Source organism: Lewinella cohaerens DSM 23179 (assembly GCF_000379805.1).
Classification (GTDB): Bacteria; Bacteroidota; Bacteroidia; order Chitinophagales; family Saprospiraceae; genus Lewinella; species Lewinella cohaerens.
Genome location: NZ_KB903542.1, coordinates 57,672 through 115,342, shown reverse-complemented (window position 1 = coordinate 115,342; position 57,671 = coordinate 57,672). Strand labels below are relative to the sequence as shown.

44 protein-coding genes and 1 tRNA gene (2 of these 45 cut by a window edge) are annotated in these 57,671 nt (G+C 45.6%); 25 read left to right on the top strand and 20 right to left on the bottom strand.

The features are described from left to right. Nucleotides 1–626: the 3' portion of a hypothetical protein gene (locus A3EU_RS0111730; RefSeq protein ID WP_020536359.1), read on the top strand. Its footprint begins 514 nt before the window's first position; only the last 626 of its 1,140 coding nucleotides appear in the window; its start codon lies off the left edge, out of view; it ends in the stop codon at nucleotides 624–626. Nucleotides 627–632: 6 nt separating this feature from the next. Here A3EU_RS0111730 and A3EU_RS0111725 read toward each other — a convergent pair whose 3' ends face one another. From A3EU_RS0111725 to A3EU_RS0111715, 3 genes are read right to left on the bottom strand one after another with little or no spacing between them, the layout of a single operon-like run. Further along, nucleotides 633–1,550: a GYDIA family GHMP kinase gene (locus A3EU_RS0111725; protein ID WP_020536358.1), complete on the bottom strand. Its 918-nt coding sequence runs from the start codon at nucleotides 1,548–1,550 to the stop codon at nucleotides 633–635. A 1-nt stretch (nucleotide 1,551) separates the two neighbouring features. Then, nucleotides 1,552–2,883: a hydroxymethylglutaryl-CoA reductase, degradative gene (locus A3EU_RS0111720; RefSeq protein ID WP_020536357.1), complete on the bottom strand. Its 1,332-nt coding sequence runs from the start codon at nucleotides 2,881–2,883 to the stop codon at nucleotides 1,552–1,554. A 24-nt stretch (nucleotides 2,884–2,907) separates the two neighbouring features. Further along, on the bottom strand, nucleotides 2,908–3,951 hold the full coding sequence (locus tag A3EU_RS0111715) for a beta/alpha barrel domain-containing protein (protein WP_020536356.1): 1,044 nt from the start codon (nucleotides 3,949–3,951) through the stop codon (nucleotides 2,908–2,910). Between the two features lie 180 nt (nucleotides 3,952–4,131). Between A3EU_RS0111715 and A3EU_RS0111710 the strand changes: the two genes are divergently transcribed. From A3EU_RS0111710 to A3EU_RS0111695, 4 genes are all read left to right on the top strand, one after another. Further along, nucleotides 4,132–5,274 carry a hypothetical protein gene (locus tag A3EU_RS0111710; protein ID WP_020536355.1) on the top strand — a complete coding sequence of 381 codons (1,143 nt, stop codon included), beginning with the start codon at nucleotides 4,132–4,134 and terminating at the stop codon, nucleotides 5,272–5,274. A gap of 166 nt (nucleotides 5,275–5,440) precedes the next feature. After that, the gene (locus A3EU_RS0111705) at nucleotides 5,441–7,246 is read left to right on the top strand and encodes a thiamine pyrophosphate-binding protein (RefSeq protein ID WP_020536354.1); all 1,806 of its coding nucleotides are present in this window, start codon (nucleotides 5,441–5,443) and stop codon (nucleotides 7,244–7,246) included. A gap of 44 nt (nucleotides 7,247–7,290) precedes the next feature. After that, entirely contained in the window at nucleotides 7,291–9,099 is a 1,809-nt protein-coding gene (locus A3EU_RS0111700; protein WP_020536353.1) for a flavin monoamine oxidase family protein, read from the top strand. A gap of 136 nt (nucleotides 9,100–9,235) precedes the next feature. Then, entirely contained in the window at nucleotides 9,236–10,741 is a 1,506-nt protein-coding gene (locus A3EU_RS0111695; RefSeq protein ID WP_020536352.1) for a P-loop NTPase fold protein, read from the top strand. Between the two features lie 190 nt (nucleotides 10,742–10,931). Here A3EU_RS0111695 and polA read toward each other — a convergent pair whose 3' ends face one another. Then, nucleotides 10,932–13,724, bottom strand: coding sequence for a DNA polymerase I (gene polA, locus A3EU_RS0111690; protein WP_020536351.1), 2,793 nt, complete (start codon nucleotides 13,722–13,724; stop codon nucleotides 10,932–10,934). A gap of 168 nt (nucleotides 13,725–13,892) precedes the next feature. Between polA and A3EU_RS0111685 the strand changes: the two genes are divergently transcribed. Further along, a complete protein-coding gene (locus tag A3EU_RS0111685; RefSeq protein ID WP_020536350.1) occupies nucleotides 13,893–14,333 on the top strand; it encodes a DUF2214 family protein in 441 nt (146 codons plus the stop codon). A 405-nt stretch (nucleotides 14,334–14,738) separates the two neighbouring features. Here A3EU_RS0111685 and A3EU_RS0111680 read toward each other — a convergent pair whose 3' ends face one another. Next, entirely contained in the window at nucleotides 14,739–15,242 is a 504-nt protein-coding gene (locus A3EU_RS0111680) for a YcxB family protein (protein ID WP_020536349.1), read from the bottom strand. Nucleotides 15,243–15,360: 118 nt separating this feature from the next. On the opposite strand from A3EU_RS0111680, the gene A3EU_RS0111675 reads away from it, so the two are divergent. After that, nucleotides 15,361–15,942: a DUF2911 domain-containing protein gene (locus A3EU_RS0111675; protein WP_020536348.1), complete on the top strand. Its 582-nt coding sequence runs from the start codon at nucleotides 15,361–15,363 to the stop codon at nucleotides 15,940–15,942. Between the two features lie 69 nt (nucleotides 15,943–16,011). Here A3EU_RS0111675 and A3EU_RS0111670 read toward each other — a convergent pair whose 3' ends face one another. Both A3EU_RS0111670 and A3EU_RS0111665 read right to left on the bottom strand, forming a co-directional pair. Beyond that, a complete protein-coding gene (locus tag A3EU_RS0111670; RefSeq protein WP_020536347.1) occupies nucleotides 16,012–17,142 on the bottom strand; it encodes a WG repeat-containing protein in 1,131 nt (376 codons plus the stop codon). A gap of 44 nt (nucleotides 17,143–17,186) precedes the next feature. Continuing rightward, entirely contained in the window at nucleotides 17,187–18,011 is an 825-nt protein-coding gene (locus A3EU_RS0111665; protein ID WP_020536346.1) for a hypothetical protein, read from the bottom strand. Between the two features lie 111 nt (nucleotides 18,012–18,122). Between A3EU_RS0111665 and A3EU_RS0111660 the strand changes: the two genes are divergently transcribed. Together A3EU_RS0111660 and A3EU_RS0111655 are read left to right on the top strand one after the other, a co-directional pair. Then, nucleotides 18,123–18,195, top strand: a tRNA-Thr gene (locus A3EU_RS0111660). 374 nt (nucleotides 18,196–18,569) lie between these two features. Then, nucleotides 18,570–19,400, top strand: a complete 831-nt coding sequence (locus A3EU_RS0111655) for a purine-nucleoside phosphorylase (RefSeq protein ID WP_020536345.1) — start codon at nucleotides 18,570–18,572, stop codon at nucleotides 19,398–19,400. A gap of 69 nt (nucleotides 19,401–19,469) precedes the next feature. On the opposite strand, the gene A3EU_RS0111650 is transcribed toward A3EU_RS0111655, so the two are convergent. From A3EU_RS0111650 to A3EU_RS0111635, 4 genes are all read right to left on the bottom strand, one after another. Next, nucleotides 19,470–20,336 carry an outer membrane beta-barrel protein gene (locus tag A3EU_RS0111650; protein WP_020536344.1) on the bottom strand — a complete coding sequence of 289 codons (867 nt, stop codon included), beginning with the start codon at nucleotides 20,334–20,336 and terminating at the stop codon, nucleotides 19,470–19,472. Between the two features lie 98 nt (nucleotides 20,337–20,434). Then, a complete protein-coding gene (locus A3EU_RS0111645) occupies nucleotides 20,435–20,869 on the bottom strand; it encodes a GNAT family N-acetyltransferase (protein WP_020536343.1) in 435 nt (144 codons plus the stop codon). A 32-nt stretch (nucleotides 20,870–20,901) separates the two neighbouring features. Next, nucleotides 20,902–22,380, bottom strand: a complete 1,479-nt coding sequence (locus A3EU_RS0111640; protein WP_020536342.1) for a S10 family peptidase — start codon at nucleotides 22,378–22,380, stop codon at nucleotides 20,902–20,904. Nucleotides 22,381–22,391: 11 nt separating this feature from the next. After that, nucleotides 22,392–24,182 carry an aminopeptidase P family protein gene (locus A3EU_RS0111635; RefSeq protein WP_020536341.1) on the bottom strand — a complete coding sequence of 597 codons (1,791 nt, stop codon included), beginning with the start codon at nucleotides 24,180–24,182 and terminating at the stop codon, nucleotides 22,392–22,394. A 195-nt stretch (nucleotides 24,183–24,377) separates the two neighbouring features. Here A3EU_RS0111635 and rpoN point away from each other — a divergent pair, with 195 nt between their 5' ends. Next, the gene (gene rpoN / locus A3EU_RS0111630; protein WP_020536340.1) at nucleotides 24,378–25,865 is read left to right on the top strand and encodes an RNA polymerase factor sigma-54; all 1,488 of its coding nucleotides are present in this window, start codon (nucleotides 24,378–24,380) and stop codon (nucleotides 25,863–25,865) included. Nucleotides 25,866–25,874: 9 nt separating this feature from the next. Here the strand turns inward: rpoN and A3EU_RS0111625 are convergent, their stop codons facing one another. The 4 genes from A3EU_RS0111625 to mscL form a co-directional block, all read right to left on the bottom strand. Further along, nucleotides 25,875–26,243, bottom strand: coding sequence for a YraN family protein (locus tag A3EU_RS0111625; RefSeq protein ID WP_020536339.1), 369 nt, complete (start codon nucleotides 26,241–26,243; stop codon nucleotides 25,875–25,877). 155 nt (nucleotides 26,244–26,398) lie between these two features. Continuing rightward, nucleotides 26,399–28,585 (bottom strand): GEVED domain-containing protein, encoded by a 2,187-nt coding sequence (locus tag A3EU_RS0111620; protein ID WP_020536338.1) that lies wholly within the window; start codon nucleotides 28,583–28,585, stop codon nucleotides 26,399–26,401. Nucleotides 28,586–28,890: 305 nt separating this feature from the next. Then, a complete protein-coding gene (locus A3EU_RS0111615) occupies nucleotides 28,891–32,832 on the bottom strand; it encodes an HYR domain-containing protein (RefSeq protein WP_020536337.1) in 3,942 nt (1,313 codons plus the stop codon). Nucleotides 32,833–33,231: 399 nt separating this feature from the next. Next, nucleotides 33,232–33,642, bottom strand: coding sequence for a large-conductance mechanosensitive channel protein MscL (mscL, locus tag A3EU_RS0111605; protein ID WP_020536335.1), 411 nt, complete (start codon nucleotides 33,640–33,642; stop codon nucleotides 33,232–33,234). Between the two features lie 203 nt (nucleotides 33,643–33,845). Between mscL and proB the strand changes: the two genes are divergently transcribed. Further along, nucleotides 33,846–34,922: a glutamate 5-kinase gene (proB, locus tag A3EU_RS0111600; RefSeq protein WP_020536334.1), complete on the top strand. Its 1,077-nt coding sequence runs from the start codon at nucleotides 33,846–33,848 to the stop codon at nucleotides 34,920–34,922. 12 nt (nucleotides 34,923–34,934) lie between these two features. On the opposite strand, the gene A3EU_RS0111595 is transcribed toward proB, so the two are convergent. After that, nucleotides 34,935–37,253 (bottom strand): CotH kinase family protein, encoded by a 2,319-nt coding sequence (locus A3EU_RS0111595; protein ID WP_020536333.1) that lies wholly within the window; start codon nucleotides 37,251–37,253, stop codon nucleotides 34,935–34,937. A 156-nt stretch (nucleotides 37,254–37,409) separates the two neighbouring features. Between A3EU_RS0111595 and A3EU_RS0111590 the strand changes: the two genes are divergently transcribed. After that, on the top strand, nucleotides 37,410–37,967 hold the full coding sequence (locus A3EU_RS0111590) for a 1-acyl-sn-glycerol-3-phosphate acyltransferase (RefSeq protein WP_211213929.1): 558 nt from the start codon (nucleotides 37,410–37,412) through the stop codon (nucleotides 37,965–37,967). Nucleotides 37,968–38,124: 157 nt separating this feature from the next. After that, a complete protein-coding gene (locus tag A3EU_RS0111585) occupies nucleotides 38,125–38,952 on the top strand; it encodes a T9SS type A sorting domain-containing protein (protein ID WP_020536331.1) in 828 nt (275 codons plus the stop codon). Nucleotides 38,953–39,275: 323 nt separating this feature from the next. On the opposite strand, the gene A3EU_RS30195 is transcribed toward A3EU_RS0111585, so the two are convergent. Both A3EU_RS30195 and A3EU_RS30190 read right to left on the bottom strand, forming a co-directional pair. Then, complete coding sequence (locus A3EU_RS30195) at nucleotides 39,276–40,547, bottom strand: NRAMP family divalent metal transporter (protein WP_020536330.1); 1,272 nt, start codon at nucleotides 40,545–40,547, stop codon at nucleotides 39,276–39,278. Nucleotides 40,548–40,805: 258 nt separating this feature from the next. Beyond that, complete coding sequence (locus A3EU_RS30190; protein ID WP_020536329.1) at nucleotides 40,806–41,567, bottom strand: DUF429 domain-containing protein; 762 nt, start codon at nucleotides 41,565–41,567, stop codon at nucleotides 40,806–40,808. A 117-nt stretch (nucleotides 41,568–41,684) separates the two neighbouring features. Between A3EU_RS30190 and A3EU_RS0111570 the strand changes: the two genes are divergently transcribed. Beyond that, the gene (locus A3EU_RS0111570) at nucleotides 41,685–43,097 is read left to right on the top strand and encodes an RtcB family protein (RefSeq protein WP_020536328.1); all 1,413 of its coding nucleotides are present in this window, start codon (nucleotides 41,685–41,687) and stop codon (nucleotides 43,095–43,097) included. Between the two features lie 34 nt (nucleotides 43,098–43,131). On the opposite strand, the gene A3EU_RS30185 is transcribed toward A3EU_RS0111570, so the two are convergent. After that, nucleotides 43,132–43,914, bottom strand: coding sequence for a hypothetical protein (locus A3EU_RS30185; protein ID WP_020536327.1), 783 nt, complete (start codon nucleotides 43,912–43,914; stop codon nucleotides 43,132–43,134). 323 nt (nucleotides 43,915–44,237) lie between these two features. On the opposite strand from A3EU_RS30185, the gene A3EU_RS0111560 reads away from it, so the two are divergent. The 5 genes from A3EU_RS0111560 to A3EU_RS34235 all read left to right on the top strand — a co-directional run bounded on the left by A3EU_RS0111560 (nucleotide 44,238) and on the right by A3EU_RS34235 (nucleotide 47,902). Further along, a complete protein-coding gene (locus A3EU_RS0111560; protein WP_020536326.1) occupies nucleotides 44,238–45,257 on the top strand; it encodes a tetratricopeptide repeat protein in 1,020 nt (339 codons plus the stop codon). A gap of 36 nt (nucleotides 45,258–45,293) precedes the next feature. Continuing rightward, complete coding sequence (locus A3EU_RS0111555) at nucleotides 45,294–46,334, top strand: alkane 1-monooxygenase (RefSeq protein ID WP_020536325.1); 1,041 nt, start codon at nucleotides 45,294–45,296, stop codon at nucleotides 46,332–46,334. A gap of 136 nt (nucleotides 46,335–46,470) precedes the next feature. Next, the gene (locus A3EU_RS33900) at nucleotides 46,471–46,833 is read left to right on the top strand and encodes a DUF4365 domain-containing protein (RefSeq protein WP_020536324.1); all 363 of its coding nucleotides are present in this window, start codon (nucleotides 46,471–46,473) and stop codon (nucleotides 46,831–46,833) included. After that, entirely contained in the window at nucleotides 46,820–47,485 is a 666-nt protein-coding gene (locus A3EU_RS0111545) for a hypothetical protein (protein WP_020536323.1), read from the top strand. The genes A3EU_RS33900 and A3EU_RS0111545 overlap by 14 nt, the downstream gene beginning before the upstream one ends. A 249-nt stretch (nucleotides 47,486–47,734) precedes the next feature. Beyond that, nucleotides 47,735–47,902: a hypothetical protein gene (locus tag A3EU_RS34235; protein WP_156825738.1), complete on the top strand. Its 168-nt coding sequence runs from the start codon at nucleotides 47,735–47,737 to the stop codon at nucleotides 47,900–47,902. A gap of 164 nt (nucleotides 47,903–48,066) precedes the next feature. Here A3EU_RS34235 and gndA read toward each other — a convergent pair whose 3' ends face one another. Beyond that, the gene (gndA, locus tag A3EU_RS0111540) at nucleotides 48,067–49,473 is read right to left on the bottom strand and encodes an NADP-dependent phosphogluconate dehydrogenase (RefSeq protein ID WP_020536322.1); all 1,407 of its coding nucleotides are present in this window, start codon (nucleotides 49,471–49,473) and stop codon (nucleotides 48,067–48,069) included. A 213-nt stretch (nucleotides 49,474–49,686) separates the two neighbouring features. Between gndA and zwf the strand changes: the two genes are divergently transcribed. From zwf to A3EU_RS0111510, 6 genes are all read left to right on the top strand, one after another. Next, on the top strand, nucleotides 49,687–51,195 hold the full coding sequence (gene zwf / locus A3EU_RS0111535) for a glucose-6-phosphate dehydrogenase (protein WP_020536321.1): 1,509 nt from the start codon (nucleotides 49,687–49,689) through the stop codon (nucleotides 51,193–51,195). An 80-nt stretch (nucleotides 51,196–51,275) separates the two neighbouring features. After that, the gene (locus A3EU_RS0111530) at nucleotides 51,276–51,770 is read left to right on the top strand and encodes a VOC family protein (protein ID WP_020536320.1); all 495 of its coding nucleotides are present in this window, start codon (nucleotides 51,276–51,278) and stop codon (nucleotides 51,768–51,770) included. A gap of 179 nt (nucleotides 51,771–51,949) precedes the next feature. Continuing rightward, nucleotides 51,950–52,951: a M28 family peptidase gene (locus A3EU_RS0111525; RefSeq protein WP_020536319.1), complete on the top strand. Its 1,002-nt coding sequence runs from the start codon at nucleotides 51,950–51,952 to the stop codon at nucleotides 52,949–52,951. Between the two features lie 124 nt (nucleotides 52,952–53,075). Further along, nucleotides 53,076–55,466, top strand: coding sequence for a TonB-dependent receptor (locus tag A3EU_RS0111520; protein ID WP_063824174.1), 2,391 nt, complete (start codon nucleotides 53,076–53,078; stop codon nucleotides 55,464–55,466). A gap of 179 nt (nucleotides 55,467–55,645) precedes the next feature. Next, nucleotides 55,646–56,734 carry an ATP-binding protein gene (locus tag A3EU_RS0111515; protein WP_020536317.1) on the top strand — a complete coding sequence of 363 codons (1,089 nt, stop codon included), beginning with the start codon at nucleotides 55,646–55,648 and terminating at the stop codon, nucleotides 56,732–56,734. 217 nt (nucleotides 56,735–56,951) lie between these two features. Then, a protein-coding gene (locus A3EU_RS0111510; RefSeq protein WP_020536316.1) for a BamA/TamA family outer membrane protein crosses the window boundary here: on the top strand, nucleotides 56,952–57,671 show its 5' portion. It continues 687 nt past the right edge of the window; the window shows 720 of its 1,407 coding nt (coding positions 1–720); it begins with the start codon at nucleotides 56,952–56,954; the stop codon falls past the right edge of the window.

Below are 57,671 nucleotides of genomic sequence, written 5' to 3'. Positions count from 1 at the left end.
TGCTTCATATAGAATCTGTAGGGAAAGATACGGGTATTCACATTCAACGGATCAGTATGGTCGGAGATTCTGTCATTACCTTGCGTCATATTATTGCTAGTCGTGAAAAGCGAGGTACCAAGGATACTTTTTTGGTGGAGCAGGTTTTTGAGTACGATACTTACGGGAATGCAATGGCTGTGGCCAGTGAGATAAGGCCGGTAAGCCAACCTGAACTGGGGATACAGCGGATGAAAACCCAGAATGTGTATTACTACGAAGGAGACGATCTGCCCAGCGCAAGCTCTGAGAACACGGTACCAGACTTGATTGGGAAATGGTCGAGTAACGGCTATAATATTGAACTCACTTTCGGTAGTTCAAATTCACCTACAGCAGGCATTTTTAGTACAGACCAGCTCCGCGAAAATGACCCTGAGATAGTAGAAGAAGGCAGTGATTGGATTTTCAACTTACGCGACGCAGCGATAGGAGAGTGGTACTATGACCAACAAACGAGAACGATCACTTTTAAACAGGCCGAGTATATGCTGATGAAGGTGAAAGCCGAAGTTGTTGGTTACAAACTGATCATGGTGGCGGAAGGGGAGTATCCTGCTGTGTTGGAGTTGGAGAAGAAGGGGTAGTTTTCTCTACAACCTCATCTCCCCAAAAGATAACACCGCAGAACACCCCTTCTCCGTGAAATAGGCCTTGAGTTGATCTTCCTCCCAATCGGAAAGAACCATCACAAAATCGCCGCCCCATGCGCCGAGGGACTTGATGGTGCCGGGGAAATCGGGAAAACGCAGGTCTTGCACCTTGTCCATTTGCAGCACTTGGCTGATAAAATCTTCGTGGGCCGCAGCGGCTTGTTGGGCTTCGGTGAGGGTATTGGCCTGATGAAAGGCACGGGTGAGTTCGCTCACTTCATCAACAAGAGAAGCTTGGGTGCCGCCCAGTTCGCGGTAGTAGCGGATACCTTCCCGGCTGTTTTGTTTTTGCCCCAAGTAGGCAAAGTAGAGTTGTTTGTGGTACGCAGGCTCCCAATGAGCGGGTTCACTATGCGGCTGGCCGTTTGGGCGCTGATAAAATATAGGGCCATCGGCCGTAGCGCAGGCAATATCGTAGCCCGAGCCTCCAAAAGTATCGGCCAGCAGTTGATAAGGGTCGGTTTTGGACGTTTGGGCGAGCAAGCTTACCAGGGTAGAGCTACTGCCCAAGCCCCACTCTCGATCAAACTCGAGGCGTACGCGCACATCAGCCTGGAAGAGTTTGGTTAATCCCCTGGGGTTCTGATGCTGGATGGCGAGAAACAATTGTTGTAGTCGTTCGGCCACTGCCGGGTCGGTATGTTCTCCCATGATGGGTTGGCCGTCCTTTAGGGTCCAGCTTCCGCGAAACCATTCTTCGCCATCTTTGGTGAGGCTTCGCCAGAGGAGTTGGAAAGGGTAAGCGGGTTGTGGGTCAATGGCCAATCGCTGGCCAAAACGTGTGGGCATAGCCAGCGCAAGGGCACCATCCAGTACAAAATACTCTCCCGTAAGTAACAGTTTGCCGTGTGCGTACATTTTATTGAACGGTATTGTATTGGGCCATAAACTCCCTGACAGCGGTGAAAGATACTGTACGATCTTCGAAATGGACTTTTGCCTCTTCGATTTGGGCAGGGGTAGCGCCGAAGTGGATCAGGATGTTTTGCAGGTGCATTTTCATGTGGCCTGCCTGTATGCCTGTAGTCACCAATGAACGCAGTGCTCCGAAATTTTGCGCCAAGCCGGTAGCTGCGATCACCTGCATGAGCTCTCGTGCAGATGGTTGCCCCAGTATTTGCAGACTCATCTTGGCCAGCGGGTGCAGCTTGGTAAGACCACCTACTGTACCTAGGGCTAGTGGTATTTCTAGCTCAAATCGGAAGGTGTCACCTTTGATGGTACAGCGGCTAAGGCTCCGGTACTGGCCATCACGAGCAGCGTAAGCGTGGCCACAAGCTTCGATGGCTCGGAAATCATTGGCTGTGGCCAAAACCACCGAGTCGATCCCGTTAAAAATACCTTTGTTGTGCGTAACCGCCCGGTAAGGATCGTGAACCGCAATGTTTACCGCAGTTTCAAACTTTTGGCAAAAATGGCGGACGTCATCTCCCGTTTTGAGCGTCTTTTGCATGTCTTCCATGCTGCATTCTACCCAGGCTTTTACCACACAGTCGGGGGTGTAGTTACTCAGGATGGCCATCAGTATTTGAAGCTCTCTTTCTTTTTGGGTGAGTTCTGGAGCACTGGATGCCCATTGCTGTAAAGTGGCACCAAATTGTTCCAAGACCGAGTTGATAAAGTTGGCTCCCATGCTATCGCAGGTCTCAAAGCTTACCCTTAGCTGGTAGTAATCAGGTGCGATTTCTGTTTTGCGTAGCCAATCGAGCCGTAGAATTCCGCCGCCGCGTTTTTCCATATTGGCGGTGAGGTGAGTGGCCTCCAGGCGGAGTCTTTGCTCCAGCTCAGGAAATAATGCTTGCCAGCGTTCTGTTGTTCCGCTCCAGCGGAAATGAAGCTGGCCTAGTTTTACGGTATCGACGACCTCGGTATGAAAACCTCCGAGAGGGAGCCAGAATTTAGCTGCTGAAGCAGCCGCTGCTACGACCGAGCTTTCTTCAATCACCATCGGCACTGCGTACACTTTGCCATTGATCATGAAATTCGGGGCGATCCCAAAAGGTAGTGGAAAATTACTGATGGTATTTTCACTGAAACCATCCAGAATACGTTGTAAATCTTCGTCCTGGTGCCAAAAACTGGCCAACTCCTGGGTGGCAGCAGTAGGTTCTTCGAGAAAATGAGTACTCAACCAATCGATCTTGGCTTGCTTGTCCATTTTCGAAAAACCGGCTATTTTTTTATCCTGCATAGTCACTGTAGGTAAGAATGTCGTCTATTTTAAACGAAGGAAAGTTTTGGCCACCTTCAATCCGCGGGCTTGTGCCTGAACGTAAGTTTGCAGTTGCTCATAATCGTCTTGAGCATGCCGCAGAAAAGCCGAAGCTTGTCCGTATATACTTTTAAACTGAATCTTCTCGGTAAGGTAATAACCATCCAGGAAATTTTGGACACCTCCAGAAATGATGATGTGCTCGCACTGTAGTTGTGAACCCAATTCTTCCTTTAGTTCATTCACCAGTTCCACCATTTCGTCTGCTCCATGGCCTACTTTGGCCAGTGGCTCATAGACGAGATGCTTAGCAGGGTCACTGCGTAGTAATTCCAATTTGGCAAAGTTAGTGCCACCACTTGCAGCAAAATCTATGGCTGCCAAGGGCAATTGCAAAAGCGCCCGCAAGCTCTCTTTACCCATGCCCTGGCCTACTTCTTTCACTATAATTTGTAAGTCTGGAAGTCCACTCAATACCGCTTTGATGGTAACCAAGGGAGCGTGTTGAAAACGGTCGCCTTCTGGTTGCAGCCACTCTTGTAATGGGTTTACATGGATGATAAGCCCGTCGGCATCCAGTTTTTTTATCATGGCACTCACTCTCCACAATTCTTCGTCCGCGATCAATTGCTCTAGTTGGGCAATACCGAGGTTCGCGAAAAGCAACTGGTCTTCGCCGATCAGTTCTCGCACCGCAAAATCACTTAATCGTTCATCACTGTAGAGTAGTGGACGACAAGAGCCCAGGCCCATACCCATACCGAATTCACGGCAGGCACGCGCCAGGTTTTGGTTGATGCGCTGCGCTTTTTCGGTGCCTCCTGTCATACTGGAAACCCACAGTGGGAGTTTCATCGTTTTGCCCAAGAAGGAAAATTCCTCAGCCGTGTCCTCCGCTGGATGAGCTGCAATGATGGGTTCGTAATAAAAGCGAGCATCCAGGGTAGCCGCAGCAACTTGACTTTGAAAAGCCAGCTCAATGTGATCTTTTTTCCGCTCGGCAGCGGTAGGATCATCATCGGGTAATCCTGCCTGTTGGGTATTCATATCCACGCTTGAAAGTATGCTTGACATGCAAAGTTAGTTAACTTGAGCTAATCGTTAGGAATAATGCCAAAACAGCGTGACCGACTAATGGTTCAGCTTGAACCCTAAGATTGATTACCTTTTTGTATGCATTTGGAATACACTATCCCCTTTTATTATTTCTAAAAAATCCAAAAAAAAGTGAATCTCAACTACTTATATAAAGCAACAAAAGAACTTCGGCCAACTCTTTTTGTAAGTGCTAGCGGTATAAGCTACTATCTGAAAGACTCTTTTTCTAATCCAATACTACAGGTTTACAGTCAGGAATATGAGCTTATTAATCAAATCGAACTGTTAGCATTGTTAACTGAGATTCAAGAAACGGCCGTTCGCCCATTGTTTAAAAAGCCCGATGTCCGGCATATATTCACAGCCGACGATAAAAACATTGTCCTCAGTTTAAGGGACAGTATCATTGTCGTTATTGACACAACAGGGAAGCTTCTTAAAAGGCATACTGTTTATGACTTGAAGGAAACGGAAACGGCTAATGGCCACCTGAGATGCAAATTCCAGCCGTTTAGCGACGAACGGCTAGGGGTGATTGTTGAATCTCAATTCAAAGGCAATCTACTGGCAGTAAGTAAGGGCACTAATCCGTCCTTTTTAAGCGACACCTTTTTTGCAACACAGTATTTAAACGATACGATCAAGTACCCTTCAGAAACCTCTATCTCCATTAAAAACTTGCAAAAAACTGGCGAGAAAGAAACGATAGGGCTTGAGCTAATAAAAATTGGTAAGGACTACTTTGCAAATAGGAGTGAAGACAAACTATTCGTACATCACCCTGATCAAACCGAAATTTGGGCTATCCAGGAATTTGCACCCAATGTACTGGCTGTATTAGTGATGACGGATAATAAGAGCAAGTCAAATTATGGCAATAAAAACATGCCCTATTATATCATGTTTATCGACCTCGGCACCGGAGAGGTCATAAAAAAGGTAAGTCCAAATGATAGAAGCATCTATCAAGGCAACATGCGAACAGCTTTTTTCAAAGATGTTCAAGGGAGAATACATCTAAAAACGGCAGCTTCCATCTATAGGATTGAAAATGATATGGAGTTAAAAGAAATTATCTCTTTGGAAGAGCGAAAATTTGCCAAATTCAGAAAGTTTTACATTACCGGACAACACGGGAAAGTTATCCATTTCTCTGATGAAAGTACAGGCGAAATCTTTAATTATGAATTCGATGACTTTACTGGTGAGGCAATCGTTGGAATGATAAAATCTTATAGAAAAGCAGTGAAACAGGCTAAGATCAAGCCGTAATTCGCGGTAGTAACAAGTCTCAAATAGACTCTACCCTTTCAGCTTTTGTTTCAAATAAACGACTCCTTTTTATTATTTTTGACAAAACAACCTGAGGGAGTTCGCAAAAAAACAATCTATACCCTTTTACGTAGATTCTTTATTACCTAATACCTAAACCCACTTTATGCAACTACTGAAAACAGCAACTGCTGATACTGTTGCCAATTACCTTAAAACCCGCTTGGTTCAACTTGGGGTTCAAGATCTCTTTGGCGTAGCGGGCAATTACGCAGCACCTTTTCTCGATACAGTACTGGCCGACCCTGCCCAATACATCCAGCTTTTAGGAACTACTACCGAAATGAATGCAGGCTATGCTGCCGATGCTTATGCTCGCTATCATGGTTATGGTGGCGCTTTCGTGACTTATGGCGTTGGGTCTTTCAGTATCCTTAATGCTACCGCGGGATCTTTCGTAGAGAAAGTGCCTGTACTCGTTATTAATGGTGCGCCTACTAATAAGGAAGACAACATTGAGAAAAATGCGGGCTTACTTTTCTCCCATTCTACGGGTAACAAGTTTGCGGATATTGAAATGTTTCGCAAGGTTACCATCGCGGCCGAGCGTATCACCAATGCCAATCTCGCTCCTTTTCAAATCGACAAAGTGATAACGGCCATGATCGCTTACCAGCAGCCGGGGTATATCGAAGTAGCCGAAGATGTGTGGCGATCACCCTGCCCTCCACCGAAAGGTCGCCTGAAGGTCAACCCTGCTTTGACCACCTCTGTCTCGGAAGTAAAGGCTGCTGTAGATGCTGCGATGGAAGTGATTTCCTGCTTTCCGAAAGTGGTCGCCTGGGCGGGAATTGAACTGCGGCAGCAAAAACTCACAGCGGAATTCGAACAGCTGTTAGAACAACTGAATAAGCTTGTGCCTAAGGACGAAGCGGCTATCCAGTTTGTGACCTCCTTCATGAGCAAATCCGTCATGGCAGAGGATCATCCGCGCTTTGATAGCTGCCGAGTTATCGAAAAGAACTTGACCAGTGAAGTTATACCTGATTATTGCCTTTTGGGGATCGGCGGTTGGACGGTAGATGCCAATGTGGCTAGTCAAAATATTCGAGATGAGCGGCTAATTCTGGCTTGTAATGGCGGTGTTTTAGTAGGCGCAGAATTTTTTCCAACGGTTGCTTTACCAGACTTTATTGACGAGCTCACTCAGCGTTTACGTCATCAAAATGGCCTTTCCTTAAAAGGTGCCGTACTAAAGCCGTTGCCAGTACCCAACCTCGGTAAAGCACTTACTTTCGATACCTTCTTTCATGCCTTGCAACAAGGCTGGAAGCCGGAATACATCTTGCTCTCTGGCGTAGGATTCACCCTTAGTATTGCTTCTTATCTCAGGGGCGTGGCCCAAAACGGCTACCTCACCGATGGGGTATGGCTTTCTATTGGTTACCCGGTCGGAGCCGCTACCGGTGTCGCGCAGGCTTGCAAGCGAGCAGCCGCCACGAAGGGACAGGATAAGCGCACCTTTGTCGTTATCGGCGACGGTGCCTTTCAAGAGGTTTGCCAGGCGGTTTCTGATCATAATTATCATCAGCAAAACAACGTCATCTTCGTTCTTTCCAATACCATTTATGGCATCGAGCAGTTTCTGGTCAATCCCAATCCTTTCCGGGAAAAGCCTACTGATTACGAGCCACCTAACCAAATACTCAACACGGTTTACAGCTACAATGATCTCCACCAATGGGATTATGTAAAACTGGCAGAGTCTTTCGGTAGTATCGGCATTAAGGTAAGTACCCTTGAAGAGATGGAACACGCTATGTGCATGATCGAAGATCATCTCGATCGTAATTTTCTTATCGAAATAGTAGTACCCAAGACCGATATTCCTGCCGACCTGCTGGCTGTAACGCCCTACGTAGGAGAAGACGAAACGGCAAATGCAAATTGGCCACCAGCCAGTAAGTTTTAGTACCATAACTTCACCAACCATATTCATAAAATAAAACCAAATTCATGCGAAAATTTAAAGATGTCAAAGGCCAAGAAGCTTACGATGTTGCCATTATCGGAGCTGGCATAGCCGGTCTTTATTCTGCTTTCCGCCTAATTGAGAAAGACCCCAAGTTGAAGATCGCCATTTTCGAGCGCCTCAACCGTACCGGCGGCCGTCTCGATTCAGATATTATTAGACTGACCAACGATGGCGAACTAGCACCGAAAGGCGACCAGCACGGCGTCAATACCATCAAGGAAGAGCAAGGTGGAATGCGCTTCAATGACAGCATGGAGGAGTTGATGAACCTGATTCATGAACTGGATTTAGAAGACCAGGTTGTGCCTTTTCCCATGAAAAGCGAAGTCGTCGTTAAAGAAGGCGAACCGGCAGTAAATACCAATAGGTTTTATTTTCGTGGCCACGGATTTTCCGTCGCCGACGCCGTTGCCAGCGATAATACCATCTGGGGAACCTTGTATGATATCGACCAGGTAGAAGAAGGGCTCGACCCCAACCAGATTATTGCCAATGCCTTTAACCGCATACTGAAGGCCAACAATTGGTCGATGGGCGAAGAGCTCTCTGCCGACCAATGGACAGAGATACGCGAGAAGGTAGAATGGAAAGGCAAAACCCTCAATAAATGGCACATCTGGGGGCTGTTTCGTGATATGGGCTACTCCGAGGAATGTGTACGGATGCTCGCGGACACCACTGGGTTTCCCGATACCTTTAAGGCATTTACCAATGCAGGGGGCGCTTTTCAATTGCTGGCAGATTTTCCTAAAAACCCGGTCTTCAATACCTTTATTAATGGTTTCAGTACCCTTCCCGATGCTATTGTTGAGCGCCTGAAAGGCAAGGTCGACATCTACCTTAGTACTAACCTCAATAGTATGCACAATGCTAAAGGTGGGTTTGAGTTACGCCTGGCTGCTGCTGAGAGAGGCAAAAATGCCACACCATTTAGTAAGGACACAAAATCGGTACACGCAGAACAGGTTATACTGGCTACAGCAGTAAAAGGAATTCAAGATATTTTCTATAAATCCCCGGCCTTGTTCCGACACAAAGAGGCCCCAAAACTTTGGAGCGCTATCAACGAGGTAGAGGGTGCAGAGTTGATGAAAATCAACTTGTACTTCAAAGAAGCCTGGTGGCTCAATGGTATGACCGGGCGGCCTGAAATACAGTTTGGCGGCAATTTCACCACCCTGCCACTCAATGCCATCTATCCGTTCTATGCGCTGGAAAGCATCTCCTTTGATGGTGACAACGCCAAGCTAAAGCATAGTCATTACGATCGACCGGCTGCTTTGACGCTGTACACCGACTTTAGCAAGAGCCAGTTTTGGGAAGGCTTGCAAAATATCGAACCGATGTTTGATTCAGACCTGCAACGACACTTCAGCGAGGCCAAGGTGCAGGATCTTTTCCCCGCTTCGCAGGCGGTCGTCGACGAAATGATCAAGCAGCTCTGCCTGCTCTTTGGAGTCACCAATTTACCGCAGCCCATCCTCACCAGTTACCGATCGTGGAACGGGAAAGATGATTTTGAGTACGCTTACCACCAGTGGAGACTCAATGCCGAAGATAGCGTTACGCGCCATTATCTGGCCAAGCCCTACAAAGACAAAGGTATCTACCTCTGTAATGAGGCCATCTCCGACATGCAAGCCTGGGTCAACGGATCGCTGCGCTCAGCCGATATGGCTCTGGCACACTTCGACATCGAAGCGATGCCCAAACGGGCTACAGAACGCGGCGGCCTCGATGAGGTAAGACCACCGCTCAAAAAGCTTGGATTTGGCGGCGTTTGGGGTTAGGGATTAGGTGAGGTTTAATTATAAGTACGCCATAATCAGCGAGCTGCATTGTATTAAACCTCACTGTATTAAGTACAAGGTAGTTGGTACTTGGTGTTGCATGAAACCAAGTTGGCTGACATGATAATAGAGAAATATGAATATTATAGAAAAATTATTCGATCAACCATTTGAAGAATTTAATTCTCATATTAACTGGGAATCGAACGAAAAAATCATGTTTTCTGGAATTTATGGATTAGGAAAAACTAGTTTTTTAGGGTGGTTTTTTTCTAAGTCTAAGGTCAATTCGGAATGGGTTTCTGTACATCTTTTTCCAGTAAACTATTCTGTTCTTTCGAATGAAGATATAGCAGAATATATTAGGTATGATATACTATGCGAGCTATTAATGAAGCCAGAGGTTTCTTTTCAAAAAGAGGTAGTTAGCAGTATTGATGCTGTCTATGGAGCCTTGCAATATCACATTGAACGACTTACAATAAAGCTGATCCAATATATGCCCAAAGTTGGAAAAACGATTAATGTAATGTCTAAAGAGTTATCAGAAATTTCAAAATCATACGAGATTGCAAAGAAGCGCACTGAAGTAAATGAATTAGATGATATAAAGGTTTTAATCAGTAAAGTTCAAGAACAAAGCAGTAGTATTTATGAGGTTAATAACTTGTCAAGTATTATTACATCTACTCTTGAGCGAGTTAAGAAGAAGACTAATAAGAAAACAGTTTTGATAATTGATGACTTAGATCGGCTTGATCCACATCATGTATTTAGGTTATTAAACGTGTTTTCAGCCCAGACTGATAACAAAAATCTTCAGCAACGTAATTTTGGATTTGATAAAGTTGTTTTCGTATGTGATTTTAATAATATCAAAAATATATTTCATAGTAGGTATGGGGTAGAGGTTGATTTCAATGGTTATATTGATAAATTTTATAGCACTAATGTGTTTTACTATAAAAATGATAAAAAAACCATTGATGGAGTTATAAATAATGTAGTTTATTCGATAAATATAAAATTTGAAAAAAAAGAAGTAGAATCAATTTATAGTAAAGAGATTAATACGATAAAACCAGGATTAATATTCTTTTTTAAAGAATTGTATAAAATTAATGAAATTAATTTAAGAGCTCTGTTAAAGTACTATGATAAAGATATTTACATTACGGAACGTATTATTGAATTTAATAACAGTAAAAAGATAAAACCTGAAAATTATTTAATTCCCGTTGTTGTTTTACTCGAAATATTAGTAAAGCATTTTGGAAATACATGGAAAGTGGAAGAGGTGTTTGATAAATTGTTGTTATCAAATGTCACGTACTGTGAAAATGCTCAATACTTACTTAATGATATTTTACTTTTATTAGCAAATCAATCGCATGAGTTTGGTCATAAATCTAGTCAAAATGATAAGTATGGATATAAATTTAATGATAAGAATAGGGCCGAGTTTATTTTTTCAACTAAAATATTAAATGGTATTTCGTTTCCTCAGGTTCGTTCTGCTAGTCTCTTGTTAAATAATTCCAGCAATGTATCAGGTAAATATATAGATAAATTGGGGCTACCTATACTACTAGATGGATGGAAGAAATCAATCAAGTTATTAAGAGAAAAGAATTATTTTTAGAAAATGATTTACGTCAGCCAACTTTGCTACTACGTCTATGCTCCCTTCGGTCGCACGGCGCATAGCCAAAATGTCAGCACCTACTGCGTCGGCCCTAGCCGCGCTACCCGCGAGCGTTAGCGAGTACCGCCGCCCCTTCCGACCCATCGGAAGGAGCACAACCGTGAGTTCCGAGGTATCGGAACGAACACTAATGCGCTTCCAACCAATTTTCACCAGTGCCAATCTCTACAAGGATCGGAACTTTCAAATCCGGCAGCGCATTTCTCATGTTTTCTTCAATGACGGGCTTGATACGTTCCAGCTCATCACGGCGCACATCAAATACGAGTTCATCGTGTACCTGGAGGATCATCTTTGATTCAAACCCTTGCGCCTTCAAGGCGGCTTGTACATTCAGCATTGCCAGCTTGATCATGTCGGCTGCTGTACCTTGGATGGGCGTGTTGATAGCCATCCGCTCCGCGTTGCTCCGCGCGAGAGAGCTCTTGCTGTTGATGTCTCGCAGTTGGCGACGACGCCCCAATAGCGTGTTGACAAAACCATGCTCACGGGCAAATTTTACCGTATCCTCCATGTAGCGCTTCAGGCCAGGGTAGCGATCAAAGTAGGTGGCGATCAACTCCTTGGCTTCGCCACGGCTGATGCCCAACTGCTGGCTCAGGTTCTGCGACCCTGCACCGTAGATGATCGCAAAATTGACCGTTTTGGCTTTTCCGCGCTGGTCGCGATCTACCTCGTCGTAAGGAGTGTCGAAAACGCGCGCGGCAGTGGCCCTGTGAATGTCGCGCCCGGTCTGGAAGGCATCCAGCATGGCTTCGTCGCCACTGATTTCGGCAATCAGTCGCAATTCAATCTGACTATAATCCGCCGCTACCAAAATATGGTCAGCATCACGCGGGACGAATGCTTTGCGGACTTTGCGGCCCTCCTCCGTACGGATAGGAATATTCTGTAGATTGGGATCTTTCGAACTCAAGCGCCCCGTCGCGGCTACCGTTTGGTTAAATGAGCTGTGAATACGGCCCGTTTTCGAGTTGATCAACTTGGGCAGTGCATCCAGGTAAGTAGAGCGCAGTTTTGTCAATCCACGGTGCCGCAAAATTTTTGCTGCAATCGGATAGTTTTCTGCAATTTCACTCATCTTCTCCTCATCGGTAGAGTGCTGCCCAGATTTGGTTTTCTTCCAGCGGTAGGGGATTTTCATGTGCTCAAAAAGCACTTGGCCTACCTGTTTCGGCGACGCCAGATTGAACGGCACGCCAGCTTCTTCCTTTACTTCTTCTTCCAAGGCCACAATTTCACTCACCAACTCCTGAGAATAAGCTCCCAGAAAGTCAGCATCTACTTTTATGCCTTCAAACTCTATTTCGGCCAAGGTCCGTACCAATGGCCCTTCGATCTTATGGTAAAGCTCTTCGATCTTGGCTTCTTCGGCCAGCTGAGGAGCCAGTTCTTGGTGAAGTTGTAGCGTAATGTCCGCATCTTCACAAGCATAGTCCACCACCTGTTCCACAGGCACGCTACGCATGGTTTTCTGGTTTTTCCCTTTCTTGCCAATCAGCTCTGTAATCGAAACCGTTTTGTACTGTAGTATGGTTTCCGCCAGGTAATCCATGTTGTGGCGACGTTCCGGCTCCAGCAGGTAGTGCATCACCATGGTATCCAGCAGCGCTCCTTTTACTTCCACTTTGTACCAGCGAAGAACGAGCATATCGTACTTGAGGTTCTGCCCAATTTTGGCGATGTTTTCTGCTTCAAACAAAGGCCGAAAACGTTCTACAATTTCCTGCGCCGCAGCTTGGTCTTCTGGCACAGGTACATACCACGCAGTACCTACCTCTATGGCAAAAGACATGCCTACTAGTTCGGCCTCATTGGCGTTTACACTGGTTGTTTCTGTGTCAAAACATACCGTATCTGCTTTGAGCAGCTTCGCGAGCAGCTCTTCTTGTCCCTTTACGGTATCTACCAGATGGTAACTGTGCTCTGTGCTTGAGATGTTATTGGTGGCGATGTCATGCTGCGACAGGCCGGTATCGGCACTGACAGTAGCTACGGTATCAAAGAGGCTACCTTGTTGCCCCGCCGCCATTGGTTTTTCTACTTCTTGCCCCAGAATGCTGTTTGCAAGACCTCTAAATTCCAATTCTTTGAAAATCTCCGACAACCACTCCCGGTCAAAGGGCTCAATGATGTAGTTGTCTGCATTGAAACTGATCGGCACATCCAGTTTAATACGGGCAAGTTCTTTACTCAGAATAGCCAGTTCGCGATTGTCTTCTACCTTTTCTTTTTGCTTTCCTTTTAGCTGGTCGGTATTTTCGAGCAAGTTTTCTAGTGAGCCATAAACTTTCAATAGCTTGGCTGCCGTTTTGGGGCCTATCCCCGGAATTCCCGGAATATTATCTACCGAATCGCCCTGCATCCCCAGCATGTCTATCACCTGGTCCACATTTTCGATGTCCCATTTCTCGCAAATTTCCGGTACGCCCAAAATATCAACGCCGTTACCTTGCCGCGAGGGTTTGTACATGAAGATATTTTCAGACACCAACTGCCCGTAATCCTTGTCGGGGGTCACCATATACACCTCGTATCCTTCCTTTTCTGCCTGCTTGGCCAGGGTACCGATCACATCATCTGCTTCGTAATTATCAACAACGATAATCGGAATTTTGAAGGCCTGCAATATCTGATGAATATAAGGAAACGAAGCACGAATATCATCGGGCTGCTCTTCCCGGTTGGCCTTGTAGCTTTCCATCATTTCGTGGCGGAACGTTGGCCCCGAAGGGTCAAAAGCTACCGCCAAGTGTGTCGGCTTCTGGTTCTTCATCAAATCCCACAGCGTACGGGTAAAGCCGGTAATAGCCGAGGTGTTAAAACCCTTGGAGTTGATCAGTGGCCGGTTGATAAAGGCAAAGTGCGCGCGGTAAACCAAGGCGTGACCATCAAGAAGAAACAGACGTTTATCAGACATGTGTAAGCTTAAATTAATGCGAGGTTACCCTACGCGGTACAGGGTACAAGGTACGTGGTACTTGGTAGGACGTCAAATTTTGAGCTATGAAAATCACTTCAGGGGCAGGATAACACTCCGGCATTGAACCAGTCATAAGTTTTAGGGTTAGAGCAGGAAAGAAAATCCATGTCCTTAGAAATATTGGTTCGTTACCTGCACTTCATTGGCATCTTCACCTGGGTAAGTGCCTTGGTCTTGCAGTGGGTATTGTTGAAGCCCCTCCTTAGTCGCCAGCAAATCCAACAACTTGCCAAAATCGATATGGTTTATGGTCTCAGCGCTATGCTCGTGGTGGGTATGGGGCTCACGCTCTGGTTTGGTTTGGGTAAGCCTACGGCGTATTATTCCGAAAATCCGATTTTTCACGCCAAGGTAGGCCTAGCCGTCATCGTGGGGCTGTTATCCATCTATCCTACCGTCTTTTTTGCCCGCCATCGTAAGGGCGACGATCCCACCAGCGAGGTTGTCCTACCTGCCCGTATCCGACAAGTAGTCACACTAGAGTTGGTGATAATGTTGGTGATCCCTTTTCTGGCTACGCTCATGGCTGCGGGAGTGGGGAGGTAATTCAGGGAGGTCCAAATCCTTTACTAAATAGCTTGAATTCAGCCTTTCAGGTAATAGATATAGTCTGCCTTGGAGGACTATAAAAGCAAAACGCATGTTGCAGCCACCCGCCCTGCGGTTGGGTCGGGTCGTCCGCCACTCACTGTTCGTTCGGCCCCCGCTTGTGGCGGGGTCTCCCTTCCCTGCGGTCGGGCTGGCTCCCACCCCTGGCTGAGGAGTACCTGGAAGTAGAGGTAACCACCTCCCCGTTGTAGCTTTTGATGGGGCGAATAAGTAGGGGGACTCACGTTGTCCTTGCGCCAATCGTACCAGTGCGATCTACGGTTGGAAGTATGTGCTTTATCTGCAAAAAAAGCGACCCCGTTCGTATAAATACATTCATGCAGTTACACTGCCATATGGGCATTACAAAAATGGAATCTCCTTGCGTAGCAACAATTCACGAAAGGCTTCTTCCTCACCAGGACTAAAGGCTGATTTAGGAATCGTCATCGCCTGGTTTGTACCAATGTAAAGAAAGTAAGACTGTTCAGAGGCACCGTAATGCAGAAGACCTTGGTAGGAGAATGTTGATTCTGAATTGGCGGTCTTTATGAGGATTTCCTCTTCGTCGAAAATCATTTCTCGGGAGGTGCCAAGCTTACTTTGTTTGTCCGCGCGTTGAATTTGTTTTTTCAGGCTGGCAGGGATCAACCAAAGCCATATGACGAGTATCATACCGATGGGCATCAATATCTTTAATGCTTCTTCTCCACCTCCATCTTTTACAAAAGTGATGATGAGTTGCACCAATAATACCACCACGATTGCAGCAAAAATGAGCTTCAATAGGCGCTTGGATTTCCAATAGTGGTTTGCGAAATCGTAAGCTAGTTCTGGTGTATGCTCGTACTTGAGGTGGATCTTCATGATCGGTATGCTTTTAAAAAAAAGAAAACTTGGATACAAATCCTTAACCACTTTCCTGCTTTATGCGTTCTCTTAGAAATAGTTAAAAACTCCTACCGTCACAAAACTAAGTTAACTTATGAAGAATTTTGCACCCTTGCTGTTAATTATGCTGATGGGAATCGCTCCAAGCCTTACGGCGCAGGAATTTCCTGATGCAGACAAAAGTTCAATGGATATGTCTTACTATCCTCAGCGAGCGGCTTTCCGCAATTTTGCTAAAACCCCAGAAGAGAAGCTAGCGGGTGAGCCCATCATGCGTGTCATCTATTCTCGCCCACAAAAGAAGGATCGTATCGTATTTGGTGAACTCATCAAGTATGGCGAAATGTGGCGTATTGGTGCCAACGAGTCTACCGAAATCACTTTCATGCGTGATGTTATGATTGGCGATCAGCCTGTTCGTGCAGGGCGCTATACCGTCTACGCGATGGTCAACGAAAAAGAATGGACGGTCTACTTTAGCCTCGATCTTGATGGCTGGGGACAGTACGTGTTCAAGCCTGAAGAAAGTAGTGTGGCGGAAATTACCGTTCCTACAACAGTCGTAAGAAATACCATTGAAACACTGGGAATCATCTTCGAAGAAGCAGAAGATGGTGCGCACATGGTGATTGGCTGGGACAACACGGTTGTTCGTGTGCCTATCAAGTTTCAGTAATACTAAAGTAGTCAACAGGGATGTCAATGCTTATTGAAGTCCCTGTTGATCTACTCCTTTTTTTGGGCATCAATCTACATCTTGTCTTCTAAATCCTAGAAACTTACCCTTTCTATTTACAGCTCCAACTCTATTGCCATTGTCATAAATGACTTTTGCTATTCCGTTCTCATCAAAGCCATAGATGCTGAAGAAAATGGGGTCAATGATAAAGTTTCCGTCTCTTCCAACCACACCATTCTTTCCATTTACGGAAACTCGGATCGTTTCACTATCAAATATATTTATATTGTCATATAAAGGCTGGATAATGACTTTGCCTGTCGTGTCAATCACTCCAAACTTGTCATTTATAACGATGACAGCAATGTCCTTTACCCCATCAGTCTTTCCCCAATGTTCGTCAAACTCTTTGGCGTCTGAAAAGGGGCCTGGGATTTTTGTTTCTCCTTTTTGGTTGATGAAAAAATAATCTTCACCAATTGCTACAGGTGTCAGGTTATTGGTAAAATAAAGACCTGTGTCATCATATTTAAAATCGATTACAATATTCCCTTTGTTATCAATGAAGCCCCATTTGCCATCCTGCTTTACCGAGGCAAGCCCTCCTTCCCAGAATCCTCCAGTGTCTTCAAATTTAGGTTGAATTACGAAACTTCCTTGTCTGTTAATGAAACCCCAGCGTCCGTTAACTTTTACGGCTGCTAGATTATTCGTTTCATCAAAGCTCTGAATACGATCAAAAGGCCCTGTAATGACTTCTACCCCTTTTTTATCGATGTAACTCCATTTTTGACGACTTTTAACTGGTGCTAAACCTGATTCGTCAAATTGGTACGCATAATCGTATTTAGGCGGTATTACCTCGTTCTCCTGAAGGTCAATAAAACCCCATTTGAAATTCCTTTTGACGATTGCCAATTCGCAACTATTATCAAAGCGTATTCGCGCTTGGTATTTAGGTTGAATTACAAAATCTCCTTGAGCGTTAATTGCACCAAACTTATCATTTACTTCAACAACATAAAGGCCGCATTTTGAATCGAAAGAGACATCGTCAAATTGCGGTTTGATTTTCACATTCCCCAGACTATCCATCAACCCATACTTTAACGCTTCATTGTTAAATGGATAGAAAGGTTGACCATGACTGATTGACAAAAAGAGCACACAGAATAGTACAGAAAACGCACCTCTCATTTTTATTGGTTTTAATCTTGCGTATATGTGCCCGTTATCAATTTTTAATCAGCGCTTATCTCCGCAGTAGGAGATGTTATTTCTAGTTTAGCAATTTTACTCATTACGATTGCTCCTGTTACTGATACCAGGATTGTACCACATAATACACCTATTAGTGGTATCAACATCAACAAATACAACACAAAACCCAGTGCTAGCGATACGCCTATGTAGGATTTGCTAAAGGCCATGCTTTCTTTGATAGTCATGCCGAATTGTTCATTGTAATTGTCAAGAATCACCAAGCCGAAGAAATAGCATTGAGTCAAAAATAAGATGGGGCTTTCTAGCCAGTCCAGGAAGCCAAAGATTCCAAAAAATACGCTTACCAAAGCAGAAACAATTACCTCCATGATCCAGGCTCGGATGGCTACCTTGATCATTCGCACCTGTGCGGTAAAAAAAGCTTGGAAATCGGTACGGATAGGATGCCCTTGGATTTCTTCTAATGCACGTTGCATAAAGTGGAAAACCACTACTTCAGAAAGCACAAGGATGACGTATTTCAATAAGCCAGAAGTGAAAGATTCATAACCTTCAGTAACGACGTTGCTGATCATTGTGCCCATGGCAGCAAAAGCATTGATGTCGGTGTCTCCGACAAAGAGACGACCAACCCAACTGCCAACTTCCGTCAAAAAGGACAGTCCTACAATTATAGCCACAATCACAAGGGCTTTGAATACCCAACTATAGCGATTGATACCTTGCCAAAGTTCTCGCTCTCGAATCAGCTCTATGGCTGCACGAAGGCTTCCTAGCGTAATAAACAGCTGACTAATAATCGTTCGATAGGTCAAAGTCGGTTGGGTTTCGTTTGCCTTCAAATTTAAGTGATTTGCAGAGGGTACCCAAAAAATAATGGCCTAGTTAGTAATTTTTTCGACAGCGTGAGTTGTTTTTTCTATGAAAAAAGATTTTATTTGCGGCGCTTTAATGCCATCCTAGCTCAGCTGGTAGAGCAACGCATTCGTAATGCGTAGGTCGTCGGTTCAAGTCCGATGGATGGCTCCGTCAAAAAGACTTGTTACTTAGCGGTAGCAAGTCTTTTTTTGTGGGGTGAATCTTTCCCATCGGTCGCAGAAGTTTATCCCGCTCTCACTCAGTTAGCCGTGTTTCTACCAGGTCGTAATGAGTAGCTACGGGGATGAATCCTGCGGGTGAAAAACGGTAAAGTAGTTGTTTATTCTACCGGAATGAATATGTTTTTTGCTGACTCATAGACTTGCCAATTGGGCGTGTTGGTGTCTGAAGACAAGCTTTGGTCTGGCATTTACAAAAAGATAAGGTTAAATTAATGCCTTGAAAGGCAGCTGCATCCTCTACTATTTTTTTACTTTGGGTTAAGATAAAAGTTGTCATAGAACCAATAATTCAAAACAAACATGCCCTCACCTCATTTATACGATACCATTCAGGATGCGGTCAATTACCTCAAAAGCCAAAGTGACCTTAGTCCGCGTTTCGGACTCATTTTGGGCACAGGTCTTAGCGGTTTGGCTGACGAAATAACGGACGCGACCGAAATTGCCTACGGAGATATTCCTCACTTTCCTGTTTCAACCGTGCAGAGCCATCGTGGTAAACTTATTTTTGGTAAACTGGCCGGTATTCCCATTGTGGCGATGGCCGGTAGGTTTCACTACTACGAGGGCTACAGCATGGAGCAAGTCACTTTCCCTGTAAGGGTCATGAAATTTTTGGGAATCGAAAGGTTAATCATTTCTAATGCTTCCGGCAGCGTCAATCCTGCTATTGAGGCTGGGGATATTGTCTTTGTTCGCGACCATATTAACTTCATGGCTGACAACCCACTTAGGGGGCATAACGATGAACGCTTGGGCCCTCGCTTCCCGGATATGTTGGGTACTTATGACCGTCAGTTAAATACCCAAGCACTACAGATGGCCAGGAAAATGGGTATTCCTGCCCATGAAGGAATTTACTTAGGGCTACAAGGCCCTAACCTGGAAACACCTGCCGAGTATCAGTTTTTTCACCGGATTGGCGCCGACCTCGTAGGCATGTCCACCGTGCCAGAGGTGTTGGTGGCCAAACACATGGAGCTTCCCATTTTTGTGGTTTCGGTCGTTTCAAATAAATGCTACCCGCTCGAAGATATTAAGGAGACGAGTGTAGAGGATGTCATCGCGAAAGTTGGAGAAACTTCGCCTCGCTTGCAAGCGCTGGTTAAAGAACTGATTGTTAAGTGGTAGGTGATACAAATGCAACGAGGCTACCTCTTCAAAAGAGATAGCCTCGTTGTGTAAAGACACTTAGTTATATTAGAACCTAAACCCTACAGATGCCTGTATGGAGATATTCTTGTCCACGTCGTCCCGCGTTTGATAGCGGTTGCCGAGATCTAGACTTACCGGAGAAATATCCTGCCCTTCGTTGGTGATGTCTGTCAGGCCATAATTGGCACGAACACCAACATAAAGGCCCTTGTTCAGGAAAAAGGCCACACCAGCATTCAGACCAAAATCAACAGACTTGAACTTATTATCATCACTATCTGCTGCTGCTTCGTAGTAAGCATCGGTAGAGCCTGGTAAAAAGGCTTGTAGGGTATTCAAGGTAATCGTTGTAGACCCTTGAATAGCATCTACTCCTTTTTCATCACTGAAATAGCCGTAATCAACGCCTGTTGTGAATTCAGCTACAGGGCTACCTGCCTGGGTGGCGCCGGAAAAGGTGATTCCCCCGCTGCCGCTGCTGCCAATTAAAAAACCAGCATTAACACCTGCTTCAAATTCGAGGCGACCAATCTTGTAGTAGAGCAACACCGGAATGTCAATGTAAGAATTGGAAATGCTGATATCACTGCGCCGGTTACCTGTTGCGAAAATAGGCGTGCCAGTATTAGTAGTGTAAAACGTGAAATACGATGGCCCGTCATAAGTGTATTGAGTTCCTTTCTGGCTATACATCAATTCCCCTTTAATCCCGAACAGATCGGTAAATGAATACACAAAGGAAGCACCAATATGGAAGCCGGTATTGGTCTCGAAGACCTCATCATCCGTTTCTGCGGGGCCATCAATATTATTAAAATTCAGACCAGCCTTGAAGCCGCCTGAAAACTCTCCCTGAGCAAATGTTACACTAGTAAAAAGCAGGATAGCTAAACCAAGGAAAATTGATCTCATAACAATGGTATTTGGTTTGCTGACTATTTAGTATAGCCAGTTCAACTGAGTTTTTTTTAAAACGAGGCGTAAGATACATCACTTGCGGCTATTCGTAACTAGAGAACCTTCTGTAAGAGGATACGGTTGGTAGACGCATCTCCTTTTTCTTTAAATCCGATAATATTAAACCCACGCTTTAATGCAAATAAGAGCATATTCTTGTGTTGATTTCTGGTTTTGAAGGTCACACTTTTATAACCTTGCTCTATAGCCCATTTTTCTTGCCTTTCGGCCAAACGACGAGCAATATTTCGACGCCGATAGCTGGGTAAGACGCCTCCCATCCAAGAATAAAAAGAGCCATTACGCTCATAACCGACTTTGAAGCCTACAGGACGAGTGCCATCAAAAGCTACGAGGATAAGATGTGGAACATCTTTTAAGCGCTTTTTGTATTCTTCTTTGCCTGGAGGGCCAATAAATTCGGGAATACACTTGGATATTGCTACTGCGGTAGCAACATCTGATGCTTTAATAATAGGATTAGCCATGGTGTTTGTGTAGTTATACTCAAAGGTAGAGTTTATTGAGCTAAACAACGTGTAAGAAAAGTACGGATATCTGCTGCCAGCTGTTTTAATTCATCATGTTGGGTGTACATCATGTGGCCCCCTTCATAATATTGCATTTCAACACGGTCTGGAAGGATGCCATGCCGCTGAAAAGTATACTCTGCATCGAAAAAGGGAGTCACCAAATCGTAATAGCCATTGGCTACCATAACTTGTAGTCTCTGATTAGCCCGCATTGCCCAACTCAACTGCGGAGCAACATTTACGTAAGCAGGTTCCCATGATTGTTTGGCAGAGACGGGGCGCCAGTTCCATTTAGGATAAATACTCCGGTTGGATGTAAGGTAGGGCAGGTCCATCTCGATCGCCAGGTTGTTTGCAAAATGGGTGTGTAGTGCAGCAGTATAAGCACTGCTGATAGCCGCACTTGCTGCGTCGCTGTGGGTTGGCGTAGCGGCAGTTTGATCGTACTCTTCAAGCGTGTATCTACTGTCAAGACCGCCAATAGTGAGTCCTTGGTTGCGAAGAAGTTCCTTTCTGAAGCGGGTAGCAGTTACCCGTAGATCGGAACGAAGAATATAGGCCTTGTCTAGCCCGGTAAAATAAGCCAAGCGCTGTGCGATATGATTTTTGCTTTCCTCTGAGAGGGTGTTGCCTCGTAACAGCGCTGGTGCATATTCGTCGTAAGTAAAACTGCGGGCCTCTTCCACAAAATCATTTAGGGTAAGGTCTTTGCCTGCTTTGTCATGGTACCAGGCAGTGGCCGCCATGGTCGGAAGGTAGGTTAGGAAGGCAATCAAATTGTCAGCTTCTGGCGTCGATCCCGTATAATCAAGGGCTTGAGATATGAGTACTAATCCATTCAGTGCCATATCTTGTCCTCCTTGGTGGAGCGCTCTAACTACGCCTGCTGCTCGCGTGGTGCCAAAGCTTTCGCCAGCAATAAATTTAGGTGCATTCCAACGTTTGTTTTGTGTTATCCACATCCGGATAAACGTAGCGATAGATGCTGCGTCTTCGTTCAGACCCCAGTAGTTGCTTTCTTTACCTTTGTTCACTACACGGCTGTAACCAGTACCCACGGGGTCGATAAAGACAAGGTCTACCAAGTCAAGTAAGCTATAGGGATTTTCAACTATCGCAAAAGGAGCTGCGCCGTCATCTTCATTTGCTGCGCTGGCTACGCTGGCCAGTTGTGGCCCGAATAAACCCATGTGTAGCCACACTGAAGCAGAACCGGGGCCGCCATTAAACACGAACATTACAGGTCGGTTTTCTGCTTGGTCAACATCTTTACGTAGATAACTCACCGACCAAATGACGGCCTCAGGGCGCCCCTCTGCATCGGGCATGAAAGTTTCTGTCCCAATGGCGGTGTAGCGCCCAAAATTATCTTGGTGCTCGGTAACAAACTGCTTGGGGCCTTCTGACTGGGCTTGCATAAGAATGCTCACCGTAGTGAGAAGGAATACAAGTAAAAATCGATGCATGAGTGAGTAAGTTATACTGGTTGACAATGCTGGCGTAGCCAAACCCTTTCTTCATCCTCTTTTAAGAGGGGCAATATACCTGCCATCACTTGCTGGTGGTAATCATTGAGCCATTGGCGCTCCTCTTCCGAAAGCATATCTAATTGAAGTAAGCGACGGTCAATGGGAAAGAGTGTTAAGGTCTCAAATCGAAGGAAGTCTCCATAATCCGTAGAGCGATCCTCTACGCACAAGATGAGGTTTTCAATGCGAATACCGTAGTGGTCTGTGCGGTAGAATCCAGGTTCGTTACTGGTCACCATACCGGGTTGTAAAGCGGTCCGGCCGCGACTGGTTACCGCGCTGGTTGCAAATCCCTGCGGCCCCTCATGGACATTGAGGAAAAAACCAACGCCATGCCCGGTACCATGTCCAAAATTGAGCCCTTCTTGCCAAAGAAACTGGCGAGCCAAAGTATCTAATTGTGCGCCTCCAGTACCCTTGGGGAAACGAGCCTTACTCAGAGCGATCATGCCTTTGAGGACGAGCGTAAAGTGCTGCCGTTGCTCCATCGTTGTATTGCCTAAGGATACGGTGCGAGTAATGTCTGTCGTACCATCGAGGTATTGCCCGCCGCTATCGAGTAGCAAAATGCCAGAAGCATCTAAGGTGGCGCAGTTTTCTGGTTCAGCATGGTAGTGAATAATCGCACCGTTACCATTGTATCCAACAATGGCTGGGAAACTTTCTCCCTTGTAAAGGTTCTGCTGGCCCCGGAAGGCAGCCAGGCGTTCACTGATCTCTACCTCGGTGACCGTCGTGGTTTTTAAAGTATCTTCCAACCATCGAAACAAACGCAATAAAGCGACACCATCTTTGCACATCACGTTGCGAAAGTGCTTGATCTCTGTTTCGTTTTTGATGGTTTTCATCATGACCACCGGGCTTCCCACTTCCTTGAGGTCTTTGCCCGCCAGTAACTCGTAAAAACGATAACTTAACGTAGCCGGATCTACTGCCAATTGCTGGGAAGCAGGGAAGTTTTGCAGCGCAAGTTCCACTTGGGAATAATCTTCCACTTTTACACCATCCTGAGTTAATTCGGCACTTAGTTTTGGGTCAATCCGATCTTTTCCTACAAACCAATTGACTTGTTCTTTGGTCACCAAAAGGTAACTCAGGCAAACCGGGTTGAAGTCAACATCTGCGGCCCGAATATTAAGAGTCCATGCAATTTCATCGAGGGCAACCAAAAGTACCGCATCTACTCCTGTTTTTTTTAGCCATTTCCGAATATTTGTAAGCTTGTCTGCCCGACTTTGCCCCGCATAAGCGATATCGAAAGCAAAAACATCACTACGTGGGATAGCTGGGCGGTCTTCCCAGAAATTGGTGGTTAAGTCATATTTGGCATTGAGCTTAACCCCTTTAGGGCTCAGCTTTCGCTCTAATAAACGAGCCTGACTGAGGGATACTACCCGTCCGTCAAAACCGAGTTGCTGACCCGCAGCGAGATTGTCTGCTAGCCAACTCACGTGTTCAGGAGCATGGGGTACTTGCTGGCGTTCCAGGCTAATGCCACTACCGGCCAGCTGTTCTTCTCCCTGAAGAAAATAACGGGAATCTGTCCATAGCCCAGCATCCTCATTTGTAACGATCAAGGTGCCTGCTGACCCCGTAAACCCTGACAACCAGGTGCGTGTCTGCCAGCGTGGTGCGACATATTCACTTTGGTGTGGATCGCTACTTGGCACCAAGTAGGCGGTAATGTTATGCTGAGCCATTGCGGCCCGCAAATGCTCGATGCGAGAAGGAATATTCATTGCGTAGTTATGCTTAAGTGTCGGCCTTAAAAGTAGGGAACTTTTGGCAGAAGGAGTGTAAATTAAGTGTAGATATGGGGATTGGTCTAAAGCCTCAACAAAAATCGTTCCATTTTGTAAACAAAATTTGCGCACAGACGTAAACAAATGTAAATTACGCTTTCCTTAATAACCATACCCAAGTAGAAAAACGTCATGCTCAAGCAGACGATAAGTCAGAAAATGCTCCAAAAGCTGTCGCCACAGCAGATTCAGTTGATGAAGCTGCTGCAGGTGCCAACCATTAATTTGGAGCAGCGCATCAAGGAAGAATTGGAGGCTAACCCGGCTTTGGAAGAAGGTTTGGAAAGGGAGGATCGTTTGGTGGAAGAACAAGAAAACAGAGACGAAGCCACCGATGATAATTTTGAACTCGACGAATACCTCCAGGATTATATTGATGATGACCCCTCTTCCTATAAATTGTCCTCCAATAATTATAACCCAGATGAGGAAGACAAGACGATACCCATTGCGGTACATCAAAGTTTTCACGATCACCTGGAGGAACAGCTAGGCTTATTGCGCCTCAATAACGAGCAGGAAGAAACGATTGCTTTGCAAATTATTGGTAGTATTGATGAGGATGGCTACTTGAGAAGGAGCCCTGTTGCGATTCTAGACGATCTGATGTTCTCTCAGAATATCTTTACCGATGAGGCTACCGTGAAAAGTATGCTGCAAAAAATCCAACGTTTTGAGCCTCCCGGTATAGGTGCGCAAGATTTACAAGAATGTCTGTTGTTACAGCTAGACCTTAAACTCGAAGACGATTTCGATCTCGATGATGAAGACTTGGTTAATCTGAAACGAGCCAAGCTGATTATCCGGAAATATTTTGATGCTTTTACCAAAAAGCATTATGAAAAACTGCAAAAGCAGCTGGATATTAGCCAGGATCAACTTAGGGATGCTATTGGTGAAATTCTAAAACTGAACCCCAAGCCCGCTAGTGGTTACAGTACCGCCAATCAGCGTTCAGCTCAATATGTTACGCCAGATTTTTTCATCTACACCCGCGACGGAGAGCTAGAGTTGGAGCTCAATAGCCGTAATGCACCGGACCTCCGTGTGAGTGACCAGTACCGGGATATGTTGCGCTCTTATCGCAATAATCGGCGAAAAGGCACGAGCAACCGAGAACAAAAAGAAGCCGTTGTTTTTATCAAGCAAAAGATTGATTCTGCAAAATGGTTCATCGATGCTATCGTACAGCGCCAGCAAACGATGTACAATACGATGTACACGATACTGCAGTACCAATATGATTTTTTCTTGACAGGCGATAAGAAGCGCCTCCGGCCAATGATTCTGAAAGATATTGCGGAGATCACAGGCCTCGATATTTCTACCATTTCGCGTGTTGCCAATAGTAAATTTGTACAAACGGAATTCGGAACTTTCCGTCTCAAGGAATTCTTCTCTGAAAGCCTGAGTACTACCGATGGCGAAGATGTGTCGACTACCGAAGTGAAGAATGTCCTCAAGGATGTTATCGATGAAGAAAACAAAATCAAGCCACTCAGTGATCAGAAGCTAATGGATATACTCCGCGAAAAAGGTTATGATATCGCTCGCCGTACCGTGGCTAAATACCGCGAACAGCTAGGGGTTCCTGTCGCTAGATTAAGAAAGGAATTATAGCATCTCACGCTAGTGTAAGCCTGGAAAAAAGGCATCCTCAAAATGTTCCAATTCGGGGGGCTCGCCCTTTCCCATTACAATACTGACAACATCAAACCGTAGCGCCCATTCGTGGCCGGTTTCTTGCATATAGGCGGTGGCTGCACTGGCCATGAGTCGCTTTTTGCGCTTAGTGACAAATACTTCGGGGGCACCAAAATAGTCGCTGCTACGCGTTTTTACTTCTACAAAAATAAGGGTGTCTTCCAAACGAGCGATCAAATCAATTTCTATTCGATTGACGCGCCAATTTCGTTCCACGATAGTGTAGCCGTTGGCTTGCAGGAAGTTAGCGGCGAGGGTTTCTCCTAGTTTACCTAATTCGTTGTGGAAGGCCATGAGTATGCAATTTTATAGACAATAACCTAACTTCTTTAGAAGAGGGCTCCCCTGTAAATAAGTTAGGTGCTTGTGCCCAGGAAAAGCCGTAGCACAAACACCTAACAAAATAAAGAAAATCTATCTTAAACTAATGCGAGCATGAAGTGCCTAAATTAGTCTTGCTTGATAAACTTCAATGTTTTTAATATAAATTCATCCTCTACGGTCAGGAAATACATGCCTGCCGGTAAGGAAGACATGTCAATGGCCGTATTTATGTTGAAGTTTTCAATAACCCGTTCGGTTGCTCCGGTAACGGTCAGTACCCGGATGCGATAGCTTTCTTCCGCAGAAAGTTCTCCTTTTAGCCAAAGTAGGTTTTGAGTTGGGGTAGGGTATAAAGAGATATTCTCCAAACCATTTGTGAGGTCGACAGTATTCGTTGTGCCTAAAATACTGATACAGTAATCTTCCGTTTCGCCAAACGCACCTGTATTATCACAAGGCGTATTAGGAGCACCGGAACCATAGACGATTCTCATCCTTGTTAGGCCTATTGATGCATTACTAGGCACTGTGATGGTTATTGTAATCTCTGCTGTTGTCAGGCTTTCATTTACAACCATTTCGGTACCTTCAAAGATGCCATTGGCATTGAAATCGATCCATACATTCCAGCTAAGGGCCTCTTCGTCAACTACACCAGGCACTAACCTAAGATCAAAGGTTTCTCCACGGAATACCTCTTCTGCATTGGGGCTGACAAAGTCTCCGTATCCATCGTCATTGCCTGTATTGTAGACTTCATTATTGATCTGGATTTGGTCAATGAAACCAGATGCTCCAGCAAAATCCTCTGATGGCGGACAGTATTCTATATCCGTACAAGCGCCACAGTTTCTGGTAAAGAACATAATTCTTGGGCCGAAAGAAGATCCTGAATTCTGGCAGGTCGATTTTACTTGACATTCATACACGGTACATTCTTCCAGGTTGTTCAAAAACAGAGAATTCCCGCTGGCTGTTGTTGTTTCCCAAGTGGAGGTGCCTTCTGGTCGCCATCTAACTTGGTACTCATCTATTCCCACCACATTAGGCCATTGGATTTCTGCAGCAGCAGCAAAAGTCTCGAAAGTAACCATAGGGTTGATACAGCATTCTGTTTCAAAAGTGACAGGCTCAGTACTGGCATTTAAGTCACCACAACTGCTTACTACCACAAATTCATACTGTTCACAAGCCTCCAGGTCGGTTATTTCAAATAGCGGTTCAGGGTTAAGGGCTATATTCCAAACAGGATCACCAACTTTTCTCCATTTCAGGGTATCTGCTCCGCCTGTGTTTTCTGTCCAAAATAACTCGGCAGAGTTGGTTTCCACGCTCACAACATTCAGACCACCGGGAGGGAGACATTCTAAGTAGTTCAAATCGAATTTCCACATGGTTTGGTCACTGTTGATGAAATAGGAGATGCCACCAAATAAATAAAGGATGTCGTCAATGATAAACGAAGAAGGAGCCCATCGGCTACGGTTTGGCAACTCAGGAAGGTAACTCCATTCGTCTTCCTCAGCGTCGTACATCATAAAGGTTTCATTATCCGGGATGTGGTCATGAAACCTATCATCGCCAGCAACAATAATTCCTTTGTTGTTGTAGCTCAATTGTGTACCTGCTACTCTTCCCGCAGGCAGGTTGTCGATAAACATCCATTGGTTGGAGCTGGGACTAAACCGCAACCAGTTGTTTACGTGACCACCTCCTACGTAGACATCATCTTCAATAGAGAAAAAGAAAGGATGGTGCCTTGGCCCACCGGGCATGTTGGGCTTTTGAGTCCACACTTGGGTAGGGATATCGTATTCCCACCAGTCGCGAAGGTCGCCATTGTTGGTAGAGCCAGACCCCATGAATATTTTGTCATTGTGGGCAATGAAGGCTGGGTGAGATCGCCCTTCGCATGGGCAGGAGGGGAGCTGCGTAAAAGAGGTGTCAACGGGGTCGAAAACCCATAAGTCGTTTAATGCTCCAGCTGTTCCAAAACCGAACCCGTAGTAATATTTGTCATCCCAATCATCACCAATAGCAATACGTCGCGGTGTTCCAGGAAAGTCGCCCAATTGATTCCAGGAGTCGGTTTCTGGGGTATATCCCCAAAGCTCGTTAGATACCTCGGAACTAAGAATTCCCTCTAATACAAAAGCTTTGCCGTCGTAGCTAAATCCATTAGAATGGTGTCTGTAGAACGGAGGTGCGCTTAACTCTTCCCAGTTTTGAGCAGATAAGCTGTTAGGTAAAACGGTGAGTGCGATAAAATACGCTACTCCTCTAAAGAACAACAAGTAAGTAGAATGCTTCATTAAATGATTTTTTATGGACAAACTGTTCGCTCCTTTCTGGCCTGTCAGGCACTAAGTACTTGGCAAACACAGTAATTAGCTCTTGGTTCATATCAAAAATAGGTGGAAGAGGTAGCATCAGTAATTACACTGTCGTCTAAGTGAAGAGAGAGAGTTTTTGGTCTTTTATTTTAGTAATAGTACTGACATTTATTGTTGAAATGAGCCCATTTAGCGGCGGCTACATAAGCATACAAAGCGCGGGCCAGCTTGCAACTTGGCAAACTGGCCCGCTAATTGGCAGAAGAGTATTATTCTTTATTTTTTTAATCCGTTAAAACCATTTTGCGAGTGGCCCGTTGATCACCCGCTTCGAGGGTGTAGTAAAATAAGCCGATTGCAGGAAGGTCACTTCTGCGAATACTGATTTCATGGTAGCCTTCTGAAAAGTATTCTGCTACTTCGTAAACCAGTTTGCCAGCCATATCGTAAACACTTAATCGCGCATCTCCACCAGGATCTAACTGGAAAGGAATAATGGTAGAATTATTCCATGGGTTAGGACGGTTCTGGAAAAGCTCAAAGTTGGAGCTTACTTCTGCAGCGCCGCTTTCGGTAAAGAAGGACAAGTTAATGTCTTCTGCTTCGCCTTCCTGGGTGTAAGCCTCAGCCTTGGTTACCCGTGAGCTGAGATAGAGCCATTCTTTGATGTTTCCTGCCTGCTTAGCAGTACAACGTAGCGTGAATAAAGTCGCTTCTTTGCTGTTTGCAGACTGGCCGTATTCGTTCCAAACGGTAGTGATTAAACCTGCGCGATCATCGTAAAAGTGGAAGTTTTCTTCCGGGTAAAGGTTGGGCAAGTCACCAGGGATGATCTCCAGTACTTCCAATGCACCTGGATCGTATTCTAGTGTGAACTGGTAGCCCATCCACTCGTTCATGTAGCGCGCCTTGAACGGGATATCTACCGTTTCATTGGCTTCGACAGAGGTAGCACCAATGGTGAGTTCCAGCGGGTTGCTGCTAGAGCGGTCATCTCCATCAGCCATCATGCTGTTCGGAATGGCAGAGCCATTGACGTCTCCCACTTTGATGGCCACAAAATCGGCGTGCATCTCCGGGCCAGATAAGTCATTGATGTTGTGCAGTTCCGGGAAGTAACCCATGAAAGGGTTCGTTGGGTCTGCAAAAACGTAGGCAGCATCAATAAAGCGCCAAGAGGTATTGTTATTTGGCAGCTCTGAACTGATATTCAAGATAAGCTTCCGGAGCTTAATAATATCCAGCGTAGAGATATGGCCAGAGCGATCTACATCAGCAGCAATCAATTTATAAGGAGTGTTCAAGGTGCTCGTGCCTAGAATATGCTTGCCAATGAGGATCAAATCAAAGGTTGTAACACCATTGAGAAGGTTCTCGTTGTTTTGAGCAATTACGCTGTAATCTTGGCCCAAAGACAGGTCTTCAAACATGAAGCTACCATCGATATGGGTATACATCATTGACGGATCATTTCCGGAAACCATGATCATCACGTTTTCTACTTCGTTGCCGTCTTCCGTTAAGACGCCTCCGGAAATCATGCCTTCACCGGTTTGGCCCACACAGTGGTTGTTGGGGTCTTGTACGCTTACGACCGTCAAACAAGTAGATACGTTATCTTGGCTATCAGAAGCCCAAAGGATAACTTCGGCAGCTTGACCTGCATCATAGCAATCAAAGTCTACACTCGTAGCAGTAGGTACGCCGTTCGTTCCGTCGCCAGGGCGAGAAATGGTGAATTTTAGTAAGCTGGTAGGGTCACAATTGTCGCTTACAGAGCCAACTAAGGCACTAGCGTCGATGCTTCCCATAACTCCGTCACCCATTGGCATGACGTTGGTTGTCAGGCCTACGATACAAGAAACGTTAGGCGCTTCGGTGTCTCCGACGGTTACCGTTGTCGTACAAGAAGCGTTGTTGAAACAATTATCATTGGCAATGAATTGCACGGTAGTTGTTCCTACAGGGTAATTACCGCTAGCGTCAGCACCATTGCTGTTGGCAAAAGGAGAGTTGTTTGTGAATGTAATCTGCGTAGAGCAATCGTCAGCAGTAGGCAGTCCCAAGGTTGCATAACCGGTGGTACAGTTACTACTTACGTTGACGGTCACTGATTCCGGACAGATAATAATTGGGTCTTCCTGATCGAATACTTTGATCTGTTGGGTATGTGTAAACTGGCCACCTCCGTTAGGGTCAGAAGGGTCAAAGTTACACCAGTCGATCACAGTCCAGGTGCGTAAAATCTTGAAACAAGCACCAGGAACGGTGTTGAAAACAGATGCGGTGCTATTTATCGCTACCGTTCCACATCCCGCCCAGTTAACGGTAGGGGTACGAGCGGCAAGCGGCAGGTCTTCATCGGCAGTGCTGGCTCCACATTCGTATAGCTCAACGTTGATTGGCCAAACAATGTCATCTTCTGTTAATGCTTCATTGTTGATAACATTAATCACCTGAGAACAGCTAGACTCGTGCTCGTAGTTGTCTGTAGCTGTCCAGGTTCTGGTAATGGTTCCTACACCACACTCGTTGAAACTGGTAACGAAAGTGCTATCAAGCGTAAAGCCACAATTATCTCGTACTACTGGGCTACCGTAGATGCCCAGGTTTTCTTGTTCGTCATAACAGTTGATCGTAAGTGGCTGCGGGCATTGCTCAAAAATAGGAGCAGTTCCATCTTGCAAAGTAACAATCGACTGACAGTCGGTGAAATGTCCCACAAGGTCGCCGCCACCGGTTTCGCGGGAAGGATCAACAGGGCCAGTGCCTGGGTCAGTTTCGTATACTCTCAGTGTTACGGAAATAGGACTGTTTGGAATGTCTTCACAACAGAAGATCACCCGATCATCAAACCATTCCTGGTAGCCAGGAAGGCTACTGTCGTCACCATTGGCGAGGTTACATCCAGCGCCGATATTTCTTTTTGCTTTTAGGAAAACAGGACCACAGTTGTCGGAGCTGCCTTCGTTGAAAGTAGAGGACAAAATAATGCCATAACCACTCGAAGCAATAGAGGCTACTATTTGGTCATCACAAGCAGCAACAGGGGCTACGTCATCCGTAACCGTAAGTTGTACTGTACAGGTACTCGTATTACCACACTCATCGAGACCTTGGTAAACAACAATATGTTCGCCAGGAGCAACCCCACTCACAGGACTGAAATCTGTAGCTCCGTAAGAAGAGGTAACAGAAAATGTGATATTGGCACCACAATTGTCGGTACCTGTAATTATAGGAAGTGCAATGGTGGCACTACAAACGCCTGGGTCACTGGTATAGGCCAGTTGGTTGGGAGTAGGGCAGTTGAGTATTGGGCCTTGGTCGTCACTTACTAGTATCGTTTGAACATCCTCACCAAAAAAGTCTGTACAGTTTTCAATTACCGTCCAGGTACGATTAATTTGGTACATGTAGTTATTACAAATAAACGTAGTGTCATCCGAAAAGCCTACGTCCAAACCACACATGTCACCGTGCATCAATACTGTACCATTGAGCATTGGTATTCCTGTAATCGCAGGATCTGCACTAGGATCGTCGCAAGGGAGTGTAACGTCGTCAGGGAAAGTTACATCCATAAAAGACGCCCGTGTGACGGTGATTTCCTGGGTGCAGCTGGCGGTTAGGCCACTGTGATCGGTAACTGTCCACTCGCGAAGAATAACAGCAGCAATATTCGACAGACAATCGCCAAAAGTGATGTTGTCTATCGAAGTTAATGCTAAGTTCATATCACAATTGTCGCCGATGGTTGGTTCGCCAATAACTTCCGGAGAAGTATTGTCAAGGCAGCTTACTGTTACATTGGTACAATTGGTAATGGTGGGTGCGCTATTGTCGACAACCCGTATGGAGCCTACGCAAAGCGTGCCCGTGGTTTGATCAGTGATGGTGACACTGAGCCGGCTTCCGACGAAAGCACTCGCAGAAAACTGAACAAAGTTGAAACCGTCGGTAATCAGGTTGTTGAGAGAATCCCTAACGGTGAGCCGCTTGTCACCAGGGCAGGAGTCTATGTCAGGTAACAACATCGAATTGGTGAGTGCTATCTGGCATTGATCGTCAATGACGACTTGTAGCGGTTGGTCGGGCGAGCCGACACAAGCCAGATCGCAATCTTGGGCATGAAGCATGCTGCTGCACCAGCTCAAGCAAAAAAGAAGGAATAGCCTGCCGTAGCGGCTCCAGGATACTTGTGGAAATGTAATACTGTGTTTCATCTTTCGTACAGTTTAGGGTTAGAGATCTCACTATGGGGTATACTTCTATTAGGTTGCTACTGAGCATTTCAGTGGCAACAATGCTATTCAGCTTTGCACCATAATTTGATTAACTAATCGCCCTGTTTGTGTTTTCGGGCATCTATTGTACTAAAAGAAAAAACCGTGCCAAAAAATAAATAAGAGTCATCCCGAATTTTGATTGTCATCAAAATCCGTGCTGACCAACCGTAAAACTTATAGTTAAAAACGAAACCCCATGATTTCTATTAGTGAAATCATGGGGTTTTGTACCAATAGTCAGATAAACCACTCTTTTCAGATGTTTAATGACCCTAAGTTAAAGTCAAGCTGGATTTTGGCCTGACTCATGTTTTCGTGAATGAATTGAAAATTCTACTACTTTTTAAGTAGATCGCGAATTTCTGCTAGCAAATCTTCTGTACTTGGGCCAGGATCGGGAGCTGGAGCGGCTTCCGGTTCTGGTTCCTGTGTGCTCTTGTAGGCTTTCAGTAACATAAAGATAGCGAATGCAATAATCAAGAAGTTGATAATGGTTTGGATAAAGGCTCCGTAACGGATTTGTACGGCTTCTTTAACCACCTCACCTGCGTCATTCATTTCTGCAGCTTGGAGGGTCATCGCTAAATCAGAGAAATCTACGCCGCCCAAGAGCATACCAATTGGAGGCATGATGATGTCATTAGTAAAGGAGGTTACGATTGTACCAAAGGCACCTGCAACAATTACTGCTACTGCCAATTCTAATACGTTTCCTCGAAGGATAAATGCTTTAAATTCTGACCACATTTTCGTTTTGTTTTGATGAAAAAAAGTTAGTTGTTTCTGTATTGAAACCTAAAAAAGATTTTTAGTAGAAAGTTGTACCCTTTAGACTTTTTCGGGAATTTCATTTGCGTCTGAAACTTAGACGATATTCATCAGGATAGTAACAATTTAAGAAGCTTCCTTAAATTTGCCAAATAAGTTTTGTCGATACTCAGCTAAATATTATGCTCAGGAAGAATTCTAAAATTATTGTCAAAGTAGGAACCAACGTTCTTACGCGGCCGGATGGCAGCTTGGATGTAACCAACATCAGCCACTTGGTAGATCAATTGGCGACGCTAAAGAAAGAAGGTCACCAATTGGTACTGGTCTCTTCAGGGGCGGTAGGTGCTGGGCGTGAGCTGTTGCCAGGGGCTGATGAGATGGACCCTGTAGTGCGCCGACAGATGCTTTCTTCCATTGGTCAGATTCGCTTGATGGAACTTTATCGGCAGTTGTTTGCAAGCCATCAGTTGCTTTGTGGACAGGTATTGGCAACCAAAGAAGATTTTCGCGATCGCCGGCACTATCTGAATATGCGAAATTGCCTGGAAGCCCTGCTGCACGACCGAGTGGTGCCTATCATGAATGAAAATGATGTCGTTTCCGTAACAGAATTGATGTTTACCGATAATGACGAACTCGCTAGCCTTGTCACTGCGATGCTGAACGCGGACACCTTGGTGATCCTCAGTAGTGTAGATGGCCTGCTTACCGCCGCTCCTGATGACCCGGCCGCCGAGTTGATCCCGAGTTTGAGTGCGACGGATGAGAGTGTTTGGTCTTACATCGCCCCCGTGAAGTCAAGTTTTGGGCGAGGAGGAATGGCCACTAAAGTAAGAATGGCTCAACACACGGCCCGTTTAGGAGCCGACGTGATCTTGGCCAACGGGCAGCGGCATAACAGTCTGGTAGAAGTATTGGCCGGCAACGGTCGTTGTACGCGTATTCCGGCGCAAGCCCAACCTTCTAATCTTAAAAAGTGGCTGGCTCAGCACCCTACCACTCAAGGCCGTATTCAGGTGAATGAGGGTGCCAAGGTAGTCTTGATAGATGCCACGAAAGTGAGTAGCCTACTGCCAGTAGGTATTGTCAGCATAGATGGTGGTTTTAAAAAAGGAGATCTGCTGAGTATTATTGGCCCCGATAGCGAGCTGGTAGGGATTGGCGTAGCACAGTACAACGCTGAAAAAGCAAAAGACCTGATGGGCAAGAAGGGCCAAAAGCCGCTGGTGCACTATGATTACCTGATGATTTATTAGCGTTTTCTTAGACTAAAATACACCTCTATTGCGCAAATACAGCAAGAGCAAGCACAGTACAAATACTCCTGCAGCCAGGCCTATTTGCATCCATTGCGATTGCGCCAGGCGTACATTGGTTTCGATGAGGTAGGGGTTGGCTCGATTGGGAGAGCCAAGGCCAGTACGCAATTCCCAATTCTCCACATCAGCATTGTCTAGGTCAGGAAGGAGTAAATTGAGGGTGAAGGCAGAATCAAGTGGGGGTAAGGTGTAAGCAAAACTATCTACAGCAGCTCCGCCTTCGGCATAAAGCCCGAGTACTTCTTTGCGCTTGTTTAATCCAAACCCGAGCCCTCCGATAACATTATAAGCTTCGGGGAAGGTTTCCCGGAATTTGGTGGCGTCCTTGCATACGACGAGGTAGTCGTTAGGCAATAAATCTACTGCGGGAAAAACAAATTCATTGCGCTGATCCGTGAGTACCCATCCTTTGAGGGGCACCGTTTGCGCTGAATGGTTGTAAATTTCTATCCAGTCATCTGTTTCCTTGCTTTTTGGGCAAATTTCATTGATCATCACCTGATCCTGAAGCGGGTGCTCATAAGGTTCAAAACGTGCTCGGAAGTTATATCTTCGATCCCTCTTTAAGTCTATATCGAGTTCTCGACCTGCGGTTTTATCGTGTTCCCAACCGACGAATCGGTGCCCGTAAGCCGGGATTGCTCTGAGGTGAATGGGGTGATTGGCAAAGTAGGACCCCCTGAAGTTATTTACTTCAAGGTAATCGTTCAGTAAAACCTTTCCGCCTTCATTACAGCTTATGCGAACGTCTCGTACGGGCCCCACGCCAAGGACATCCATCAGCTCGTCTCGGATATATTCAGGTCTTTTTGCAGCAAAATCCCTCATGATGGAGACTTGGCTTTCCCATGTTTTTTCGCTTAATCGCCAGCGTTTCAAGTGCCTTGGGATTTCTTGCCGATAGAGGAAATAGAAGGAATCAAGCAGCGCTGTTGCCTGTTGTGCGCTAAAACTTGAATTTAGATGATCAGCAAAGCGATTGACAAACCGGTGTTGGAAGCCTTCATTTTGGAGTAGTTTTCTCAACAGGTAAGTACTCCAGGGCGGATTGGGCCAGTGCGGGCCATTGGGGTTGGTATGAAACGTCAGACTATTGCTACGATAAGCCTTTTCATCGTGCAGGCCGTAGCCCCAGTCGGTATCGTAAAGAATCCACCGCCATCGGCCACCAGGGGTTGCGGGGCGCCAGTATTTGATATTGCCACCTGCGTCGCGGTTATCAAAATATATTTGAGCGATCTGGTGCTCCATGAAGTTATCCGTCTCCATGTAGGTCGCTACGTGGTCAAAATTGGCCTGTAAGTTTAAATCATAGCGCTCTAAAAAGTCGAGAAGCTCCTGGTAATGCCGACGCGAGCCTCGCTTACGTACCAAAAAATGCTCTAACAAGTCAATGCTGTCTCGATCAACACCATCACTATGGGTTTCAATGAAATAGCGGTTTACTTTTTCTCTAATGTTGTAAATTCCCCAATAAGTGCCATTGATATAAACGTGGCTCGGGCGAAAATCTTGGGTTTCTAAATCCCAGCCTTTGACGAGGCTTGTCATATAACCATCCCGAAAGTGGCTTTTCCCATAATCACTCCCGCTGTTGCGGAGAACGAGAAACTTGAAAGACTTTTTACCTTCCTCGCCAAAAATGGGCATCCGGAAACGCGATTCACCGTACTGCTTTCTGGCAATAACGGCTAATGACTTTTGAGGGAATAGCCGGCTCATGCCACCAAATAAGCGCATGCCGGAAAGGCTACTGTAAACGGAGCTGCCATCAGCTTCGAAAAATTCCAAATGAACGGCGTATTCTTTTCTTGTCCAAAAATTAGCACCAGGTTTATGCCACACCGAGTCTACAGCTTCCCCGCCCTGAACAAAAATACCCGTTTCGGGATTAAACAATACATAAGGAGGTAGAGCAATAGAAACAACAGGGAAGTTTGTTTTAGGCTCGTTAATGAAGTAGGTTTGTCCAACTGGCCGGCCAGCGTCGTCGTCGAGGTAGGCAACAACCCTCATGACAGCTGTTTCATCCAGAATGATGGGCTGAAAATAACGCTGCGAACGCTGGTTGGGCTTAGAGCCATCCAGCGTATAAAAAATATCGCTAGCCCCTGGCGCATGAACAGTGATGAGTTGCTGGTGTTGATAAAACCCACCAGCAGGTTCAAAATGTACCTCAATAGAATCAGCGGGTGAAGCAGCCGTTACAGACTGTGCACCAAGAGCACTTGCCAAAAGTAATAAGGAAATGATAATAGGGAAACGCAATTTTTTTCCTGCTTTTTAAAATTCCTACGGTAAAATAATAACGCTGGTTGATCTCTAAATGAGAATACAAAAAACGCAAATATTCTGAACTTAGCTATTTTACGAGCCAAGTACCAGTAAAGTTGTATTTTAGCCAGACATAAAATAATAGTAAAATTGGGTTTAGCAAAAACGCTTGCCAGCTTCTGGATGCGCCTCATGGGGATGAGGATTGAATATCCGTACCCTTTGCCTGCGAAATGTGTGATAGCAGTAGTGCCGCATACTTCTAATTGGGATTTTCCAATTGGTATATGCGTACGCCCGATAATTGGTGAAAAAATCCACTTCGTGGCTAAAGATTCTCTTTTTCGCGGACCTTTCGAAAAATTTTTTCGTTGGATGGGAGGAGTACCGGTAGATAGGAGTAAGAATAATAATTTTGTACAGGCAGTAGCCGATGTTTTTGAAAAACGAGATCGGTTTCGTCTCACTGTCGCCCCTGAGGGAACGCGCGCTAAAGTTGATCAATTAAAATCAGGCTTCTACTATATTGCACTCAGGGCCAAAGTACCTATAGTTCTTTGTGTTTTTGATTGGGGCAAAGGGGTGATTCGTTTTGATAAACCATTTATGCCAACAGGAGATAAAGAAGCCGATTTTAAGTATTTCTACGAATTCTATGGAGATGCCAAGGGTTTTCACCCCAAGAAAAGCTTTATACCAAAGAGCTAATCTTTAAACAATTTCCTTTTTTCTTCGTCTATGATAATGGCGTTACACAAAACAGTAACGCCTTTGCGACAATTGCCTTGGTTTAAAATATAGAACCATGATAATCATGTAAATTCGTTCCTTCTCTGAGTTATTCATTTTCAATCAAAATACAATTATGCGAGCTATCTACATGCTATTTTTTGTCCTCTCTTGTGGGATACTTTTTTTAGGGAATTCCAGTGGCCCGGGGGCAGTACAAGGACAAGACCGAACAGGAGGGCCATTAGCTGCTGGTTTTTGTGGCAACTGCCATGCGGTGGGCGCTTTTAATCCTACAATGACCTTAGAGTTATTGAAAGACGGAGCCGTCGTTACAGGCTATGAGGCCGGTGAGAATTACACCATGCGTGTCACCGTCAATGCTGACGAAGGTGCTCAGGTTTATGGCTTTCAAGCAGTAGCTCTAGTCGGTGCTGATAACGAACAAGGAGGTAGCTTTACACCGGTTGCAGGCACCCAGGTAACAACGCTAAATGACCGTGATTATATCGAGCATTCAGAACGTAGTGAAAGTAATGTTTTCGAAATTCCATGGACAGCACCTGTCGCCAGCGCTGGTGAAGTGAAATTCTACGCAGCTTCAGTGGCAGCGAATAATGCCAGCGGTAGCGGTGGTGATGGAGCGGTCTTCTTAACTTCTCCTACCGTGTTAAACGACTTAACCGTAAATACCCGCGAATTGCCCGCCCTGGCTACTCGCCTAAATGCTTTCCCTAACCCTGTTGTTGATCAATTGAACCTACAGGTAGAAGTGGAAGCAACGAGTGATGCAATGGTTCGCATTTACAGTATGCTTGGCCAGCCTGTTCATCAGGAAAATACAGTCTTGGTACCTGGAACAAACAACTTGTCTTTCGACCTGAGCAATCTAGCCGCCGGGCAATACACAGTGGAAATCAGCAATAACAATGCTGCTTCCCGTACTATGGTGTTTAAGAAGTAAAACATGAGTCATCCCGAATTTTGATTGTCATCAAAATCCGTGCTGACCAATGGCAAAACCTATCATTAAAGACGAAGCCCCATGATTTTACTAATAGAAATCATGGGGTTTTCTATAAATAGTCGGATAAATTACTCTTTTTAGCTATTTACGAACTCTTTCTAAGTTAAAGTCAGGCTGGATTTTGGCTAAGGCCAAAATTCGGGATGACTTATGTTGAAATGTAATGAACCATATAAGGGATTGTAAGTCCATATAAGTCTCTTACTTATAATTACTTATATGATCTTATATGGTTCAATAACCGCCACCCTCTCCTGGATTTAGGTTATTCTACGGATTCGCATAAGCAGAGCCAGACAGGCTAGGCCCGTTACCGCAAAGTTGATCATAAAGCGGGTGTTGTCTGTGACTGTGCTTAGGTTAGCAAAAACCTTTGTCATCGCCGACCAAATATTGTGCAAACCCAGAAAGACAGTCACGCCTACGATAACTACCGTGAGGATATTGAGCCAGGCAGGATTGCGATAAACACCAGTGAGCACCTTGGGATCGTTGATTTTTAAGAGTAGAAAAACGGCGACCAGCGGTAAAATCAAACCATTCAATGCTTGAGCAGCAATGATCGCGGGCACGGGTTGCACATCCGTAAGTGCGAATAATAAGCCTGCCAGTAGAATGATGCCCCAGGTATAGCGAAAATAACGCCCTTGATAACCCCACTCCGGGCGGTTTTTACCCACCAGGCTCTGTCCAGCTATTGCTGCAGCTAGCGGAGCAGTGATTGCACTACTAAGCCCCGCTGTAAATAGACCAATGCCAAGTAAGAGGCCACCGCGACCCGCCAGTCGCCCATCAAGCGCAGAAGCCAGTTCAGGGAAGCCAAAAGCTCCTTTTACCAATGTGCCGCTCAGTAAAATAGCCAGCGTTATTCCGCCTCCAATCACGATAGCCAGAAGCAAACCGGTTCGCATTTCTTTTAAATCCTGCCCTTTACTGAGGCCCGAAGCCAGGAATAAATTATAGGGAACAATCGTAGTACCTATCAAGCCTACTACCAGCAGCGCAGAGCCTTCCTCTACCTTGGGAACCAGCCCCGCCAGCCACTCTTGCGGGAGCGTTTCCGCCCCAAAAGCGACCCAAACAAAGACAATCCCCATCAACGCAACAATCAATGCCAAGCTGCGGGTTATTATTTTTGTACTACCCGACCACAGCAGCCCTCCAGCAATTACCCCTAGTAACAGCAGCCACCATTTGCTCACATCTCCCAAAAGCTGTAACCCAGCCAGCGCCCCTAGCAGATTTCCAGCTTGGTAAGCACCACAACCCAAAGCCACAGCAGCAAAAAGGAAAGTATTCCACTTGTGGTTTTCAGCACCAATTATTTCACCCAGCGGCCGACCGGCACCCAAGGTCAAGCGGGCCGCCGCTTCCTGTAGTACGATGGTTGCCAGAATAGAAAACACTAAGGCCCATAACAAGCCCAAGCCGTAGCCATGTCCCACCCGGGCAGCCGTAGTAACCGTACCCGGCCCAATAAAAGCAGCCGCAATAATTGACCATAAAAGTAGGGAGCGGAAATTTTTAGACATAGACGTTGTTAACTGATGTGTGGATTGATTCCCCCAAGATAAAAACCTTATAGGGTCGGCGAAGAATAAGTTTCCCATTTCAGGCTAGCGATTTTGGTGCAGAGCACCGTCTTATCTATAGCAAATGATATTGTCTGATGAAAAAGGTGCAGCGCACCGCGCTATATTTCCCAACCTTTAATAAAACCATTGAAGGCAGGCAATCCAGCTGAATATAGTACGGTGCGCCGCACCTCGCCCAAAAAAACTAAACGATTGCTATAGAGACAAGCGGTACGCTGTACCTTTCACGGCTACAATCTGCATCCTCAGCCCCGTCTCGTCGTATTCGGCCTCTGTTGGGAAGTAAATTATTTGAGCAAGTTGGTGATTAGCAAGAAAAGCAGCTACTGCCAACCCTAGCGCATCGATAATATCATCAGGCAAGACCTCCTTGCGAGGATACTGATTGCGGACGGTCACATACCAATCTTTAATTTTTGGAAAATAAGGTTCAAGTAAGCTTAGGCGTTGAGCTTCTCCTTCGCGGGTCTTTTTTTTGTGAACCAGTGGCTGCTCCTGATTTAAAGCGGCAAAGACAACTTCAGGGTGAGCTTCATGCCAACGTTGTTGTTCATGTTGAGCTTGTGCTTGCAGAAATTCGTCTAAGGCCCGCATCTTCGGGACAATATTGAGCGATTGTTGTGAAAGCTTTTTGCCTGTATGGTGAAAGTTGAGCTCGCTAGCCGTTGCTTTATCGGCATAAACTGCGGCTCGGCAAGGNGGGGNGAAAACACTACTATGCCGCAAAGGGCTAAGGTAGCGACGAGCAGCCTGATCACAAGCCCGCCCAGCTACTCCAGTAGTGACAAAACCAATTGGCATATCAATAAAAACAGGCACCTCTGACGTTTGCGAAGCTACCTCTTCCAGTCCTTTACACAAGGTCATTGCTGCCGCTTCTCCATCAAAGAGAATGCGCAACCAGCCAGCTCTACAGCCATCGACACCAATACCCGGTTGTGCGATTTGTTGTTTCATAATTAGCGTGAGGCGCAGCTAGTGTTATTACTAAGCGATGAGTATATAAATGAATACAAGGGGAACTTGTTTAGCCCTGAGGCTGTATCTTAGGTCGAATTATTATTTGGGAATTTTATGGCAAAGCTAAAGTTACGCGGTAAAGAACTGCGCAAGATTGGATACGAAGAAGGAAAGATCATTGGTCTGGCCATCAACGTAGTATACGAGCACTTTCGTCGAGAACCGCACGAATGGGCCCTCAAAATGTTGGAGCAGGTACGGCTACGCCCGGAAGCTTTCCGCGAAGTAGAAGGTTGGGAACGGATCGCCAAGGAACTCTTGGGTGAACAGGAAATTACTGCCCAAGGCGGGCAGTATAAGCTGGAGCAGAAAGCCCAGGACTTTCCGATGTTTGGCGAAGAGCAAATCGAAATTGGGGCCAAAGATCAGATGTTTACCGCTATGCGCTTGCCTGTGACAGTACAAGGAGCCCTGATGCCGGATGCTCACCAAGGTTACGGTCTTCCGATTGGCGGGGTGCTGGCAACAGAAAACAGCGTGATCCCTTATGGCGTAGGGGTGGATATTGGTTGCCGTATGTGTCTGAGCCTTTATGATATTCCGACGCAGCGGCTGATTGGAGAGAAAGACAAGTTCAAAAACATGCTGGGAGAACACTCTCGTTTTGGTTTTGAATCCTTTGAACGACCAATGGATGACCCGATCTTCAGCCGCGATGAGTTCAAGTACGTAAAGATTGCTCGCGAAAACAGAGACAAGGCTTATAAGCAAATCGGTTCTTCTGGCGGTGGAAACCACTTCGTAGAATTCGGAATCGCTCGCTTGACGGACGAAAACAATGAGTTTGGCTTGCCACTTGGCGAATACCTGGCCGTACTGTCTCACTCTGGTTCTCGTGGAATGGGGGCAAAAATTGCACAGCACTACACCAAGATCGCGATGCAAAAATGCCGTCTGCCGAAAGAAGCTCGTCACTTGGCTTGGTTGACGCTCGACTCGGAAGCAGGGCACGAATATTGGGCAGCAATGAACCTCGCCGGCGATTATGCTTCGGCTTGTCACGATCATATACACCGCCGTTTGTCGAAAGCCCTTGGCGAAAAACCGCTGGCTCGGATTGAGAACCACCATAACTTTGCGTGGAAGGAAAAACTAGCCAATGGCAAGGAAGTGATTGTTCATCGCAAAGGTGCTACCCCCGCAGGGAAAGGTGTGTTAGGTATCATTCCGGGTTCTATGACGGCTCCAGGCTTTATCGTTCGCGGAAAAGGTAACTTTCAATCGCTGCAATCTGCATCACACGGAGCAGGACGGTTGATGTCTCGCTCTCAGGCAAAGCGTAGCCTTACGGGCAGCGAGGTCAAAAAGTACCTCGCACAACAAGGCGTCACCCTCATCGGCGGCGGCTTGGATGAAGCACCGATGGCCTACAAGGATATCCACACCGTCATGGCTAACCAGCGTGATTTGGTGGATGTTTTAGGAGAGTTTTACCCAAAAATTGTCCGTATGGCTGGCGACTCGTAGAGGTATTGTACTGCAATGTCTCTACGAGACTGTTTTAAAAATAAAAATCATCCTCCCTGTCCGGTACAGCAACTGCTGTTTCCCCCGGCATAAAGCCATGCAAATCGGGCAAAGGCTTGATCACATGCCTAAAGGAAAAGGTATTGGTCGTTTCCTTTTCGGTATCACAGTCTTCGTGAACTTCTTCGACAGCTACCTTGCTGGTTGATAAATTGTAATCGTAGGTTTTCCAATATTCACAGGGTGTACCATACAAAATCGTTGCTCCAATAAGCTCCCAGCGGGCATTTTGGTAACGAAACCGATGCGTGTATCTCCATTTGTATCTGCTACCACCAAAATGGTGGACTACAATGCTTCCACGATCAACTTCTATACCCTCAAAAGGGTCACCCATCATGCCGCCAGCTTCACTGTCTAAAATACCTCCTCGGAATTCTTCCCACTGCTTCCATTGCCCATTTTCCAGACGGTAAATTAGGATTCTACGCGAAATACCAAAATCGCCAGCAGATTGCAGGTCATCTACAACAAGTACCAACTCAGCTTGGCCATCTTTGTTGAGGTCTCCTTGCGCCTCAGCGACTTTGCTAAACGTAGCAGGCAAAACAACGGTGTCCGGTTCCATTTTAGGAGCTGGTGATTTTTCTTTAGGAGGTGATTCTTCCTCGGGTATAGGAGTGGTGTTTGCCTGTTCTTGTTCTGTTTGCTGTTCTGGTGGTGCCGCCGATTCTGTTGTTGGAGAGGAGCAGCCTACGATTGCTATAGAGAGAACGAAGAGAGTTGATTTCAGTAGCGGGTGATGAAAAAGATTCATGAAGCAGTATTTTAATAAGGTTGAAAGAATAAAACACTTACCCAAAAAAAGCAGGCGCTCACACAATGGTAGAGACACTTTGTCTATTAATACACACAAAAGAAAGTTTTATTGCTTGCTTTGCCAAGGAAAAAGAGCCTGTTAGGGGTTTATTTTTGGAGTGAACGTAGGCAAGTTACGTGCTGGACGAGGCCCGATGAGGGAGCATAGCCAAAGCTACGCGACCGAAGAAGAACGACGTAGAGTGCGTAATTTGACAAGAGCAGCCCGAAATTTAAATCCCAAACAGGCTCTAAACAAGCATTAAGCTGTAAATTTGTGGTATGAAGAAGATAACATTCCTACTGTACACGACGACTATTCTTACGGCAATATTTTTAATATCAGCCTGTGGTAACGATGCCCCTACTGACCAAAACACAGATGGAGTAGTGCTTTCTGGCGATGATGAAATCGATCAAGTAAGCCAGCGCCTGTCTCAAGATCCCAATAATGCAGAGCTCTACGCATTACGGGCAGAGATTTTTTATGAAAAGAACAGCTATGATCAAGCGATTGCAGATATGACCGCAGCGCTTTCATTGGATTCTGTAAATATTGATTATCACCATTTATTGACGGACATCTACCTGGATTACTTCCGTTCACGACTGGCGCTGCAAACAATGGAACGAGCTGTAGCCATTGCACCCGAAGATATTAGCTCTTGGCTAAAGCTCAGTGAAATTCAGCTTTTCCTGAAAATGAATCAAGCCTCACTGGCATCTATAGATAAGGCCTTGCGGATTGACCCGCAAAATGCCCTGGCTTTTTTCTTTATGGGAAAAAACTTTGAAGAACTAGGCGATATCAACCGAGCGATTAATGCCTTCCAGGAGTCATCCGAAATTGATCCCGAAATGCTAGATACCTGGATCAAACTGGGGCAGTTGCACGCCAGTATTGACGGCAATCTGGCAGAAACTTTTTATGACAATGCCATTGAAGTAGACAGCAGTAGTACGATTGCCCTAAGCGCCAAAGCGGAATACCTTTGGGACCAGGATAATCCAGAAGGAGCCCTGGAGTTGTATAAAACAGCCATCCGAAAAGCGCCCATGGACGAGAAAAGCTACTACAATGCCGGCCTTGTACTACTCGAATTGGATGCTATGGAGGAGGCGTATGACCATTTTACGATGGCTATTGAAAACGCACCGCTTTATGCAGCGGCCTATTACTATCGGGGCTATGCCGCAGAAGCTTTGGGCAACAATGAGCAGGCTGTTCAAGATTACGAGCACACCATTCGCTTGGCACCTGAATATGTGCAGGCAAGAGAAGGCTTGAACCGGTTGAAATAAAGATTTTCCTTATCTTGGTAATGAAAATCTATTACCATGAAGAGTATTAAATATCTCACGGCTTACATCATTCCTGTCCTCTGCATTTTTGGTTTGCTTCAGGGTGGGACAGCTGCTTATGCGACGGTTGTTTTCTCCTTTGGTTTGATTCCTTTATTGGAACAGTTTCTTCCTCAGGATACCTCTAATTTACCGGAAGAGGAGCGTAATGATCGCCTGGCTAGAAAGGTTTTTGATTGGTTGTTATACCTCAATGTTCCGCTTGTTTTTGGGATCATTTGCCTTTTTATTTACCAGTTGAATACGCAAGATTACACAACCAGCGAACTGACGGGGCATGTACTTTCCGTAGGAATAGTGCTGGGCGTTTGTGGCATCAATGTCGCGCACGAATTGGGGCACCGAAGTAATAAAGTGGAGCAAGCCTTGGCGAAAATATTACTGCTACCCACCCTGTATCAACACTTCTTCATTGAGCATAATCGTGGCCACCACAAACACGTCGCCACACCACTTGACCCGGCTACAGCCCGCAAAGGAGAAATAGTGTATACCTTTTGGTTGCGCTCCCTGTGGGGCTCTTATCGCAGTGCCTGGCGTTTGGAACGAGATCGCTTGCAGCGCAGTAAGCTCCCCTTTTGGAGTTTCCAAAACGAGATGGTTCGCTTTAGCATCCAGCAATTTATCTATGTAGCCTTGGTTTTCGCACTTACGCCTTCTTGGCAAATGGGATTAGCTGTATTGATCGCTGGTTTGATAGGTGTATTGCTTTTAGAGTCCATCAATTATGTAGAGCACTACGGCCTCCAGCGCCGCCTCTTAGACAATGGCCGCTACGAGCGTGTACAACCTCGCCACTCGTGGAATGCGAACTACCACCTGGGAAGAATCATGCTCTACGAGCTCACTCGCCATTCTGATCACCACTACCTGGCCAACAAAAAATATCAGATCCTTGATCATCACGAACAGGCACCTGTATTACCTTTGGGCTACCCAGCTTCTATCTTGATGGCGCTGGTGCCGCCACTTTGGTTGGTGGTAATGGATAGGAAATTGGAAGAGGTGGGGGGGTAAGAGTTGGGTGGATGTATGCCGAAAGCATGGTTATGCCAAAGGTGTAAGAGGTTTTATTGGGTGTGCTTAAGTATGGCTATGATAAAGTCGAAAGTTGGAATTTGTAAATTGTGAGCTGGGTTAAAAAGAAGAAGAAATGGAAGACTCATTCCCGAAATATAATAAATCAAGATTAAAAGGAGAGCTTGGACTTTCAATAGTTAAAACAGCTGTTGAAGAAAAATTTGGATGGATATTCCGTAGGAATTACCAAGAGTTTGATTTTGGGATTGACGGTTATATTGACTTAATTACAAATCATGGGTTGGTAACTGGAAAATCAATAGCAATTCAGGTTAAATGTGGCGATAGTTTTTTCAAAGAATCAAACGAAATTGGTTGGGTTTATAGAGGAGAAAAAAAGCATTTGAATTATTTGATGAATGTTGAAATACCTACTCTAATTTGTTTAGTCAACCCCGGTACGAAAAAAAATTTATTGGACATTGTTTCAATTTGAAGAAACAAGTCAAGCGGGGAATAATTGGACAATAATAGTTCCGTTTAATCAAGAATTAAATAAAAGTGTTAAGGGGGAATTATCTTCGTTAACAGGAATGGTAACAGATTACGTTTCCCAGTTTGAAAACTACTGGAAGGTAAATAAACAATTAGAAGAATGTGGTCTCTTAATGTTTGTGATTGGTAGAGATGATGTAGAAAGTTATACGATAATACCGTTCATTGATGTATTCAAGAGGTTAGAGGCTAATAAGAAGTTGATTTTGGCAATGCGGAATAAGGTTAATATAATGATTTATGGATATGATGATGATGAAAGAGAGCTATATCAAATTCCTGAAGTAAGAAAATGGATGACAACAGTTCTCGAGAATATTGATAGTTGGGGTTTTTTCCTGAATATGGACCATAATTTAAGTGGTATAAATATTCTTCATCTTTGTACTAGAGATTATAAAATATTGGGAAGAAAAGGAGATCAATTTAAAGTGGATTTTTCGCCCAAAGAATTCAAGAAAAGTCTGGATATACTTTTCGATGGATTGAATAAATTTTGTATGAGGCACGGAATAAGCCAAAAGATAAATGAAGAACAATCACAAAAGATAGCAGAATGTTTGTTACAAGAGAAAATAGAACTAAAAAAATAAAAACTACCAGCCCCCCTGTTCAGCGCAGCGTTGCTTGGTTTTGAATTCAACCGAAAGAGTTACCTGAAAAAGCCAGATTAAGGCGCAAATCTTGGGTTACAAATGTGTCCTGCTGGAGGGACCGATTCCTCGAATCGAGGGAGGAAATATGCTTGTGGCGAAGGACAACCCTCCTCCGTCTTGCGGACACTTCCTCGAAAGGAGGAGAAGGGTTTTACTTAGTTTTTTTTGGCAAATTCTGACGGCATTTTGAACCAATCAACCCTGCGTTCAGCACTCCCATTCAGCGCGAAAGGCAACGCCTGTAGCTCGGCGGACGGAGGAGCAGGCCAAGGGATGGGCCGGAGCGCCAGCGACAGACAGCCTGGTGCCGCAGCGGTGTTTGCGCAGCAACGCCACTGCCGGTATGGCCCATAAAATACCTGTTCAAAAAAGGATTTTATAATATTCTAAAGTTCGGCGTTGGTTGTACCTACGTCGCTGCCTCGCGTTCTCTTTTTCAAAAGCGTAAGTACAAAGTCGTAAATATTTGCGGAGCCAACTCTTACACCCTTACACTCATCCAACCCTTACACCAAAACTTATTTCCCCCACTCCGTATGATACGTCTCCCCGTCGCCACTTAGTCGTTCGTAGGTGTGTGCGCCAAAGTAATCACGCTGAGCCTGTACGAGGTTGAGTGGCAAACGAGGTGCCCGCAAAGATTCAAAATAGTGTAAAGCACTGCTGAGAGCGAGCAGAGGGATGCCATTTTGGGTAGCTGTTTCCACCACCGCGCGTACGGATGATAACAGTGTTTTGAGACGACCACGGAATACCGACGAAGCAATAAGATTTTCCAGATCTGGCCGAGCGGCATAGGCCTGACGAATATCTTCCAGTATCTCGGCCCGGATGATGCACCCGCCCCGCCATATTTTTGCCGTTTCTGAGAGGTTCAACTCCAGGTTCATCTCTTTGCTGGCAACTGCCAAAAGGTGAAGCCCCTGAGCGTAGGTAAGGATGAAGCTAAAGAGCAAGGCGTGCTCTAGCTGAATGGCAAAAGTGGTTTTGTTTTCGATACTTTCGGTAGGAAAAGAGCCATATTTTTGTCCGGCTTCTTGGCGGAATTCCAAGAAGGAAGAAAGTCCGCGCATGGTAACGGCCGCATCAATGGTAGGCACAGGCACGCCAAGGTCCATCGCCGATTGAGAAGTCCATTTGCCAGTGCCTTTTTGCTTGGCTCTGTCAAGGATGGCATCAATCAGGTGACCTTCTGCTTTGTCATCCTTTTGTCCGAAAATGGTGGCGGTAATTTCGATCAGAAAAGATTGCAAAGGCCCTTGGTTCCATTGCGTAAAGGTCTCGTGGATTTCCTCGTTGGAGAAGCCGCCGATCCGCCGCATGAGGTCGTAGGTTTCAGCGATAAGCTGCATCATGCCGTATTCAATACCATTATGTACCATTTTTACATAGTGTCCGGCTGCGCCTTTGCCCATGTAGGCAACACAAGGTTCGCGATCTACTTTGGCAGAAACAGCCTCCAGTATCCGTTGAACATCCTCCCAGGCAGAAAAATCGCCGCCGGGCATAATACTCGGCCCACGTCGGGCACCTTCTTCGCCGCCAGAAACACCTACACCCAGGAATCTTATTCCTTTAGCATTGAGGCTTTCGGCACGGCGTGTTGTATCGTTGTAATGAGAATTACCACCGTCAATAATCAGGTCACCCTGGTCTAGGTGTGGTAGGAGGCCTTCAATAACTTTATCTACGATTTTGCCCGCAGGTACCAGCAGCATGATGCGGCGTGGTGATTTGAGCATTTGCAAAAATTCCGCTTGATCGGTGGTGGCTTTCATTTTGCGGTGCCCGGCTTCTTCATTGAGTGATGCTGCTTTTTCAGGATCCAGGTCTAAGCCCGCAGCCGAGAAGCCTTTGTCTGCAACGTTCAATAAAAAATTACGGCCCATTGTGCCCAGACCAATCATTCCGAAATCGTATTGCATGGATGTTATTATTAGGCTTGCACCAACTTTTGTTTAGTTGAGCGGTTTGAAAAAGAGTACACTTTGCACCTAAACTGTACTTTTGGCAAAAGTAAGAGAATAAATTAGCGATTGTCGCTAACCCAACTGAAAAACGATCCTTGGGCCCAACAAGTTTAGGTGAACTTCGAGGAAAATGTCCATTTTTACAATCATCCTTAATCATCGTCTCGTATGACTCCTCATATCTTCGTTATTTTTGGTGCTTCTGGCGACCTTACCGCCAGAAAATTGATTCCTGCCTTTTATCACCTTTATGAAGGAGGGTATTTACCAGAAAATTTTGCACTCCTGGGGGTTAGCCGGACGGAGTTGTCGGATGAAGATTTTCGCGAGAAAGTCGTTTATAAAAGTACTTACCTTTCCGAAAATTTACCACAAAAAAAGAAGGATACTTTCGCTAAAATGCTTTTTTATCAGCCCATTGATACTTCTAGTGAAGCTGATTATGGCAAGGTCAAAGAGCGGCTGACGGAACTGGATAAGACCCTTGGTACAAAAGGGGATTATATCTTTTACCTCTCTACGCCGCCTAAGTTGTACAAAACGATTCCGGCCTACCTTGCTACTCATGGCTTGAATAAAGCGAAAGGCCATTTTCGCCGGCTGGTGATTGAAAAGCCGTTTGGCTATGATGCGGAATCAGCTAGCGAGCTGAACAACCATCTCTTACAGTTTTTCAAAGAAGAAGAGATTTATAGGATCGACCATTACCTCGGTAAAGAAACCGTACAAAACCTACTGGTGACGCGGTTCGCCAACGGCATTTTTGAACCACTTTGGAACCGAAACTATATTGAGCACGTACAAATCACCTCTGCAGAACCAATGGGCGTAGGGAGCCGTGGTGGTTACTATGATGATTCGGGGGCCTTGCGAGATATGATTCAGAATCACCTTTTGCAGATCGTTGCACATATTGCTATGGAGCCGCCTGTTTCGGCTGCAGCCCATGCTATTCGTAGCGAAAAGTTAAAATTGTTCCAATCGTTGCGCCCGATTGCTCCGGAGGAAGTGGAGCAATATGTGGTGCGTGGTCAGTACACCGCATCAGAAATTGCGGGCGATACTGCTGTAGGCTACCGCGAAGAAGAAGGTGTTCCCGATGATTCGAGAACGGAGACCTTTGTGGCCATGAAGTTTTTTATTGACAATTGGCGCTGGGCTGATGTGCCGTTTTACGTGCGCACAGGCAAGCGCCTGCCCACTAAGGTTTCGGAGGTGGTGATTACCTTTAAACAATCACCGCAGCGCCTTTTTCGCAGTGAAGAAACCTTCAGTGATCCTTATAATCAGCTTATTATTCGTATTCAACCGCACGAAGGGCTGGCGCTTAAGTTTGGGATGAAAATCCCTGGGCAAGGGTTCCGTGTAAAGGATGTCAATATGGATTTTCATTACGCAGACCTTACGGATGCTGATGTACCGGAAGCTTACGAGCGCCTCATCCTGGATTGCATTCGCGGTGATGCTACCCTCTATTCCTTGGGCGAAAGCGTAGAGGCTGCCTGGGCTTTTGTAGACCCCATTCTAAATGCTTGGGAGGCCAATGAAAGTAAGCTCTTTGGCTATCCCGCCGGGACTTGGGGCCCTAAAGAAGCAGATAGCCTCTTCGATAATGGGACACGCTGGCGTAACCCTTGCAAGAACCTGACGGATATGGGTGATTTTTGTGAGCTCTAAAAAGGTGTTCGGCTATTTGAAAATCTAAGAGACTTTGAAGTTAATTGAGTTTTCCATTCCTTTTGCGCAATACATAAACTATGTCAAAACCAGAATATCAGATTCCTGCGGGTGCCCGGATAGGGCACGTACACTTGAAGGTGGCAGATTTGCAGCGAGCGCTGGATTTTTACTGTGGCCTATTGGGCTTTGAGGTAATGGCTACTTATGGCGAAGATGCTGCCTTTATTTCAGCGGGTGGTTATCATCATCATATAGGCTTGAATACCTGGTTTAGCAAAGGAGCACCACGATCAGATCGCCGTGCAGTTGGTCTCTTTCATACCGCATTGGTCTATCCTACACGAGAAGACCTGTCTGCTATTGTGAAGCGACTGATTAGCGCTGATTATCCCCTTACAGGAGCTTCTGATCATGGTGTTTCAGAGGCTATTTATCTGGACGACCCCGACGGAAATGGCGTAGAGCTGTATTGGGATCGCCCGCGCGAAGAATGGCCAATGAACAAGGATGGAAGCCTCCATATGTATACTCGGGTTTTGGATGTAGACGGACTTTTAGCGTTAACGGCTTAACGTTTGTGTTACATCAATGGTAAAACCAACCACAGCAACCCGAAAATAGTCGTTATTGATGCATTTGATAATTTCCAGCGTTGAAATCAAGTGGAATCAAGCCTGATACTGCTTTAGCTTAAACACAAAAATGTCATTGAAGGTCTTATCTTTGTTTCTCAATATAATTATGATCGCTCATGCGTAATTCGAAGCTCTTGCTCTTTAGTGTTTTTTTTCTGGTAACAGGTAGTCTTTTCTATACTTCTTGTAAGGGAGATCCTCCACAAAGACCAGATACTCCTCGCCCCAAAGGGCCTGTAGCTGTTCCTGCTTTTGATGCTGATGCTGCTTACGATGATATTGCCAAACAAGTAAGCTTTGGTCCTCGTGTAATGGGTAGTGAAGGCCATGATGCGACCAAAGAATGGTTGGTAGCAGAACTAAAAGCGACAGGTGCAAAAGTAATCGAGCAGGATTTTCAGGCGACCGTTTATACCGGTGAAAAATACAAAGCCACGAATATCATTGCCCAGTTTAACCCTGAAGTATCTGATCGCATTATGCTGGCCGCTCACTGGGATACGCGTCACATTGCGGATAGTCCTTTGAATATAGATCGAGAAGCCGAGCCAATATTGGGTGCCGATGATGGAGGTAGTGGAGTAGGGGTACTGCTACAGATAGCCCGTACTTTGGCAACACAAAAAGTAGGTATCGGAGTAGACTTGGTGCTGTTTGATGCCGAAGACTATGGTGAAGCAGGAGGCCAGCCGAACACCTATTGCCTAGGAAGTCAATATTGGTCGAATAACCGCCCGACGGCGATAAAGCCTCGTTACGGCATTTTGCTAGACATGGTCGGCGCAAAAGATGCTCAATTTAAAATTGAAGGGAATAGCTGGCAATACGCACAGCCTATCGTGAAAAAAGTGTGGACGTTGGCAAAGCAAATGGGGCGTAGTAACTATTTCCTCAATGAAGGTGGCCCTGGGATTACCGATGATCATTTTTTTGTAAACACGATTGCTGGTATCCCTATGATTGATATCATCAACCTAAAAGGAACAGAAGAGACAGCATTTGGCCCTCATTGGCATACCCATCATGACGATATGGAAATCATTGACAAAAACACCCTGCGAGCAGTAGGGCAAGTATTGTTAGCCGTCATTTATCGGGAAGACGCAGGGCAATTTTAAGCCGTATTACCATTCAGTGTGTAAAAATGACGATTCACCAGAAAATACTGTTGTAGCAAGCACAGAAGGGGCAGCTTTGGTCCATTAAATTATTCAGATCCTGAATTTACCAAAGCTCATTAAGATGTTACGACTATTATTCACGTTTTCAATTCTTTTCTCAGCTATGGCCCTTTGGTCGCAGCAAACGATCAAAGGAACGATTATTGACCAACAATCTGAGATGCCACTCATTGGTGCTGCCGTAGAATTGATTGGCATCGAAAACTCCCTTGGCACAGTTACTGATATTGACGGTTATTTCCGTTTGAAAGATGTACCCTATGGCCGCCAGGTTATCCGGATTACATACCTGGGGTATGAAGCCCTTACGATTCCCAATATTGTGGTGGGAGCAGGTAAGGAGGTCATCTTACAGCTGGCAATGGAAGAAGCAATCGCTGAACTCGACGCCGTGGTCGTAACCGCGAATGTGGATAAAGATCGTCCGCAAAATGAATTAGCAACCATCTCAGCACGGACCTTTTCTGTGGAAGAAGTCAACCGTTATGCAGGTGGGAATAGCGATGTTGCTCGACTGGCCAGTAACTTTGCTGGCGTATCTACCGCCAATGATTCTAGGAACGATATTGTTATTCGGGGTAATTCGCCGACCGGCGTACTTTGGCGATTGGAGGGCATTCCAATCCCTAACCCCAACCATTTTTCTACGCTAGGTACAACGGGAGGCCCGGTGAGCGCACTCAATCCGAATTTACTTCGCAACTCTGATTTTCTGACGAGTGCTTTCCCCGCGGAATATGGTAACGCACTGGCGGGCGTTTTTGATCTCGGGCTACGCACCGGTAATCGTGATCGTCATGAATTTATGCTTCAAATGGGAGCATTTAGCGGACTGGAAGGCATGGCCGAGGGGCCATTGTTTAATGGTGGCTCTTATGTCGTGGCGGGGCGCTACTCTTTTGTTGGTTTAGCCGCCGAATTGGGTATTCCTGTAGGAACCAACGCTACTCCCAATTACCAGGACCTTACTTTCAAGTTGGATTTTGGTAATGGGAAAGCAGGCAAATTTGTCCTCTTTGGCATCGGTGGCCGCAGTGATATTGATTTTCTTTATGATGAAATTGCCGAAGATGACCTTTTTGCTGCTGCGGATGAAGACGCTTTTGCGGAATCCAGTTTTGGGGTTTTAGGCCTACGCCACAATCTTATCCTAAGCGACAAGGCTTATATACGGACCGTAATTGCAGGTACTAGTTCTGGGAATACCTTCACCCAGGATCGTTATTTTCTGCAAGACACAGAGGAGGAATTCAAGGCGCCCTATGCTGATGTTGACAATACCGAAAACCGTTACTCTTTATCTTCTTACGTAAATAAAAAATTCAATGCCCGTTGGACTGCGCGTGCCGGGGCATTGGTCGAACTGTACGACTATAATCTGAGTTCGCTGGATGCAGAAGAAGGGCCGGATGCCGATGGTGATGGCATACGTGAGTTAGCCTTAGCTTATCAGTTTCAGGACCAGGCGACAATCCTGCAACCATTTATACAAACCCAATATCGCTTCAGCACAAAGTGGACCTTGAATGCTGGACTACACGCCCAATGTTTAGATATTAATGATGCAGCAGCCATTGAACCTAGACTAGCCGTGAATTGGGATTTTGCACCCCTCCAAAGGCTTACGTTAGGCTATGGTTTGCATAGCCAGGCACAACCAATTCCCATTTTATTAGCTGCAGCTATTGATGATCAGGGAACGGTAAGCCGGCCTAATAAAGAACTTGATTTTACCCGCAGCCAGCATTTTGTGTTGGGCTATGATTATAAATTTTCTCCGGCGTGGCGCTTAAAAGTAGAAGCCTACTATCAGGATGTAAATGACGTACCTGTGGATCCTTTTGCGAGTTCATTCTCTATCCTCAATACGGGTGCGGATTTTGTTTTCCCACGGAATAAATTGGGCCTTGTAAATGACGGATCAGGAGAAAACTATGGTATAGAACTGACCTTAGAGAAGTTTTTTAGTAACAAGTATTATGGTTTACTGACAGCTTCGATCTACGACTCTAACTATAAGGGAAGTGACGGCGTAGAACGTAGCACGGCCTTTAATAACTCCTATGTCTTGAATCTTCTGGCCGGTAAAGAATGGAGTTTTGGACCAGATGGCAGAAACGCGATTACGGTGGATACAAAAATTACAACAGCGGGAGGAAGGCCTTTTTCTCCTACTGATTTGGCGGCTTCACAAGCAGCAGGCTTTCAGGTCGATGTTGAAGAGGAAGCTTTCAGCCTAACACTTGATCCCTATTTTCGGTGGGACCTCAAATTTGGTGTCACAATGAACAGTACAAAGCGTAAACTTACCCACCGCTTTTATTTAGATTTTCAGAACTTGACGGATCAGGAAAACGTTTTTGTGCGCCGCTATAATCGGCAAACAAACGAAGTGAATGAAGTCTACCAGCGTGGGTTCTTTCCTGACTTTTTATACCGCGTACAGTTTTAATAAATAGAAGTATACAAATGAGTGGCTTTTGTAGATAATTGGTGGTTCCCCGTGATTTGTCGCGGGGAATCACTAATCGTCTTAGGAGCGAAGAAAGATTAGCCTGGAAAATAAATAAAAAACAATGTCCCTTACTCTGTAGAGTCCGTACCTTAGCCTAAACAGATTGAACCAAACGCATGGCCAAAGGGAAACATACGCTACGCCCACACGCAGAAACCGCTTTCGCAAAAGAGCTTAAAGCCCTCAAAGCGCAGGATAAACAACACCGCCCGCAAGGTTGGGAGCTCTCTCCCCAAGCAGTGGTGACTTACTTGCTGGGCGGAGAGTTGGCCGATGGCACCGTTGTTGAGCCCAAATACTTCGGACAACGTCGATTGATTGAAGTAGCCGTTGCTACACTCGTCACAGACCGTGCACTCTTACTGGTAGGTATACCCGGGACCGCCAAAACATGGGTGAGCGAACACCTGGCAGCAGCCATCAGCGGCAACTCTACACTTTTGGTACAAGGTACCGCTGGCCTAAATGAAGAAGCTTTGCGTTATGGTTGGAATTACGCTCAATTGCTGGCCGAAGGGCCATCAGAAAAAGCTATTGTTCCCAGCCCTATAATGAAAGGAATGACTACGGGCAAAGTTGTGCGGATAGAAGAGCTTACCCGAATACCAAGCGATGTGCAGGATGCGCTGATAACGATACTCTCAGAAAAAACACTACCCATTCCAGAATTGAATGCCGAAGTGCAGGCCATTCGTGGATTTAACGTGATTGCTACGGCAAACGATCGAGACAAAGGAGTCAATGAGCTTTCCTCTGCCCTCCGTCGGCGTTTTAATACGGTTGTTATGCCGCTCCCCGCTACGTTGGAGGAAGAAGTGAAAATCGTAGAAACGAGGGTACAGCAAACCCAAAGCCAGCTCGAAATTCCAGCGCCACCACTCCCTTCGGAAGAAGTACGCCGATTGGTGACTATCTTTCGAGAGCTACGTTCAGGTAAAACCGAGGATGGTCGTACACGGATTAAATCACCAAGTAGTACGCTCAGTACAGCCGAAGCTATTTCCGTACTCAATAACGGGCAGGCACTAGCGACTCATTTTGGGAATGGCGAATTGCATGCCGATGATTTGGCAGCAAGCCTCACAGGCGCCATTATCAAAGATAACCAGCAGGATGCTCCACTGTGGGAGGAATACTTAGAGACCGTAGTTCGTCAGCGAAAAAATTGGAAAGACCTGTACGACGCATGTCGAATACTACTGTAAGGTTTTAGATTAGGGGAAGGTTATAGCAATAAAAAGCTATTTTACACCGTCTTTACTCCCCCAAGAACTTTAAGGAACAGCACGGAAATAAAATGCGATTCTGTTTTTCAAATAGTTGAATAAACGATTCATTTCAAGTGCTTTAACTGTTTGAAAAACCTAAAGAGACCTCGCAGAAGCAGCGAAGCTAATCGCATTTTATTTTCTGCACAATATCATGAGAGCAGTCATCCTATCCATTTTTGTTGTTTTATTGACCACTTTTGCTTTAACGGCTCAAGAGTCGACGGCTATTACCATTGATAAGATATCAGTAATTGGTCAGAAACGTACCCGGCTGGCAGTCATTTTCAGAGAGTTACCGATTAAGGTAGGAGACACCATCTCTCTCGCTAATTTACCAAAGAAGATCGCGGAGGCAGAACGCCAACTTATGAACACCAACCTGTTCAGTAAGGCGAATATCACCTACAAAGACTGGGAAGGCGCTACTCAAAAAGTTCACCTACAAGTAGAATTGTTAGAAAACTGGTACATCTACCCCGTTCCAACCTTCGATCTAGCGGACCGCAATTTCAACGTCTGGTGGAAGGAACAAAACCGTTCACTTCAGCGGGTGAATATCGGATTAGAAGTCAATCATCTCAACTTTACAGGCTGGGGCGATAAGATTGAAGTAGGCTTTGAATATGGCTACACCCGTAGCTACAGTGGCAGTTATAAAATCCCCTACATCAATAAAAAACAAACGCTAGGACTGGCGGCAGGCCTTAGCTATAGCCGTAACCGCGAAGTGAATTACGCTACGGTGGATAATAAGCAGGAGTTTTATCGTGATGATGCTCGCTTTCTGCGTAGATTTTACAAATTTGAAAGTAGCTTAACTTGGCGCCCCGCTATTTATGCCATGCATACGTTTGGCCTGGAGTTTCATCAG

Coding starts and splice junctions, on each gene's coding strand:
- A3EU_RS0111725 (WP_020536358.1), bottom strand. CDS start 1,550: ATGTACGCACACGGCAAACTGTTACTTACGGGAGAGTATTTTGTACTG.
- A3EU_RS0111720 (WP_020536357.1), bottom strand. CDS start 2,883: ATGCAGGATAAAAAAATAGCCGGTTTTTCGAAAATGGACAAGCAAGCC.
- A3EU_RS0111715 (WP_020536356.1), bottom strand. CDS start 3,951: ATGAATACCCAACAGGCAGGATTACCCGATGATGATCCTACCGCTGCC.
- A3EU_RS0111705 (WP_020536354.1), top strand. CDS start 5,441: ATGCAACTACTGAAAACAGCAACTGCTGATACTGTTGCCAATTACCTT.
- A3EU_RS0111700 (WP_020536353.1), top strand. CDS start 7,291: ATGCGAAAATTTAAAGATGTCAAAGGCCAAGAAGCTTACGATGTTGCC.
- A3EU_RS0111695 (WP_020536352.1), top strand. CDS start 9,236: ATGAATATTATAGAAAAATTATTCGATCAACCATTTGAAGAATTTAAT.
- polA (WP_020536351.1), bottom strand. CDS start 13,724: ATGTCTGATAAACGTCTGTTTCTTCTTGATGGTCACGCCTTGGTTTAC.
- A3EU_RS0111685 (WP_020536350.1), top strand. CDS start 13,893: ATGTCCTTAGAAATATTGGTTCGTTACCTGCACTTCATTGGCATCTTC.
- A3EU_RS0111680 (WP_020536349.1), bottom strand. CDS start 15,242: ATGAAGATCCACCTCAAGTACGAGCATACACCAGAACTAGCTTACGAT.
- A3EU_RS0111675 (WP_020536348.1), top strand. CDS start 15,361: ATGAAGAATTTTGCACCCTTGCTGTTAATTATGCTGATGGGAATCGCT.
- A3EU_RS0111670 (WP_020536347.1), bottom strand. CDS start 17,142: ATGAGAGGTGCGTTTTCTGTACTATTCTGTGTGCTCTTTTTGTCAATC.
- A3EU_RS0111655 (WP_020536345.1), top strand. CDS start 18,570: ATGCCCTCACCTCATTTATACGATACCATTCAGGATGCGGTCAATTAC.
- A3EU_RS0111650 (WP_020536344.1), bottom strand. CDS start 20,336: ATGAGATCAATTTTCCTTGGTTTAGCTATCCTGCTTTTTACTAGTGTA.
- A3EU_RS0111645 (WP_020536343.1), bottom strand. CDS start 20,869: ATGGCTAATCCTATTATTAAAGCATCAGATGTTGCTACCGCAGTAGCA.
- A3EU_RS0111640 (WP_020536342.1), bottom strand. CDS start 22,380: ATGCATCGATTTTTACTTGTATTCCTTCTCACTACGGTGAGCATTCTT.
- A3EU_RS0111635 (WP_020536341.1), bottom strand. CDS start 24,182: ATGAATATTCCTTCTCGCATCGAGCATTTGCGGGCCGCAATGGCTCAG.
- rpoN (WP_020536340.1), top strand. CDS start 24,378: ATGCTCAAGCAGACGATAAGTCAGAAAATGCTCCAAAAGCTGTCGCCA.
- A3EU_RS0111625 (WP_020536339.1), bottom strand. CDS start 26,243: ATGGCCTTCCACAACGAATTAGGTAAACTAGGAGAAACCCTCGCCGCT.
- A3EU_RS0111620 (WP_020536338.1), bottom strand. CDS start 28,585: ATGAAGCATTCTACTTACTTGTTGTTCTTTAGAGGAGTAGCGTATTTT.
- A3EU_RS0111615 (WP_020536337.1), bottom strand. CDS start 32,832: ATGAAACACAGTATTACATTTCCACAAGTATCCTGGAGCCGCTACGGC.
- mscL (WP_020536335.1), bottom strand. CDS start 33,642: ATGTGGTCAGAATTTAAAGCATTTATCCTTCGAGGAAACGTATTAGAA.
- proB (WP_020536334.1), top strand. CDS start 33,846: ATGCTCAGGAAGAATTCTAAAATTATTGTCAAAGTAGGAACCAACGTT.
- A3EU_RS0111585 (WP_020536331.1), top strand. CDS start 38,125: ATGCGAGCTATCTACATGCTATTTTTTGTCCTCTCTTGTGGGATACTT.
- A3EU_RS30195 (WP_020536330.1), bottom strand. CDS start 40,547: ATGTCTAAAAATTTCCGCTCCCTACTTTTATGGTCAATTATTGCGGCT.
- A3EU_RS0111570 (WP_020536328.1), top strand. CDS start 41,685: ATGGCAAAGCTAAAGTTACGCGGTAAAGAACTGCGCAAGATTGGATAC.
- A3EU_RS30185 (WP_020536327.1), bottom strand. CDS start 43,914: ATGAATCTTTTTCATCACCCGCTACTGAAATCAACTCTCTTCGTTCTC.
- A3EU_RS0111560 (WP_020536326.1), top strand. CDS start 44,238: ATGAAGAAGATAACATTCCTACTGTACACGACGACTATTCTTACGGCA.
- A3EU_RS0111555 (WP_020536325.1), top strand. CDS start 45,294: ATGAAGAGTATTAAATATCTCACGGCTTACATCATTCCTGTCCTCTGC.
- A3EU_RS33900 (WP_020536324.1), top strand. CDS start 46,471: ATGGAAGACTCATTCCCGAAATATAATAAATCAAGATTAAAAGGAGAG.
- gndA (WP_020536322.1), bottom strand. CDS start 49,473: ATGCAATACGATTTCGGAATGATTGGTCTGGGCACAATGGGCCGTAAT.
- zwf (WP_020536321.1), top strand. CDS start 49,687: ATGACTCCTCATATCTTCGTTATTTTTGGTGCTTCTGGCGACCTTACC.
- A3EU_RS0111530 (WP_020536320.1), top strand. CDS start 51,276: ATGTCAAAACCAGAATATCAGATTCCTGCGGGTGCCCGGATAGGGCAC.
- A3EU_RS0111525 (WP_020536319.1), top strand. CDS start 51,950: ATGCGTAATTCGAAGCTCTTGCTCTTTAGTGTTTTTTTTCTGGTAACA.
- A3EU_RS0111520 (WP_063824174.1), top strand. CDS start 53,076: ATGTTACGACTATTATTCACGTTTTCAATTCTTTTCTCAGCTATGGCC.
- A3EU_RS0111515 (WP_020536317.1), top strand. CDS start 55,646: ATGGCCAAAGGGAAACATACGCTACGCCCACACGCAGAAACCGCTTTC.